The organism is Vibrio mexicanus (assembly GCF_001012815.1).
GTDB classification, from domain to species: Bacteria; Pseudomonadota; Gammaproteobacteria; order Enterobacterales; family Vibrionaceae; genus Vibrio; species Vibrio mexicanus.
On record NZ_JYJP01000015.1, the window covers coordinates 115,344 to 170,267 of the forward strand.

Genomic DNA, 54,924 nt, shown 5'->3' on the forward strand with positions numbered 1-54,924 from the left:
ACAAACATAATTTAACGCCCGCTCTGCATCGTTAATGCCTAGGTTGTGGGTGTGAGACAGGATGGCTTCCAGCACTTGGTTGGTGAGCAAGTCTTGGTCGCATTTTTCGGACGATGCGTATTTTTTCAGAGCTTCGCTAATACCGGAAACAAGGAAATCACGCGACTTATGCATAATGTGATGGCATAGAAGCTTAGGTGGCTGTTCAAAGTCGATAGGGGCATCGCTGAGTTGGCCTACCGCAATATGAGCGTCTGATGGTAGAACGGATGGCCTTAAACTGGCGATCAACTCATCAAGGCACGACTCAGAGCTAGGCTTGATCTCATAGGCCACCATATCATCGATGACCAACTGCCATTCCACTTCGCGAGCCAAATGGCGATGCTCAGCGAGGCACAATATTGGGTAAAGGGCTTTGGCACTGAGCTCTTGCCCAGATTCTCCTTGCATTAGCAATTTTAGTGCATGAGCAATGCTATCGTTTTCTACCTTGGGCTGGATGCGACCAGCCACATAACAGTGAACAGGCTCGAAGGCCATCTTTTGAATTGGGTTACTGCTATCTTGTTGCGTTGAAATTGATCTTTGTAATATTGACATAATATAGGTCCAACGTTTCGTTGCTAAACTTGTGGTTCACCGAAAATGAGTTCAGAACAGCTAAATGGGTACAGCTCGGTCACATCAATGTTGATGTGTTGTTTGTCTACCCGCTTACTTTCTGGGTTGAGGTACGAGAAAATTAAGCAGATCACTTCTCTGTTGTGGCTTCCATCAGCAACCTGAGCCTCTATCTGCTCAAACTCGATGCCGTCTTTATTCTGAGCCAGCATAGGTGCCGTAAACGTCTTGTATAAACTGGTGCACTTTAAGCTGACGTAATTGAGCGCACGTTGCGCGGGTGTGCTTCCACTGTTTCGGCAAAACTTCAACATGCTGTTAAACAGAGGTTTAATCTTGCTTAGCTCAATTTCGGTTTGCTGGCTCAATACCTGACAGTAATCCTCTGCCGTGAAGCTCTGGACTTGATGGACGTGGGCAATTTGCAGTGAACGTCCGTTACACTGATTGTCGGTAGCGTACGATCCTAAGTGGGCGATGACATAGTCAAACTGCTGATTCGATTTTGATTCCAGTGCCGCAATGAAGGCATCCAAAAGGGCTGGCGTTTTTGCATTAAGAACGTAACAGTCGTGCCCATCGATGGTGAGAGTCCAACACATTTTACGAGCCAAAAAGCGATGCTCAGGAAGGCTGAGTACGTCAAACTGGCTTTTGCTCGCAGCGGCGGGGCCGAATTTTTGGAAAACCACTTCCTTATAGAGGTTCTCGATACTTTTGGACGGAAACTGTGCTTGCACTCGACCCAGCGCGTAAATATAAGAAGGCGCATCCATGGCGGTTCTGAGATCATCGTCTGGATTTTCGTCCAGATTATTATCAGCCTGATCCACACTCTCTTGTGGTGCAATGTTAACTGAAGTTGTCTGGGAAGTGCTTGAGTCATCAATGGCACTCTCAAAAGTACTGCTGGCTGGTGAGTCATCTGGCGCTTTCTGCACCGTATGATTAGCAGTGGCTTGGTTTTCTAAAGGCTGCGCTTCGTGTGTGGTATCGGTACTCAAGGTTTCGGAAGCTGCCTGTATTTGAGCATGATTGGATGGCCCAACAATGGCATCATTGGGGCTGATTTGATCCTGAGTCATACTGATTCCTCTAATAAATGGATTGATTGGCTAATGCGTGATTTAAGTAGCCATGTCTGTATGTTTATTTATGACCGAGCTTATGTGCATGACTATGGAGACGGGCAGTAGTGCTCAAGCGGCCTTATGATGTAAGGGTACTCGTGGCTAACGTCTACCTGACAAGCGCGCAATATGACTTGGTCTGAACCGCGCATTCTGTATTTGTAAATGACATCCACTAATTGCTTTTGTCCCTGTATTTTTGCGGGTACAACCTCGGTGCCAATGAAGTTGTAGCTCTTACTGTTATCAGACCCATGCTCGGCCAACTGCCCAGAAAATTGGTACACGTCCATGCAGTTGAGCATGCTGTAATTCAGTGCAATATCATTGACGTTTCGACCCGGGTTATTGCTGATCAGAAGTAGCTTTTCGAACATGTCCGTTGCGAGCGCTTCGTCAATATTGGTCTCTTGGCATATACGATTGATGAACTCTTTGAAGGTGAATGCCATCAAGTAATCGCAACGCAGTGTAGGTAGGCTCTGACCACTTTGTAATGTGACGTTATTTCCGATGACGCCAGTGACCACGTGATAGGCAATTTCGCCGGGCGTCATCACCAAGCTTTGAATCATCTGTTTAAGCTCCATATCACTGCGTGCTTGCAACAAGTAATGATCTTTTCCATCTACCGTAAGAATCCAGTCCAGATCATGAGCGAGGTCGAAGTTAACGTCTTCTGATAGCAGCTGTTTCGCACTGGTGGCGTCCAATTCTTTTTCTCCGGGCAGTCGAGCAATGCGATTAAACTCGCGCTGCACTGACTCGGTCGGGAACTGCACCCGTAACTTGCCAAATACATAAGCATTTTCGGGTTGCAGCTCAGTGACGCCACTGTTTATCGCCATTAGCTGTTTGGGCTCTGCTTGGTCGTAAAGTTCGGGTTTTGTTAGTGTTTGTATGGCAAGCTTTGGCTCGTTGGCACTAATATCGCCGTAGCGGTGTAATGGCCTTGAAAAGGTGTCCAGATTACTCATCATAGGGTCTCTTTGTTAGGTGAATTAGTCTCGGTGGTCGTTGCTATGTGGATACGTTAGTTAGCGACGATAACGCTTCCTTACTCGTATCCGCATTTTGCTCTTACTTTCAGGGGCATCATCTTCGTACGTACTTTCTGGAGTAGCTTCAGACATATGTTCATCCATATGTTCAGTGCTGTTGAGTGGCTCTGTTCGCTTCAACATTGGCTGAGCGACTGCGCTGTTCTTACGAGCAGGATCTTGCGGTGCGGCGAGATGATACACAGGCTGATAGGTGCTCAATGCATTGATGTCATCGCTACCCACGAGCGGAAGTGGGCAATGATCTATAACCTCATCGTCCGGATTGAAAACCCATTGAGGCGCGTTATCAGACATACCGAACTCAAGTCGAGCGTCAGTTGGCATAGAAGAAGGCGAGGGTTGATAACGCCAATCAGCGATTAACGCATTTTTCTGTGGCTCGTCAGACTCACCAAGATCATCGATAGACTGTGCGGTGTTTGCTTGTTGTGCGTGGTAAATGTCAGCTCGCCAAAAACGCAAAAACTTAACTTGGTAAGCGGCTGAGTTTACATATGTGGGCTCATTATTAATTTCATAATCATTGAGTTGTGAAGGCCAACCGATCAGCCCTTGATTGATGGTGGCAAGCCCTTCAATCGAATCACTGCTGGCGCTAGCTTGGATCGCGCCATTTACAAATAAATGGAAGCCAGACTCCGAAATGCACACAGCAATATTGATCCACTTGTCGGTTTCACAAAGGCTGTCAACCAACAGCGTAAGAGCCTCTTCCTCATTAACAAAAAGAGCTTGAATCTGATTGTTCTTGATATGCAGATCAATGAAAGCGCCGCTGCCTTCATCACTGCTATCACTGCTGAGCTGAAGTAATGGGATCACGTCATCGTGCCAAGCTGCATTGCTTTGCCTGGGTTCGAGCTTTACGCCAATGGAAAAACTTATGCCTTTTTCAAATACTGGCGCTAATGGCAATTTCAGATAGCTGCTTCTTTGCTGAGAAAACAATAACGCAAAGCCGTTAGAACGTATTAACGGTGCAGTTACCATTTTCATTGTATTCATACTCATAGTTGCTTCTCGTTGTTATTATCCCAGTTTGCACTGACGCGACTCGTACTAAAACAATCAATCTTCTCGATTTAGGCGTGGAACCAATCATTGAATAGCAAAGTTAAAACTGGCGGCACCTCAAGTGCAGAAAGTTTGTTATTGAAAGCAGAATATTATTGATGGGAAATATTGGCCCGTTGGAATTGATTAAAAATCCGGTGAATTCAATGAATGTATGATTATTAAAAAGTCAACCTTTATTACCTGAATTAAAACAGATAGTGAATTAAACCTGAACAAGGGTAGATAAATCTGAGTAGTCAATGGAATGATTACTTAAGGTGTTAAAAAGCCAATAAATATGGATGAAACATGAAAGCCATACCCCAAAAAGGTTGCAATAGTAGCCGTATCTTAAGCAAGCTGAATCACAATACCGCTATTGGTAGTAGGAGAGAAGAAACTCAGCAGCAAGGAGTTCCACTTCCACATCGCTTACGCATTGGAATGGAGCGATTGAGCGGCCTACCGCTGAGTACGGTGCGGGTGTTTTACAACGCCGCAGAACCAGCAAGAGTGCAGGCCCACGCTTACGCTCAAGGTGAAAACATCTATTTAGCACCTAATCAAGAACACCATTTACCCCATGAACTCGGGCATGTCGTGCAACAAATGAAAGGCATGGTGAAGCCAACAATAACCGTCAATGGTGTCGAAATTAATGACGACCCATTTTTGGAAGAACACGCAACCGAGTTGGGAAAGCGAGCGCTACAAATAGGAGGGAGTTGAAACTCTTTGTTCTTGCTCATTTTTAACGACTGCTTTTATATTAGCCTAAAATTGAAGTCTACTGATTGGTTTATATTCATGCTAAGAGTGTCGATGGAAACGGAACTATAGTTTAATTTAAGATGGTAAATATTTAATCGAATTAAAAGTGGTTAAGATTGCTAATATGACCTTGAGGCAAAGTGGAGTTGGTTTTTTAGTGTGATGGTTTATTAAAATTAAGTCCGCAAGTGCTTATAAGATAGTTAATACAAATACCTTGGTGACATTGTTAGGTTATTATTTGGCAACAGAAGAGATTCTGTAATAAGATATAATATTTAATTAAAAGAGGAATTAATATGTATTCGAAGGTTGATAATCCGAAAGAAATAAAAAATAAAACTATTGCTAATTCTTTTTTTCAGAAGAACAACAGTATGAGGCAAGGCTTCGGTTTAGTAGATAACCGCCCAGTAAGTATACTGCAAAGGAAATTAAAATTTCAAAACCACACCTTACCATCAAGAAGCTCGAAAACCATTAATAAAGTAGAAAGAGCTAGGAAAAGTAACTCGGTTTTTCAACGGGTACCAGTTGTAAACACTGGAAGTGGCGAGCTGTCTGTTGATACTGAATTACAAGTCCAAACTGGCCCGTCTTGTTGGCTTTATGTCTTGGATTCTATATTCGGAGAAAGTGGTAATGATAAATACCGAGTAGGAACTGCTAAGCATTTCTATCCCGATAGTGATGAACTCGACTCTTTGATGAAGACAGAACAGTACAAAGGTCAAGACAAGCGGGTAGTGGCATTGACACAGGTTTCGATACGAATAAACGGACTTATTAAACGATTAGGTAATATTAAAGGGGATGGTAATGTTTCTAAGGCGGATTTTAATAAACTAGCCGGACGGGAAGCTAACTCCGTCAAATCAGAAGATATAACGAATGAAGTATATGGTGTACATGCTACTAAAACTCTATCTGAAATTACCACACATCTTCAGAACGCTAACGCGGCAGTAAACAGGGTCAGAATTGCTATCAAGAATAAAATAGACAATCGTGAAACAGCCAATGAAAAAGATGAGGAAATACTACTTGGAAACAAGCTGTTCGACTTGTCTGGGAACCAAGGAGGGGCGACGGTTGTTAAACTAAAGGAATGGATGGCTGTTGCTCAAGGTGCCCTACCCATGTACATGTTCATCAATAAGCGTTTTAGGCCTACAAGAACTGACGACCTTTCTGCCGGACAGCTCGATTGGACAGCCAGGTCAAGTGATGAGATGAAAAGCGCAGGTAATCATGCGGTCATGTTAACGGCCTTATCCTACGGAAATAAAGGCAACGATCTGAAAGAATACGAAAAATGGATTCCAGAAAAATGTGCTGCGTATGATGATGGATATGTTGTTTACAAAGATCCTAACTATGGCAATGCCGAACTGAAAATAAAGTGGAGTCATCTTATGAACATGATGCACAATATCGGTGGTGGATACTTCGGGATTACTTCTCCCTCAGTTAAGTAAAAATATGAGGAGCATGGATTGCAATCTAAAAGTTTGTAACTTCAAAAAATTAAGAATTTGCTCCTGACCTTTTACACTAAATTTCGACTTATATCGAAATTTCTACAGAGCTCCATATTCAACGAAACTTTTTTCAACTCTCGCTCATGCGGTTATTTGATTTGTCATGCCTTCAAGTGCTTGTTTGGCACCTTAAATTGGCGATTTGGCGTGGTTTTAAGTTGTTGTTTTTCATGGTTTTGTTTTTGTTGAGAACTTTTAAGTAAATGGTAGTCTTCAAATCAAACAACATTGAGGACGAAAACGTGATAGCAACCGAACAGCAATACAACCATGTAGATTTCTCGCATCAGGATCTTAGCGAGTCCATTCTCACTAATTGCACTTTCTCTCGCTGCAATTTTAAAAGAGCTAACCTAAGGGATGCTCAGTTCGTCAATTGCGCTTTCATTGAACAAGGGGAGATCGAAGGGTGCGGTTTTTCTTACGCGGATCTTCGTGATGCCTCTTTTAAAGATTGTAAGCTGGCGATGGCACTGTTTAATGGTGCAAACGGCTTTGGCATAGAGTTCAGAGACTGCGATTTAAAAGGGGCGAACTTCATTCAAACCAACTTCGTTAATCATGTTTCACACAAAGTCTACTTCTGTTCGGCCTACATAACGGGCTGCAACTTGTCTTATGCCAATTTTGAAAAGCAAGTGATAGAGAAATGCGATCTTTATGAGAACCGTTGGATTGGCGCAAATCTTGTTGGCGCTTCTTTTAAGGAATCTGATCTCAGCCGCGGAGTGTTCTCGGAAGATTGCTGGGAGCAATTTAGAATTCAAGGTAGCGATTTGTCTCATTCAGAACTTCATGGTTTGGATATCCGCAGAGTGGACATGACCGGCGTGAAAATCTGCGGCTGGCAGCAAGAGCAATTGTTAGAACCACTCGGGCTGATTGTGGTTCCAGACTAAGTTGTGATAAGTAGGGTATAGATTAAGACGTGTGTCGCACAGAGCTTTGCGAGTTCTGATATTCAAGGAGCTAATTGAATACACTTGGTATTCATGTCTTCATCCGATATTTAGCACTGGTAATAGGAAAGGGGCTCTTGTGAAAGAACGTATATTTGAATCTTGGCGCGCAGAAAGAAAACATGGCGCAATTGCGTGGATAATTAAATCAACGATTATTGCTACCAGTCTATATATCTTGTTTCATGTGGTCATCGGATACCCTTCGTCTGAGGCTGTGAGTATTTTAGATTTCATCAATCAAGAGATAGTGATGTATCTTATTTTCCCATGCATTATGTTCTTTCTGAACTGGGGAACTTGGCTATACCGAGAAAGTCAGTTTAAGAAAGAACGTATTCGACGAAATCTAGGATAGCTCCTTACTTTAAGTTGGAAAGGCCGCCATGCTTTATGGGCCACTGATGGCGGCTAACCCTCAAGACTCACTTCTCTTCCAAATAACAAATCTCTCCTTCTGAGAGAGCTAAACCTGTCCTAGTTTCTCACTTTCCTAAACATGCACAAAACAAGGGGTTGATTCGCTGTAATTTGTTGATAATAATTATCATTAACAACAAAAGAGGCTAAATATGGATAACCAAGACCTTCTCTACAACGCTTATTACAAAGCTCAGGACCGATTTTTGGATCTTCACACACAGGGTGGGTTCGAGCCTGACGTTATTCATGACTACATCCACTGGGGAATGTTGCTAGCGTCGCAGTATGAGTCGGGAGCGAGCAGCGAAAATCCTCTGCTCTGCGAACTGTTCCTGCGCCAACTTTATTTCCATCTTATCGACGCCATAGAAGATCCGCTGCGAAGTCGTATCTTCCGGCGTGTCTGCCTAGACTCCATTCATACACCGCTTATTTGCCTTAAGCGCTATTACTATCAGTATGAAAACGGAGACGTTAAATTTCTACTTATAAAACAACAATTACAGCGTATTCAAGCGCCATTAGATTAGTCCATAACGAATCTTCAAAAGGAATGAACAATGACTCAACGCCCAACTGAACAACAATTTCGCGTAGAAAAAGACAGTATGGGAGAGATGAAAGTCCCCCTTAATGCGCTTTACCAAGCGCAAACACAGCGAGCTGTCGACAACTTTCACTTCAGCAAACATGTCATGCCGCAGGGCTTTATTCAAGCATTGGCCTACATTAAGCAAACTGCGGCGATGACCAATGCGCAGTTAGGATTACTTGAAGGCGATATTGCTCAAGCGATCAGCGATGCCGCGCAAAGCATCATTGACGGTGAGCACTTAGAACACTTTCCTGTCGACGTATTCCAAACCGGCTCGGGTACCAGCTCGAATATGAATGCCAATGAGGTGATAGCAACGTTAGCCTCGGAGCTGTTGGGTGATGATGTTAGCCCGAACGACCACGTGAATATGGGGCAAAGCAGTAACGATGTGGTGCCGACCGCTATTCAAGTGAGTACCGTTTTAGCGATTGAGTTGCAGCTTAGTCCTGCGTTAAATCATTTAAAGTCAACGCTTGAGGCAAAACGCCAAGAGGTGGGTCAGGTTGTGAAAACGGGCAGAACGCACCTCATGGATGCCATGCCTATTACCTTCGATCAAGAGTTAGGTGGATGGCAATACCAAATTGAGCAAGCTCAAAAGGGGATTGAGAGTGCACTAGAAAACGTTAAAGCGTTAGCACAAGGCGGTACAGCCGTGGGTACTGGTATCAACGCCGATCCAAGATTTGCGGCTAAGTTTGCGGATAACGTCGCGCAAACAACGAGAACCGATTTTAGTGCGAGTGACAATTTCTTCTATAACCTAAGCAGCCAAGATGCGATTGTCGCACTTTCTGGCCAGTTAAAAACGGCGGCCGTGGCCACCATGAAAATTGCCAACGATCTGCGTTGGATGAACTCAGGCCCGCTGGCAGGGTTAGGTGAGATTGAACTTCAAGGGCTGCAACCAGGTTCGTCAATCATGCCGGGCAAAGTAAACCCAGTGATTCCAGAAGCGGCTGCGATGGCTTCGGCGCAAGTGATAGGTAATGATGCCACTATCACCATTGCTGGACAGTCGGGTAACTTCCAGTTGAATGTGATGTTGCCTGTGATTGCGCACAACATTTTGGAGAGCATTGAACTGCTGGCTAACAGTGCAACGGCTTTGGCCGACAAAGCTATTGCCACGTTTAATGTGCGCGAAGATAACCTAGAAGTGGCACTAGTCAAGAACCCGATTCTTGTGACGGCGTTGAACCCAGTAATTGGTTACCTAAAAGCGGCCGATATTGCAAAGAAAGCGTATAAAGAAGGCGAAGCTATTATTGATGTGGCAGAGCGTGAAACAGATCTAGACCGCGCAACGTTAGAGCGTTTGTTGAACCCAAGTAAGTTAACTCAAGGCGGTGTTGCGGAGTAGAAGACGCTTACGAATACGAGTTGATACAGAAAGCACACATCCTTGTGTTGTGTGCTCTGGTTTAAATCCAAGCCAGAGACAATAGCAAGAATGGTAAGGCAATCGCCGAAGCCATTTTTGCCAACGCCTTAAACTCTCTCAGCAACACTTCACGCTTTGGAGAAACGCTAGGTTGTGAGTGGGTGAATGACGTCGCAACTTGTGCACTGTTCATAAGTCCTCAAACAAGTGAGATGTGAAAGGAGCGGCAATTCTATAGATAGGTTATGAACACTGCAACCGATATCCAGTATCCTTCCTAAGTTAGTAATTCAGATGATTTATTGGCATAAGCCCTAAATGAATACCTGACCCGTAAGAGTTTGCAGAATATGGAAGAGAATCAAACGCATTTGGCGTGATTATTATGAGAAGGCGCTGTCCCGCCCACACCTGAAACGCACAGAATTCGCGGTTAATCTGAATGAATCTAACTGCAAGGTTGCGGTTGATTGCGGATGTGGCACAGGCAGCGACATCGCTTATTTAGCGAGTCAAGGTTATCAAGTTCATGGCTATGATATTAACCCAGATTCGACATCCATCTGTCGAGACCGTTTTGGCGGCGAATCCCTGATTGAAATCTACGATGCCAGTTTTGAGTGTTTTGATTACCCGAAGGCAGGCGTCATAATCGCGAACTCAAGTTTGTTCTTTGCTGATCTAGACATGTTTGAGCATACGTGGGCGGCGCTCAAAAACTCAATAGAGGTGGGGGCGTGTTTGCCGGCGACTTTATGGGATATGAAGATAGCTGGGCCAATCAGTACCGCAGCCCGACAACCCCTTTATCAAGTGCAGAAGTCAATGACCTATTTGAAGGGTTTGAGATTATTAGATTCCATGAACGCGATGAGAAAGCCAAAACGGCATTAGGAAAAATGAAGCATTGGCATACCTATTCGATAGTGGCGATCAAGAGAGCGAGTTGAACTTGACCGTGTGTCTCGCTCTGTCACTGAACCGCGTGTTCATAGAATTGCTTATTTACTGAGTTGCTTGGTTTATAAAAAAGCTTGGTAAATCACGACTAGACCTAATACGAATCCAAAAATGTAAGTTCCTAATGCGCCGACAAAACGAAGCTTGTTCGGCCTAGCCATGGTTCTTGGCAAAATTAGCCCTGCAACGAGTATAAAAACGACAGGCCGTGGCCAGCACAATCGTCACGCTTACCCAAGAGGCTTGAGGCTGCTGAGCCAACACGTAAAACAAGATCATCAAAACTGGGGCGTATTCCGCTGTATTAGCGTGGGCGCGGCCAACTTTATGTAAGATGTTTTTAGGGTCGTCTGGAATGCCGGTTGAAGAGCGCACTTTTACTCTGGCAAGTGAAGTACCAAATCCAAGGCCGATAAGAAGTAGTGCAAGTAAACCAATACAGAAAAACGCAATATTCATTGCTAATCCTTTAGCTTTTTATTTAACTTTATGTTCGACGCAATGTGTTTCGTCACATGAATGAGAGAGTATAGTGTGTTTGAGCGGAAATGTTTGATTGTTGGTCCATTTTTCGGCAAGTATGGGACATTAAACATTCAGACTCGGCTTCTAGATTAGGGCTCAATGATGAAAATTCTATTGATGACAATTGGCTCTCGTGGCGATGTTGAGCCATTCATTGCTCTTGGAAAGGCTATGAAAAAGAAAGGTCACGAGGTTGAACTGTGTACCGCTCAGCGATTTAAGCCAATGGTGATTGAACATGATCTGTCTCACCAGCCAATCACAGATGAACTGTTTGAGCTCATTGAGGGCGATACGTTTGAATCGATGGGCAGTCTGTTTAGTGGTGTGAAAACCTCGATTCGATTGATGAAGGCTTCAAAACCGATTCAAAAGCAGATGATCATCGATTGTATTAAAGCCGGCTTAACAGTGAAGCCCAATCTTATTATTTTCCACCCGAAGTGCTTGGCGGCTGTCTCTATAGCAGAGAGTCTTCGAATCCCCGCGGTAATGGCGGCTCTTCAACCGATGACGGTGAATACTCGGGACTTCCCACCAGCCGGAATGCCTGATCTTGGCGGATGGTTCAATCGCTGGAGCTACACACTCGTCAGCTTGGGGTTTAAACAGTTCTCTAAAGAGCTCAATCGCCAAAGGCAAGCGAAGCTTGATTTGCCTCGGTTTGGTAAAAGTGATGCTGTAACAACGTACCGAGATGGCAAAGCGGTGGAGGTGATACATGCGTTTAGTGAAGCCGTGATTCCTCGCCCGAATGATTGGCCGGAATCAGCGTTCATTAGCGGGTATTGGCAGCTTGAATTTGATCCACAGGCTACCAACCCTCACAAGAACTTGCTGAGTTTTTAGCTGGTGGATCGCCGCCAGTCTATATTGGTTTTGGCAGCATGACGGGTAAAGACCCTAAGCAAACTACCCAAATTGTTATTGATGCTGTAAACAAAACGAAAGTGCGCGCGATTATTGCCACTGGTTGGGGCGGGTTGGAAGCGACTGACTTACCGGATCACATTTTGGCGATTGAGGGGGCTCCTCATGACTGGTTGTTTGCTCGAGTTGCTGCGGTTGTCCACCATGGCGGCGCTGGTACTACGGCAGCTGGCCTTAAAGCAGGTAAGCCGACGTTGATCTGCCCGTTTTTTGGCGACCAACCTTTTTGGGGAGCGCTAATCGCAAAGCGCGGCTTGGGTCCAGTACCTATTAAGCAAAAGCAGCTGAACTCGGAGAACTTATCAAGTGCTCTACTTGAACTTGTTAGTAATGAGCAATACTTGGCTCAAGCTCAGAAGGTTGCGAGCCAACTTGCTCTGGAAGATGGCCCAGAGCGGGCGATTAAGTGGCTAGAGCACCGTGCTGATAAAGCCGATGAGTTAAGGGTTTATCAAAATGCTGTTCGGTTGATCTCGATTTGATGCATAATATGCGGGTTATTATCACGCACAATGGAGTGCAATATGTATCTGTCTGAAATGACGTTCTTTGAACGATTTGAATCGGATATTTTGTCGGGCAAGAAGACCATCACGATCAGAGATGAATCGGAAAACAACTACCAGCCGGGCTCGATAGTTCAAGTATCTACCTACGAAGACAATCGCTGGTTCTGCCAGCTAAAGATTGAGTCGGTAGAGCCTATTCAGTTTGATGAGCTGGATGAGTTTCATGCTCAGCAAGAGAATATGACGCTCGATGAGCTCAAAGCTGTCATAAGAGACATTTACCCGAACACTGATAGCTTGTTTGTCATCACCTATCAGTTGGTTTAGTAACACTTTTCCTTCAAAGGCGCTTTAAAGCGCCTTTTGTGATCTTGGTTGTTACGCCACTTATACACTACGGTGTTTTAGCCGAGTTTTTCATTTTAGCCCCGATAGTTGTTTTGTTTGGATCGATACATTAGTCGAGACAACAACACAGGGGAAAGCTCATGAGTAAGTTTGAAATGGATTCGTCGGTTGGCAATGGAGCCGTGAACGAATCAAAAGATGTATTAGGGGTGCAACAGGCGCTCAATGCCATCGCTGACAAGATAGGTTTGGAATCGCCATTGGCTGAAGACGGCGCCATCACCGGTGATGGTGAAAGTTCGCCGACTTGCCACGCTATCGGATTGTTCCAAACCAAGATCCTTGATTTCGAAATCCTGATTATCGCATCGATGCGGGCGGTAAGAGTTTTCGTGCGCTCAATAAAGCCTGTTCAAGTAAGAGCGGATCGAAAGCGAATCTGTTTTTACCGCTGATTGAGCCCATTCAAGGTTTGAAAGAAGAAGACTTCGAACAAGCAGCAGAGGCTTTAGAATGTGAGGTTGCAGCGGTAAAGGCGGTGTCTGAAGTCGAATCGGCAGGCAGTGGCTTCTTTAGCTCAGGTGAACCAGCCATTTTGTTTGAAGCCCATATTTTTTCAAAATATAGCGATCGTCGCTTTGATGAATCCCATCCTGATATTTCCTCAAAAAAATGGGATCGTTCGCTATATGCGGGTGGTGAGAAAGAGTATGGCCGATTGCAAAAAGCCATGGGGTTAGACCGAGAAGCCGCGTTGAAATCCGCATCTTATGGTCGATACCAAATCATGGGCTTTAACCACGAAACCGCTGGCTATGACGATGTAGAAACTTTCGTCCGCGATATGTTCTTAGCGGAATCAAATCACTTGAAAGCTTTTGTTGGTTTTATCAAATCAAACTCTCGTATGCATGAAGCCATCAAAGCGCTGGATTGGGCAACTTTTGCTAAGCACTACAATGGCCCCGCTTATGCAGAAAATCATTACGATGAGAAGCTGCAGTCTGCCTATGACAAGTTCACTGGATAGAGTCTAAGTAAGGATTCAAAATGATCGTGAACAACGCAATGAGCTGGATTCAGTCGAAGGCGAGAACACTTATTGTTGCTATAGCGCTACTTGGTAGCGCTATATGGGTGCTTGCTGGCAATCAAGACAGTTCTTCAACGATAGAGAAAACGCGCAGTCTCGAACCGCAGTTACATGTCGAAATAGAGGCGCTGACCCGTGTGCAGGTCAGGGATTACCGCATTGAGCTCGACAGCCCCGAACTTGAGTTTCTTGCTCAGTTTATTGAGTCGGGAACCGTTTTACCGTCGCAAACCGCAGATCTCAAACCGGGCTACTCTATTGAAACTCTGACAGAGGCTTTAGCCCGCGCCGAAGCTAAAAAGCGAACAATGAGTGAGAGCATCGCGACGCTCAAAGGTCATATTCAAACCATCCAGCGTTATTTAGACCACACTAACCCCGACGCTATGCTGGCGAACTTTCGCATCAGTGAGATGAAGCAATGGGATTTGCGTCGCTACATCGATGAAGAAGAAGCCGCTAACTATGAGAAGCATGTGCTACTTATCACCCGAAACTACTCAGAGATGGCAGTACGCTGGCCATCGTTAAACTTACGCGCTTTAGAGTTCTTATTAACGGATGTGAAGTCGGATCTTCAATCAGTGGTCGATAATATTCAGTCGCAAGTACGATTGATCGAAAGCCAGTTGCCTGCCGCGATAGACGCGCTTGCAATACAACGACGTCTGTATGACGAAAAACACAGTTACTTTGAGATTTTGGCGTTGGCCGAAAATCGCTCTTTACTTAATGCGAACTTAAGCGTGATTGGTCTGGTGAAAGTGAACACAGATGATGGCCGACATGTGGATCTCGAAGTTGAGGTAGTCGACATGAAAGAGACGGTTGTTATCCCTGCAGGTGGTTCAAAGCAAGTTCGTTATAAATCGGCGTTACTGGCCGACCTAGAAGAGGAAAAGCGGCAGGTAATCAATGCGCTTTGGAACGAACAACATCAAGCTCGGTTAATTAATCTGGATAACCATTTAAGAGTGTATACGTCAGTCCCCACAAGTTTTTCAGACCAATCCCATCGTGAGAAAGAATTAGAGCATCTTAAGCAAGTCCGCGTAGAGACGAATGATTATTTGTAGAGGGCGTACCAAACCCAATTGACACCATCGACAAGGAGAGAACAATGAGTGATTTGAGTATGAATGACTGGAAAGAAGAGTTAACTAAGCAACTAGGCATCATTTCTGAGCAGCTTAGAGAAAAACGGCACTTTTCTAATCAAGATTTGGACAAGGCCTGGAAAGTCTTAAACGCTCTTCAAGCGAAAACTCAAGTCGGGATTGGCTGTGTGTTTTATCGTGGTGAGCCTGATCCGCTGGATGAATACGTTGAGATCTGTAACCGGGGCTTACTGACGGTAGACATCAGTGGGTGGCGGATTCAAGCGGGTTCACCTGATCAAGAGTATATTTTCCCTGAGCATAGCAAAATATCGCCATTTGAAACTATTCGCTTAGATACACGAGGGACAACGGAGCACTCTTTCAATTCTAATACACCGATTTGGAATAATCGTGGTGACGTAGCGACGTTAATGGATGAAAGCGGTGAACAAATTGCGAGTTGGGTATACGGTGGTAAAGGCCATGAGTGTGTTTTGATCAGTGACCTTTTTTACGATGGTTTAGAAAAACGTTCAGAAGGTGACGAGTATATTGAGCTAAGCAATACTTCCAACAGCCATGTCGATCTGGCGGGTTGGCGTATCGAATGTATTCGTAATGGTTCCAACTTTGTCTTTCCACCGCAATCAACTCTTGAACCCAACACCAGTTGCCGCGTGTACACCAATAAGCCGTTGCTAGTACGCAATGAATATAGCTTCAATAGTCCAACGGCTATTTGGAACAACCAGTCTGGTGGTGCCAAGCTCGTCGACTATCATGATCGTGAAGTCTCGAGTTTCCACTATTAAGGGAGACGAGAGTGGGCAACGATAGCACTAACATTGAGCCGGAAAAGGCATCAAGAACGAGCCTGAAAGTGTTAATCAAAGAAGGCTATGAGATGTTGGAATATGTTGCCCGTCATGGTGAAATGTCGATCGATCCAAGAGTCGCTGCTGGCATACATCAAGCTCGCCAACGGGTAGACAGCAAGCAGTGGAATGTTGATGACGAAACGCTTTTATTGCAGTGTTACGATCAACTCGCCAAACAGATATACCCAGTCACACTCGAGAGTTTAAAAGCAGTAAAACCGCAGCTCAAAGAATCGAAATGGACTGAACCAAACGCGGCGAAAGTGATTACGTGGTATCGCCGCTACACGGTTTTTACCCTGATCGTTGTGCTCACTATTCAGATGTACTACCTGTTTGGCCATACATTAACTCAAGCCCTCACAGTCGATATTCAATCCCTTAATGATGACCCAACGCAATGGGATCCCGCCTTGCAAGCCAACTATCAACTGCTTAGCTATTGGAATCAGATCTGGTTAATGGGACAGAAATTGGCGTTGGAGCCAGACCCCAGTGGTAAGAGTGTGGATCCATCCGTTTTGTTTTCAGCTCAACTGACTGCCGCAGCGTCGGTATTGCAAATGCTACAGAACTACGTGCTTCCACTAATGTATGGTCTATTGGGCGCGTTTATCTTCGTACTAAGAAGCTTACTTTATCAAGTGCGTACACTCACTTATACCGCAAGTCGGGAAGTTGGTTATCGGCTTAGGCTTACGTTAGGTTGCTTGGCAGGGATGATCACTGGGTGGTTAATGAAGCCAGACTTCGGAGAGATGGCACTATCACCTATGGCGATTGCTTTTCTCTCTGGCTATAGCATTGAAGTGCTGTTTACGCTTTTGGATCGGATGATTGATCAGGTTCGTCAGACTCAGACGACTTCTTCGGCAAGCTCGCGATCGCCTGACTGACTTTTTCTGGTGCTTGCTGAATGAACGTGATAGCCAGCTTGCCAACCATTTTTAAGGCTTCTTTCATTAAGGTATCCGTACCATCGATGCCTTGTATCACCTTGTTTACGCTCGCTTCAAGTTTGGCCTTCTGCTTAAACTGGGCGGGTGTGAGTTTGGGCTTTTGAGGTTTCGGCTTTAAGGCCTTTTTAACCGTCTCTAAGGTCTTTAATAGGTCCGCCATATCTTGCTCCCAATCAATGCGATTACGCCATTTTATTCAAACTCTTAGTCATCCACTCGGTGAAATAGCCAAACAATTCAGTGGATAAGACAGAGAAAGGCGGGGAAGTGTTGGGCATTCTGATATGGCTGTCACTAGCTAGAAAAGGGAGAAAAGCGGTGAGTGAGATAAAAAACAGTTATGTAGCCATTGTTCTGGCTGCGTTGGTCTTAACAGGATGTACGATGTCATTAGTTGCGAGCTATGACCCTAACACCGTTCAGCAGTTGGAGGCGTTGGAAAAGCGTGTTGATCGCTTCTTCTTGGAAGCGTCAGTGATACCTGAAGATCAACGCCAATATGTTCGCTTTGCTAAACAGTACATGGACATAGAGGTGGACATACGAGCATTGGTACGGACTCAAAAAAGGCGCGCAAGCAACGAAGAGACAACAAAGCAAGCTGAGATACTTATCAATCTGTGGAACAAAGATATGCAGACTCACAAAGCCAAAGATTCGTTGTCAAATTTTATGGTTAAGCTGCGAGCCACTCAGTACGAACGATTGTTTAGCGCCATGTTAGACGGCGAAGTCGCGAAGAAGCTGGATTAGGAGAACGAAGATGACCAACCAATTTGAAAATGTGGTGCAACAAGTCACGGAGCAAATCGAAGATAGCGAGATCAAAAACCTGATTGCTGGCGCTTTTAAATCGAGTATCGACAAGCAAAGAGAAAGCATTGAAATGCTGATGGTTGCGCACCAAGAAGGTCAAATCGATGATGACACCTTAGAGATTGAATTTGATCGGGAAAAACTGATCACCGAAGCTGAGATGCTCACCTGGCAGATCACAACCAAAGCAGAAGTGCAAAAAGTGGTGAACAAAGCATTTCATTTGTTGAAAGAGGCCGTGACTTAGTCACCCAATTGGCAAGGACTTCATTGAAGGAAACGTGCGATGGCGAAAGTAAGACGTTTAATTTGGGTGCCTTACGGGTATAGGCTGAAAGAGTCCTATAAGAAGCAGCTAGCTCAAGCCATCGCGCATCAGCAACAATCAGTTGAAGCAATGAAAGCGTCGAATGAGGCAAAGTGTGAACCTAAGTCTCAGGCTTCAGCGTTGAATCGCTCGCAAAACATGGCTGCCAAACATCACCGCGATGAAAGTCGTCAGTCAACATCAGCCCCTTCGAGTTCGATCGATAAAAGAGAGACAGAGCAGCAGCAAAACCTTGTAAAAGCGGAAGGTGAGCCTCATCGCTATTCGAATGAAATGCCCAGTTCAGTCAGTGAGGTGCTGACTTTCGGGGCGGAATTCAATCCTTATCAGTCTATCTTAATGACATGAGACAATGCATGGGAGGGATGCCAGAAGAAGCCTTTACCTCAGAGTCCCACCCATATGTCGACTCGACTCTAGAGTTACAAGACCCCCTGATTCATCGGATTTCACTCAACATTCAAAAGCCGAGATCGAACAAGCCAAGGCAAGCAGGACCAAATCTAGCAGTACCAAAGAAAGCGAGTTGGCCTCTCGAAGCCTCGCTATTCGCAGGCAGAGCCTGTCTTGCGTTAACCTACTAAATCGTAAGGCAGCAAACCCCAAGGGCACATATCTTGATTCACCTAAACTAAGCTGGCTGAAAGGAATTCGCTCCTGCTTATTATCAACCCCAAACGCTTTATGAGCTTACTTTGCTATTGAGGAGGTAATTCAGCCAAAGTATGGACGCAGTCAGTAAGCCCAATTAGGTAGAAGGTTAAGCCAAGTTTCTTTCATCCCGACCTTTTACTCTATCAAGGTAAACATTGACTAGGAGTATCAACATGCGGCAGCTTTCTTTTCGCCTATGCAGAGCTTTGGACGGCTATGTGTATGCTTTTCTCACCGACCAAATGGGTAAAGAAGATCTTTTCGATAATGGTTACAAAGTTGCCTACAAAAGCCGCGACGATAACAGACGAAAAGAGCTTCTTGCTCGGTGGCAAAGTGTTTATACGGTGAAATCAATAGATTGCTTGCAAGTCTCTGAACCTGACGGGTTACCTCAAGTCGTACAAGTCGCTTTTGAACAAATGGTCGAGAAGCTGATTGCTGGTGTAGACGTACTGTTTTGTGATTATAACTTAGCCATTGAGGCGGATTTGCCAATTTGTGATGGCATCATGAATAAGTATCGTTCCACAGATTTTGTTCTGTTTTCACGTGACGAGCTGATAGGCCCGGATGCTGTGACACAACCTTATATGGTTTCCTACTGTGTCCCCCGTTACCCAGAGAGCGGTAACCAAAGTAGCCAGCATCGAATCTATTGTAAAACCGACGGTTTTGCATTTTCGCGAGCGATTGATGCGATAGTGAATCAACGGGAACGCGATGCTCTGAATGGGGGCATATCCGAACCGAAGCGGATGGCTACATCAGCCAAGCACCAGTGCGAGAGAACGTTGCGAAACAAGCCCTTGACCTTTTTGCTGAATCAACAATGCAGTTCAATCGTTCAACAACCGCGTTAACAGCTCCTGCAGGCGAATAGGGACGCCAATGAAACCAGAATACATGTACTACGCGACGTTTAGTGCTGCTTTGACGGCCGGTGCGGAGCCTAGCCTGTCGCAAAAGTTGGCGTATCAGATGGCGCAGCTGTGCAAAGATGGGCCTGACGAATCCTGTTTAGATATGGATGAGCCTTTGAACCGTTGGGAACTAGGTAATAATAGTGACGATAGGGCGGCAGTCGACAATACCTTTGAGTTACAATGTAACTTTATGTCTGGGAAAGATAAGCGTTTTAACCCTCTACACTCTGTAGACTTGCCAGAGGGGGCGAACTCATACGACGTGGGTTGAAGACTGCCGTTTTTGCATTGCCGCCCGACAAAACGACGATACTAGCGAATCAAGAAAACAGCCAGCAAGAAACAGACAGCAATAGGGAAGAAAGTAAGCTCAACAGCGCGATCATGTTGGCCACCACTCAGCTTGATCCTTTAGCAATGAGTAAGTTTTGCCATGCGCTTAATCTCTATCGGGACAAGCATCAAGATTCGTCATCGTCTCCATATTGGTTACTGATGCATGCAATTCGCTGCTATCTATTCGGCACCACATTTCAGTGGGGAGTCGATGACGAGGCGAGCATGGTTGCGCGTCACTCAAAGAAACCGATGTTCACGGTTATCGAAAAACTCAACCTTCTTATTACCCGTCATCAGTCCGAGCCAGAGTTGTGGCAATGTTTGATTGAACAGTTGAGTTATTTTCCTAACTCCCAACAAAACCAATGTTTAGTGCTTGGAATAGCGTTTAGGCCAGAGCTGCTAGATAGGTTCGAGCTGACTCATCAGGCGCATAGAGAAGTGCTTAATTTAGATAATGTCTATCTGGCAAAGAGCTGGCTTGATAGTGAATAGAAAGAACATTAAGGAGGTATGCCATGCAATCACAACAGTTGCTCATTGAATTGGCGCGAGTGTATGACTTTGAGCGAGCGAACCTGAATCTTGCTATGCCCGATGTACGGCATTTTGCTCGGGGGTGGCTGAGTATAGACCTATCTTCATACTTAGCGACACTCCTAAAGCACAAAATCACTGGGTTTGGTGAACCTTACCAACAGAGTGAAACCTACTACCATCATGAGCCCAAAAACAACACGATTAAAAAGTGCGAGAAACGAAAGGCCTCCAAAGCGGATTTGTTACTGAGCGGTAATGAAGTTGAGGAGCAGCGTCATTACTTCGAGTATCACTATCTGCATTACGAACATTTAGTCGGTAGCAAACATCGCCAGAAATTGTATAGCGATGTCGAGCGAGTAAGGGCAATGAGAAAACACCTAAAGCAAACGCAAGTGACTCTGATTGTGGCTTACTGGGGCACAGTGTCGGGGCTTGAGCTGGACTTTTTAAAGCCTCTAGACAACAACCGCAATGCAGCATTTGCACTCGATAGCGGTATTGCAGGCAGCTCTCAGGTTTCTCGAATCATGCACGTTCAGAAAAACGGACAGCCTAGATTGATATTGATGGCGATATAGGTCGCCGTATGTGGCTGATAGAAGTACGTGTAAGGCCTTGAAAATCGCGGTCCTTGTTCATGGTTTATAGTTAATACTATCAATTGCGACTGAGCGTGGGTTAAGAGGTTGTTGAAATGACGAAACGATTTTCAATTTCGAAGAAAATTTATCTAGGGTTCGGCTTTATGGTCTGTATCTTAGCGGCAATCTCTACGGTCGCCATTTTCTCCCTCGACGCTTCGGAAGAGGGGTTCAATGAATATCGAAGCTACGCGCGCAACACCAACAATGTAGGTCGAATTCAAGCAAACTTACTTAGCGTCAGAATTGCCGCGCTGCGTTACATCATCCACGGTGAACAGTCGGATCTTAGAGCGTCGGAAAGACGATTTGAGTTATTTCGAGATTTAATGGTGCAAGCCAAACTTGAAGCCATTAACAGTCATCAACTTCAAACTTATGAAGAGATTGAGCGCTTGTTTAACCAATATATTCAAGTCTTCGAAGAGATAGAGAGGAAAATAAACGCACGAAACGAAGTGGTTAACGACAGGCTCAATATCCTGGGGCCAGAACTTGAAAGTGCGCTGTCACAAATCTTAGTCACCGCGAAAGATGATAATGATACTGAAGCCGCTTACTTAGCCTCGACTTCAATGAGAAATTTACTGCTTGCACGTTTATATGTGATGAAGTTTTTGGATACCAATGCCGCTCCCGAACAAGAACGGGTCATCAAAGAGTATCGTGAGTTGAGGGCTAACCTTGGGCAATTAGATGATGAGCTCCAAAATTCTGACCGTAGGCAGCTTTATGCGGACGTTACCCGCAAATTGCCTCAATACATCAATGCGTTTACCGACTTAACGGAACTGATTGAGAGCCGTAATGAACTTAAACGAGATCAGCTAGACCGCATTGGTAGTCAAGTGGCCGATATCGCTGAGAACTTAAAATTAGACATCAAAAGAGCTCAAGACACATTAGGTCCGGATCTTAAAGAGAAAAAAGAGGGCTACTTAGCGTTTTTTGTTCTCTTCAGTAGCGCTGGGTTTTTTATCGCAATCGGTATGGCGTTTTTCATGGCAAGAACCATTACGACGCCGATCCAAAAGGCCGTTAGAGTCGCGAACCAACTGGCTGATGGTAATCTGACTATCCCGATCAAGGTAACCACAAAAGATGAGACTGCCGAACTGCTGATAGCAATGAAAAAGATGGTCGATAAGTTTAAAACAGTGCTCATACAAGTGAATCGTTCAGCCGACCAGTTAGCGCAAGCTTCAAGTGACATCAATATGAACGCCAGTACTATCAATACATCCGCACAGACCCAAGCAGAGAGTGTCAAAAGCACCATCAAAGAGATGGAGGTGATGACGTCATTCATCGATAAAAACAAAGAGATTGCGATTGCAACGGATGCATCAACCACTCAAGCGTCTAGTGATACTGAAAAGGGCGGTCAGGCGGTGGCTGAAACCGTTGATGCAATGCAAACTATCGCTCAGCGTATCAATATCATTGATGAAATTGCCTACCAAACAAATTTACTCGCGTTAAACGCAACGATTGAGGCGTCGCGAGCGGGTAAATTTGGTAGTGGCTTCTCGGTGGTTGCTGCAGAAATTCGAAAACTAGCGGAGCGATGTCAGGTCGCGGCGGAAGAGATTGGTTTGATTGCAGATAGCAGCGTCACCCTAGCCAATAAAGCCGGAAAGCTACTCGATGCGCTTGTGCCTTCAATCGACCAAGCATCGACGTCGGTGCAATCCATCTCACGAGCCTCGATTGATCAGTTCCAGCGTGCTCAGTCGGTGAATGCGAGTATGAAGTCATTGAACCAAGTTGCCATTTCCAACTTAACGTCGAGCCAAGATCTGCTTAATACAGCGACTCGAATGGATCACGAATCTAACTCATTAAGAGAAGCGATTTCGTTTTTTGATATATCGAACTCAACGGTGACATCATGAATTGATGGATTTGATAGTAAGGAAAATTACATACAATTTAATTCTGTACCAAGGGACGTGTTACATCAAAAAGCACTCAATTTTTGTCGTGTTTCTCAAAACGGATGAAACATGAAAATTTGCGATACACCTTCTGATATATTTGAACCAATATCTCATTTATTCAGTGGCTAGGGGGCGTTATGAGCAAAATATCATCGACATTACGAACATTGTTTGGCTTGAGCGACACCAAAAAGGCCAAAACAGGAACGGTGAGAACCGAGTTTTATCGTGGTCATTTGCTGAAAAGAAATCCATCACATCCTGACTATTGGACCGTCACAATTACCGACAAATCCATGGTCGGAAAATTAGAATACGTGAAAAAAGCGGTCGATCAATGGTGTGATTTCAAGGTCGTAGTAGGGCCAGAGTTTTTTGAAAAGAATGAAGAAACATTTTCAGAGCAGCAAACCTTCGATTACAAAGAATTTAAGCTGAAGAATGATTGTGGCGGAGATAACGATTGGTATGTGACTTATCGAGGCCGTTTGATGAAGGGCTCGAAAGAGAAAATCATGAGAGCCATCGATGCTCTTGAGCAAAGACGTGCCGAAGCTGCAAAAGCAGCACCTGCAGAAGAATAAGAGTAGATAACGAGGCATTTTTTCATTAATGAAAGACTGTCACGAAGTGGCAATTCTACGGGCGACGATTTCCGTACACTCAGCCTCAAAGAATGCAGGGAGCTAACCGAAAGGTAGCTCCTTTTTATTTGAGGTTGAGTGATGAAAATGAATCAAGTATGCGCGCTCGCATTGAGCGTTTTCGTAGCAAGTCATGGGATGGCTGCTGGTGGTAACGAAGACAAAGCCTTGGCAGAAAAGGCCGCCAAGGAGCTAGCGAATCCCAATACCGCTTACGCGAGCCTTAACTTAAAGCTTCAATACAATGGCGGGTACGAAAACGGCGGAAACAACTTTACTGCGGTATTTCAACCCACGTTACCCTTTTTACTTGATGGAGGAGACAAGATCATCTTCCGTCCAGCCGTGTCATATGTAGATAACGACTTCTCCTCTAATGATGATTCAGGTGTGTCAGACATTTCGTTCGATCTCGCGTATGCACCAAAAACACAACCTGGGACCATTGCCGCGTTTGGTATGATTGCGTCGTTGCCTACTGGTAGTAAAAACTTTAGTGCCGATCAATTCGCCATTGGACCAGAACTTCTTGTTGGTAAGGTCAGTGCGGAACGTGTACTTGGGGCATTTCCAAATCATTTGGTTGGTGTGTCGGGCTCAGGAGTTGATGAGTCACGAATTAATAAAACATCGGCACAACTCTTTTGGGTAGAGATGCTCGCTGGGGGATGGACAGTCGGTTCAGCGCCAACCCTTTCTTACGACTGGACTAACGATCAAGCTGAGATTCCAATTAACCTAAGCGTGACGAAGACTACCGTGATCGGCGGCCGGCCATGGAAGTTCGGACTAGAAGCCAACTATTACATTGAAAAAGATGAGAAAACGCGCCCGGACTTTATGATCGGATTCAACATTACGCCAGTGGTCGAAAACAAACTCGCTAACTTCCTAAACTAACGAGCCAAATCCTATGCATCCTCCCAGATCATTTTGTAGCGCTTTGAGCATTTGAATCTTAGATTGATTCAAAAACAAGGGAATGACTGCGAACCAGCATTCGAAAACCATACGCCTTAGTAGGGCGTTAAAGGTTCTGGTCTCTTTGTTTCGGTCACATTAAACTAGTAACGTTGAAGTAGTTACCAGCGATAAAAGCAGCACCTATTTGAGTTATTTGAATGCTGCTATCAAAAATAGATAAGTGTTAGTGCCAGTATGTAGGTTGTGACTGATGTAAAGGTCACGGAAATGGCAACGACCGCGAACATTTACATGGAAGTTGGTCTTAATCTATTTCAAAGATTGTGGAAGAAGTGTTCTAAGTTTCTCAATAGGACATTTGGCTGTCTAAGTGTAAAGCGATCATTTTTGATCTCGGCGTTCTTAATCCTATCAATGCGAAACATTCGGACATCTTCCCTAAGCTTATCCCAGCAAAGCACATACCAAACAGGCCAATTAAGCAGCAGTATTTGAGGTTCAACCACTCTTTTGGTGACTTTCTGCGTTTCGGAAATATATTCAATCTCGAGCATTTTGTTTTCAAGAAAAGCCTGAGAAATGACAGGCATTGCCGCATGATTAGGTATGTCGTAACTGTTAATCACTGGTGCAGAAGCGTTTCCCCCGATCTGTATGCGAGAGCGCAACTCTTCTATGTTTCGTCGTTGATGCTCTGGAAAAGAAGCAGATATCCTGTTTCGAATTGAAGATAAGTTAGATTGAAGAATAGGAGAGTTGATACTCTCAGCAATGGTTAACGCAAGCAATAGAGACACGACCTCAGATGAAGAGAGTTGTAATCGACCTATGCCCCAACGACCACGAAGAGAGATACCACCGCCTTTTCCCCGCTCAGATTCTATTGGAATTCCGGACTCTCGTAACTCGGCCAAATCCCTCATCAGTGTGCGCTGACTTGTACCAACCCTTTTGCTGAGTTCTAAAGCTGTCCAATAAGATTGATCACGTAAGCAGCTCAGAATTTCATCGTGTCTGCGTTTTTTATCCTGAAAACTACTTTTTGCCATAGTTAGTAATTAATGTGCCATTTATTGACACATTAATCGCTAGGCTAAGTCTCTGCAAGGAAATTGCGATGGGATTCAATTGGTACTTAGAATAGGAAGTTAAATAATGACGACAGCCAGCAGCGAACCAGTGAACGAGAGTCATGAAATTGTATCGTTTAAGTATAAAGAAGGGGTGACTTTCGAAGAACAGAAACGTTTGGCGCAAAGCCTTAGCCAAATAGTCTCCAGTTTTAAAGGTTTTAAATCCCGAGAGTTTTACTACAGTGAAGACAATCAACGTTGGTTCGATCATGTTGTATGGGAAACTGTACAAGATGCCAAAGCGGCATCAGAACAGGTGATGAGTAATCAAGGGGCATTGAAGGTGTTTGACTTGATGGAAGAGGATTCTATGATCTTCTCTTATTATCAAAAGGTGGGTGAGGTTGAGAGTGATTAAGTACAGCTTAGAAGCCGAACTATGGAAGGATAGCGGTCAAGGCGGTTGGCACTTTATTACGTTTCCTAAAGCTTTGTCTGAACATATTCGTATGGCCCACGGCAGGTTAGAATCTGGCTGGGGAAGGTTACGGGTAGAAGTGAGTTGCCTCGACAGTAGTTGGTCAACATCCTTGTGGTATGACACTAAGTCAGCGGCTTATCTATTGCCGATTAGCGCTAAGATTAGGAAAAAGCATAAGCTAGCCACTAGAGATAAGTTGTCAGTTAGTCTTGTCATTGAACATGAAATTTTGTTGTGAGGTAACAAGGTTGCGTCTTTAGTGGGAGGTATCATGCTATATTTGTAAGTCACTATTGAGCAATAACCACTTTTACCGCTAGAAGAATCAACACAACCCCAGAAAGTTGGTCAATCAGTTTGGCTTTAGAGCGAATCTTTTCAATCAATTTCGGGCTGGAAAGCATCAATGTGATCAAGCTGTACCATAGACCATCGACAAGCATCGGAGTCATCACAATCACTGATTTGGCCGCCACACTGTTACCGACGGCGACAAACTGACTGAACAAAGCGATAAAGAATAGGGCGATCTTAGGGCTAAGCAATGAAATCAGTAAGCCTTCACGAGCAGATTGCCAAAGGCTCATCTTTTCGCCCGATTGTAGCTTATCGGCAACCCCACCTTTGGAGCGAAGCGCATTGAAGCCTAAATAGATCAGATAGGCGGCACCAGCATAGCTGATCGTTTTGAACAGCAGAGGTGATTGCTGCAGAACAACAGCTAAACCAATAATCGTGATGAAAGCGTAGAAGCCGATCCCAATTGCATGGCCCCAAGCGGTTGCAAGACCATTCACGCGGCCTCCTGCGAGGCTATGTTTGGCTACCATTGCAAGGCTAGGGCCCGGAGACATAGCTCCTAATATGGAAATGGTGAACAGTGATAGCCAGACGGTGAAAGTCATAATGAGTGCTCCTTGGTTTCTCTCCTTTGGTCTATGCACTCACCTTATTGGTAATATGTAATGATTTGAAATCAAAGTTAATCATTATGACTATGATGTTAAGTCATACCGACTGAGTAACTGGATTGCTGCATTGCTCGAAGTACTTTATTACGTATCCACTGGTGGGCTTTATCGTGATCGAATTTGGGATGCCACATTAGCCAATATTGATGAACAGAGTCATCAAAAGGGATCGGCCGATATTCTAGTTCGTCATTTTTGGATAAATTAACCGCAATGTGCTCGGGAACAATCATCACGTAATCGGTGCCTTTTAGTACATTAACGGCGGCAGAGAAGAAAGGCACTTTAACACCAATTCGGCGCTGAAAACCGAGTTGTTTCAAGCTCAAATCCACCATGGAATCTTTGTCACCACCGCCAGTGACCTTAAGGTGCGAAGCTGCCGCTATTTGCTCACTCGACAGCGCCTCAAAATGATTAAGCGGATGGCCTTTACTCATTAAACAAACGGATCGATCTTCTCCAATTTTTACACTTGAAACGTTCTCTGGCTTAGTGGGTAGCATGGTTGAAGCGAGGTGTATGCCTGAGTCATTAAAGCGTGCTAGGAAATCGGGTTGCCATAGGCGATAGGTGATATCGATATTAGGCGCTTGAGTCACAACTTGGCTAACCACCTCGGGTATGATGTATTGAGCCACGTAATCACTCGATGAAATGACAAACTCTTGCTTACAGGTTTTTGGATCAAATGGCTGATTGCTGATCAGGTCATCAAACTCGCCAAGCAAGTCTCTTAGTTTGTCTTGCATGGCGAGAGCGTGGGGCGTCGGCACAAGTCTATTACCATCTCGTACCAGAAGTGGGTCGTTACAAAGCTCTCGCAGTTGAGCAAGCTGTCGACTGACCGCTGATTGAGTGATGTTCAGCCTGTCCGCCGTTCGGCTCACGTGACACTCTTCGAGCAGAACATGCAGTGAGCGAAGCAAATTGAGGTTGATGTGATTCAGCATAAAGTCTTTGGTTATCGGTTTCGTTACAAGCTAATTTTGAGTGTTAACTATGAGCACTATTTCTGAGCATCAATAAAACACGTTAACAGCACTCGATACAACTCTTCTATTGTTGGTCTATCAGAGATGTGGTCAAAAAGGTTTGTATGCACTTTAGCCTGTGCGCGATCGTTTTGCTGGTGGTGCTCGTAGCAGAGGTTGACTGGCTCTACTAAAACATCGGCTTGGGTACCGATTAGGATGCAGGCCTGTGCCAAAACCACTTTTCCACCGCCTTTCTTCAGCACGACGCGCTGTGCGGTGCCAACCACCTTCCGACCATTAATATTAAGGTTATACTTTCCATCGCAGTAGCTGCCTGGTGTGTCATGAACATCCACCTTAACGTCAAAATACTTGAAGAAGGCGCTTAGAATATCGCAAAAGCTTTCATAGGCATTGGATATAGAGTAATCATGGTCGTCTTCGATGGCGTACATATACGACACATTGATGACTCCCTGAGTCTGGGGAACGGGAGCTCCACCTGTTTTCCTTGCGTATAGCTGCCACCCCATTTCTTTTAGCTTAAAAGCCAGCTCATCAGATTGTTGCCATTTACTCCCAGCGGGTAGGACCAAAGTGTCCTCGTTGGTTTGCCAAAGAATTAGAGCTTGATCAAGCTGGCTTGATTGAATGGCTTTGAGTATGTCGCCTTCGGTATTGAATACATTCTCGACGTTGACTGACTCATAGCGAAGTATTTTAGCTTTAGTCTTGGATGTCTCTGTGGCCGCCTTTTCTGTGGCATGGTTTTTAGCGTGGGGCATAACGGTTCACTCTAGATCTGACATTTTGAGTGTATCACGCGCTCAGATGATTGCTTGTGTTAAACGTTGTAAATCTGATGGTTAGCCATGTTTAGCTGTTAATGATACTAGGCGCGATGGATACTCGCAGTCAGTGTAAGGATTACCAAAGGTTGACTTCTATAATGGTCCGATTAAACTTTGCACAGGTTTGTTGGACGCCTAGCTCGCAAAAACGAAAGTACCTTCGCTACAAAACATTACTAGCAAGCATCTCACTTGCATATCATCCCACAACCAAGAGCGAGAAGGTTGAATTTATGGAGGACGATATGCGTCATCAAAATGACCACGATCTAAAACTCTGGCTGCGTGAAGCCAAAATTCTACAAAAAGCGAGTCAATCCTCGTCTTTGTCTGATTCATTACCGGTGCTTAGGCGCTTAATCAATACCAATGTATTGCGCGGTTTATCTTTGCCAGAACTGACCAAAAAGCGCGACATCATTCAGCGCAAGCACCTATTGAACATGCTGGCCGTTGAAAATGGTTCAAGCTGCTGGGCTGAGTTTAAGCAGAAAGTTGAAGGCTCTACCAATGGTGAATTGCTTCCATACAGTGTTGAGCTGCGTAACGCAGGTTATCCAGTACTCTGGTTCTCAACGGAGTCAGAGGCAACAGTATATGCTAACGAAAATGGTGGCAAAGTGGTGAAGGTAGAAGGGCAAGCGGCGGTGGTGCCGGAATTTACTAACTAGAAGTAAACGGTGTAAGACTGGTAAAGGCTAAGGGATAAACCCTTAGCCTTTTTCGTTGATGTTAAAATGAATCAGAAAAGAACGCGATCATTGAGAGGCCTTGCTCTTTAGAGATGACATGACCGCCACCATGATCGTGAATAGTGTGTTTAATGCCGTTTTTAGTCAGGGTGTCCGACATATACTTGGTGCCGTCGACAATCCAATAGAACTGGTCTTGATTACCGTATTCGAGATGGATGTTGGCTAGTTTGTGCGGCCCTTTTTTGTAGTGTTGGACTTTCTCTTCGATGTCGCCATAGCCTTTAGACCACATATCTCGCACGCTTTGATCGTCCGCCGACCACGGATGCCAGTACTGGCCATTGGTGGCGTCGGTGAAAGGCGCGAATGTTGCGGCATAACCATCTAGGAACCAACGCCAGCCGTTCGAAACCCATTGCTCTGTCGCTACATCTAAGCCTTTTTCATCAAACAGCCCTGGGCTTAGGGTGTATAGATGACCAAACTTGTCCGGATGGCTTAACGCGACGTTAACCGCGCCTGAGCCACCCATCGAAAACCCTGTGATCCCACGATTTTCTGGCCCTTCTAATGTGCGATATTTTGAGTCGATGTAGTTCACGACATCCTTAGTTAAGAAATCTTCCCAATTGCCCGTTACTGGGGAGTTTGCGTAGAAACTACCACCAAACTGGTTCTTACCATTCACACCTACAACAATCATTTCGTCGGCTTCTCCTGCTGCTATCTTTCCATCAAGATTGGTTGCGGAAAGATGACGAGCTTCAGTAACTTGGCCATTGTAACCGTGGAGATAGTAAACAACCGGTTAGCGCTTCGTGCTAGTGTGGTAAGAAGGGGGAAGGTAAACATACAAAGGTTGAGTGGCTTCGTTCCCCAAGATGCTTTTAAGCAGAGAAGGGGCATCGATTTTAATGTTGAGCTCTCTATCGGGCTCGGCGTGGATTGAAAAACTGACAACCAACAGCGCTGGCAGCAGCAAATGAGCGTGTTTTATTGGCATTGTTCTGTTCCTTGTAAACTTAGTTGTTATGAATAGATGAGTTAATAAGTAACAGGTTGCATTAATGGAAATGTTTTGAAGTGCAAATAAAACGCGCTAACTGATGTAACGTCTTTCATTGCGAGGCATATTCTTCTTCTGTGTAACATAATGATTTTATGTTTAAAAATTAGACATGAACTTTTAGCCCTGAAAGCTAAAAAGACTGACCCATGAGCACTACACCTTCGTAGTCATGCGTCATTTAAATAAAGTTACTCTTGCAGTTCGTTGTATATCGCTGGTTTGATGTCGAGTAGCGCGGTGTTGTTCAGGCAATCAAGGCCACGAACGTACAATGAGCCGTTACTTATTTTTTCAATCGGCACGATGGCAGCGCCGATTGGGTTAGGGCGATTCGGTGCGCGTAATGCAAATGTCCCTTTCTCACCACCTTGAAATGATTCTGAGTAGTCGACGTTACCCAGCCAATACAGAACCAAAATTCGTTCGCCGATGTTCAATCCATTTAGGCCATCTTTGTATTGGTCATCCAGTTTGATCTCGCAGAGTGTGCCATCAAACTCAATATTGTTTGGGCACTGTTCAACTTTCGAGTATGGGGTGTGTATTCGTCCGATAAAAGTGAGCGTAGCTACTATGGTTAATTCTCCATCACTGAGCATTTTTCATGCTGGTGTAGGTGTATATCAATAAGGTGATGAAAATGATTGCGCCGCCTACTAAGCTCGTAGATGCGGGTATTTCAGCAAAGATCACACCCCCCCAAACTGGCGCAAGCACGGTGTTAAGCATCAAGGTCATGGAGACCTCGGCGGCGGTGATGTAACGCGTGGCAACGAGCGTCATTAATCGCCCAATTGGTGCGCTCGCTAGCCCCATACAAGCCATATAGATCCAAGTATTGGTGGTATAGCTGGTTGGTTCTGCAAAGAAGAACATCACAGTTGCAAGCATTAGGCTTCCCAAGCCAACACTCGCCATTCGGCTCACCTCTTTGTACTTGCGAAGCAGGGTGAACATGAGTGAGACACAAATGACAGAGAATATCGCCATCGCATCGCCAATCCAGTTACCTGAACCGTAAGATCCTGACACCACGATTCCAATACCAATCATGACTACGGCAATGGCTGCGATGGTCGAGCGATTGGTCTTCTCTTTTAAGATTAACCAACTAAAGATTGCTGCGACTGCGGCTTTGCGAATGCCTCGTTTGTCGTTCATTTTGAGCAAAATGGGCATGGATATCGCGCTGAACAAGCCAAAAAGAAAAGCGGTATCAAACCCACTGACGTTGGCATAGCGAATAAATATAGGGTCCAAACTCATCAGCAAAGCGCCGAGAAGAGCGGCCGAAAAGCCAATGGCTTTGGTGTTGTTTTGGGGGCGTTTTAGGGCGGCAAGTAATGACATAATGATTCTCCTTATTAAAAATCATACTCGCGAGTATGATTTTTAATTGTTAGAGTGTCAACATAAATCATACCTATGAGTATGATCTTTTTGTTTGAGGATCCAATGAGCAAGATTGAGCAAAATAGAGAAAAAAAGAAGCTGGCAATATTAGTCGCTGCGAAGTCTGAGTTTTTATCGCAAGGCTATACTTGCGCGAATATGGATGTGATTGCCCAGCAAGCAAAAATGACTAAGCAGACTCTGTATCGCTACTTCCCATCAAAGTTGGAACTGTTTCAAGCCACGTTGGTGTCGATCGGTAAGAGCTACAATGAACGTTACTCGCAGCATCTCGAATTAGAAGACACGCGCCAAGCTCTGATCGCGTTTGCTCTGGATTTCATGCAGTTTCATTTTTCTATCGAACATATCGCCACGCAGCGTCTATTGATCTCGGAAGTGACTCAAGCACCTGAAATTGTTGAGAGCTTTATGAAAAATGGCCCACATCATACACAAGCGGCGTTGAGCGCCTTTTTTGCCAAGCGTTTGGGGGTAGAGTCACCAGAAAGCAAAGTGAATCTTTGGATTGGGATGTTATTGTCATCAAGAAATATGGTGCTGCTAGGAGTCGCTGAAGTGACGCAAGAACAGATTCAACAAACAGCAGTTGAAGCTACAGACATCATTCTGGCTGCAATTAACCCATAGTTTCGATAAGCCGAAGTTTAGATAGAGGCGATCAGAGCAAGAAAAGCCAGCTATGAGCATATGCAGCTGGCTTGAAGAAAGAGTGTATTTAGTTCGCGCTCATTTCTTGTTTGACGAGTTCAACAAAGTAGCTAGCACCAATGGGATGATTCGATCGTTGAAGTCGTATAAAGGGTTATGTACGCAAACGCCGCCCGTTTTTCCTTCTGAACCATTACCAATGAACAGATAGCACCCCGGTACTTGCTGCAGAAAGAATGCGAAATCTTCACTGCCTGTAAAGGGTGGGAAGTTCGTTGATACTTTGTCTTTCCCCACGACGTTAATCGCTGCTTGATGCGCCACTTGGGTGGCGCCTGCATTATTGATAGTAGCTGGGTAACTTCCATCCTTGATGGTGACATTAATCTCTGCGTTGTGGGCCAAAGCGATGCCTTGCGCGATTTGTTTCATTCGCTCAATAGCGAGCGAGCTCACTTCGGCGTTAAATGCTCGAATACTGCCTTTGAGCGTTGCGGTTTCTGGGATGACATTGTGAGTGCCAGATCCCGCATGAGCATCGGTGATTGAAACCACTAAAGGTTCGGTCGGCTGCACATTTCGGCTTTTGATGGTTTGCAGGGCATTAATGAGTTCAGCATGATGACAACTGGTCGATGGCTTGATGTGGCATAGCGCCATGCCCACCTTTGCCAGTAATTTCAATGATAAAGCGATCGGTACTTGCCATAAATGGGCCTTCTTTCACCCAGACATCACCCTCAGGAATACCAGGCATGTTGTGAACGCCATAAATGCGCTCGCAGGGGAAGCGATCAAATAGACCTTCATCAATCATGGCTTTGGCTCCTGCCAACCCTTCTTCAGCAGGCTGGAAGATAAAGTAGACAGTGCCCGAGAAGTCGCGATGCTCGGAGAGATACCAAGCCGCCGCGAGTAACATTACGGTATGACCATCGTGACCACAGGCGTGCATTCGACCTTGATGCTTTGAACGGTGCTCAAACTCGTTAAGTTCTTGCATGGGTAGGGCATCCATATCTGCCCTTAACCCAATGGCTTTCTCTAAAGGATTGTCTGAAGGAGTATGGCCTCTAAGTACACCGACGACACCAGTTTTGGCGATGTTTCGGTGTACTTCATCAAATCCCCAGCTCTCGAGTTTGCAGGCGACAAGCTCCGCGGTGCGCTGCTCTTCGAATCCCAACTCTGGGTTGGCGTGAATGTCTTTTCTCCAACGCGCGAACTCATCGCTGTTTTTCATTATTTGTTCAATCATTACATTCCCTAGCAAACTATTCGTGTTGCTGATAAGCCTTCTTATTACTAGGGATACTGTAATACGCACAGTGACATTAGCCAATAACAGTGAGTTAATTCGCTTTCAATGTCACTTTGACCTGTACGATACGATTGTTTTGAACGCGCTGGATTTCAAAGCTCCAATCTTGATACTCAATCACTTCGCCAAGATTAGGGACGCGTCCTATAAGCCAGGTTAGGAATCCATTTAATGTTTGAAAACCTTCGCTTTCCTCACCGTCTATCGTGGAGATGTCTAAACGGCGCTTTAACTCGTTGAGCGGTATCAGCGCGTCCATCGACCAACTGCCATCCTTGTGCTGTCTTGCCCAAGTATGTTGCGGTGCTAAACCTAGTTCACCGGCTACCGATTCCAAAATATCGTAGTGAGTGACTATCCCTTGGATATCTCCGTACTCGTCAACAATAAACGCCATCTCACAGTTGCTTTGTTGCATTTGGTTGAGAAGCGGAAGCCCCTTCATTGATTCTGGGAAGTAACGTGGCTTTCTAACTAAACGTGCAATTTTCTCAATCGACAGCGACTCATATTGGTCCAGTAGCACCTTAGATGAAATCGTACCGATGATATTGTCTAATCCACCATGCAAACCGGCCAAACGGAATGTTGAGTTTGACGAATCTCTTTCAAGCAGGTTTCAATCGGCTGATCGATATCGAGATAGTCCATGTCGCAACGAGGTGTCATTAACGATGTCACGAGCCTGTCATTCAAGTGCAGAATGTTGCGGATCATATCTTGCTCTTGTGGCTCTATCGCGCCAGATTCTGAGCCCTCGGTGACAACCGCAAAGATGTCTTCTTCGGTCACTTGGTCGCCATCATCGCCATGTTGTCGAAATAGCTTTAGCAAAGCATCGGTAGAGCCACTCAGTAACACTACGAAAGGTGTCGTCACAATGGCTAAATAATGAATCGGGTGCGCGACGATGATCGCTATTTTTTCTGCATTACGTTGAGCAAATCGTTTCGGTACCAGTTCGCCAACCACAATCGCAAAGTAGGTGATCAACACAACCACGCTCGCGGTGGCAATAATCGACGCAAGTTCTGGTTCTAAGCCTTGTTGATTGAGCCACTGAGCAAACGGTGCAGATAGGGTCGCTTCACCAAAAATACCACTTAAAATACCAATAGCGGTGATACCAATTTGAATGGTCGATAGAAAACGAGTTGGGTTGTTTTTTAAATCTAGCGCGCGCTGCGCAGAAGATTGAGTTTGAGCCAGAGTTTTTAAGCGGCTCGATTTGGCAGCGACAAGCGCCAATTCTGACATGGCAAAGAGGCCGTTAAGGGTGATAAGCCCCACCAGTATGAATATGTCCATTGATTGTTCCAGTATTAAACACTTGCTGAGAATAGCGCAAAGACGGAAACATGTTAGTGAATAGTTTTTATCGTGAGGATTAAAGGGACAAGTCGAAGAGAATAGGCCACTTAGTTAAGGTGGCCTGTTGTTTATAGGGCTAGAGTTCAAACGCCTCTGCGAGTTGTTTTTGCTCTTCCAAGACGGCGGTACCATGGTCAAGCGTCGTTAATGGATTCGCGATGACCACTCGCAGCGCAACTACATTTTGACCACTGGCAGTTTTGAATTGGGTACGAGAAACGAACCCGTTACCTTGTCGCTTTTGAGTCTCTTGTATCGCGATGTTTATCTGATCGAGAATTTGGTTGTTCTGTTTGGTAAATCCATCGCACTGTTGTAGGCCGTCGACAAGGTAACGATATAAGAAAATATTGGATTGAGGCTCGGTAAGTAGTTCAAACTCCTGGCTTTCGTTGATGTGATTTGCCAAAGCCTTCGCCGTTGCCACGTTTCGGTCCAGTATTTCTGCATATCCATGTCGACCAAGTAGTTTAAGCCCCGCTTGAAGATGTAAAACACTGGCCGGGCGTGAGCCTCAACAGAGTACCGACCTAAATCGAGAGACTTACTTCGAATGATGTAGTTGGCTCTGTTTTCAATGTACGCGCTCTGAGTTGGGTCTTTTAGAATTAAGATGCCCGTTCCTATTGGTAAGTAGAGCTGTTTGTGTCCATCTATGGTGACAGAATCAGCAAGTTCAATCCCTTTAAGCAGCGCCTTGTGTTGTTGCGAAAAGATAAGTGCGCCACCCCAAGCGCCATCTACATGAAAGTAATGGCCATACTTCTTTGCTAGAGCTGCCATTTCATCTAGCGGATCAAACGAACCGCACTCTGTAGTTCCTGCAATGCCAACGATAGCGCAAACATGGATATGGTTGTCTTTTAACTCTTGTAGCTTCTCTTCTAGCAGGTCTATGCGAATTTGCTGCTGCTCATCGACAGGGATAGTCACCAAGTTGTCTTTTCCAATCCCAAGTATTGCGAGGCTTTTTTTAATGGAATAGTGCCCGAGTTCAGACACGATAACTTTGCTTACTCCTTTACTGTTGCCGGCTGTTTTGTCTTGTAGCGCGTGACTCACGCCTTGGATTTCTACATTTGACCCCAGCGAGTACGCTCGGGCAATTTGAAGTGCCATTAGGTTTGCAACCGTACCACCAGAGGTCACCATGCCCATAGGTTTGTCGTCCGCGGTAATCCACTGACTGTATTGACTAGGTTTAAGGTCATAGATCGCATGATGCAGCATCGCTAGCGCTTGTTTTTCATAGAAAGTGGTCGCGTTGGCGGTTTCCAGTTTCACCATGTTTTGATTTAGCGTGCTTTGTAGCTTTGAGAGTGGTCGATTGAAGTTTGGCAACAAAGCGGTCATATGGCCGATAAAATACGGAGAACCTGTGTTGATGGAATAGGGAAGGACACTTCTTTCTAATTCATCGATAACAGCTTGCGGCGAATAGCCTTGACCGGGTATGGGCTTGAACTCGAATCGAGATTCTAGATCTGGCGTGGTAATGGGCTGACAGATAGTACGCTGAGACAGAAATTTTTCAGATAATCGTTCAATGTTATCTCGCCAAAGCTCATGCTCAGACTCGTTGAAATAGTGGCGAACTCGCAAGATAAATGCCTGTGAGTAGTAGAACTTGAAGTGTTGGGCCACTCAGTGCCGAGCGTCTCACCATAATGGGATGAATCGTTGTGTTTGGTGTTGTTGCTTGTTTTAGTAATGTCATTAGTGTTGTCCATATTCTATCTTCCTAGCTAACTGATATTGTTTTGTTTTTGAATGGCAGGGGAATGGTTGGAGCCAGAACTCATACAAGGGGATGTGATCTTGAAGTGACGAATCATTAGCATGGTGATAGTGCTACCTAATAACGTGAAAATAACTCCAAGAAAAACTTCATTTGGGTTGAGCCTACTGCCTTGCCAAATCATGATGAATGAGAAGAACAACCCCCAAAGTAGTGAACACTCTGGTTCAATGTTTCCTCGCATACTGTCGATATTTTTCTTACGAAGGACGCTCGCGATGATGCCCCCACCGCAGCTGGTGATACAGCCTAAAATCGGGCCCCAAATCCAGAGAGGATCGAGCTTTGCCTCAACGGCGACACCAACGCCTACAACGGTATATGTTCCGAGCCCAAGTGCTTCGACTATCGCTCTTGTTGTGTCTGCTGTGTGGCTGATGGATCCAAAGCACTTTTTGTAGGTTGTAAAGCGTTGTCTAAAATAGTCATGCACGAAACTGAACAGAAAGCCCCTAGCGTCATTGTGAGTATGATGTAGATGTAATCCGGAATGCGCATGATGACAGGGGCTCTCCCAACCAACAGGTCTCGTGCAATGCCGCCACCTCCCACTAATAGAGCGATGACGACCATAGTGCCAAAGAGATCGTATCGATTCTCTTTGGCGATGAGAAAACCACTGAACGCAAAAAATATCGCCCCAATGATATCCACTGCGTAAAACCAGCTGCGCTGTACAGTGATGTTAATTAAGACAGGAAACAGATATTCGGCGATGGTCGTTTCGATTCGTCCTTGTGCAGTGAGGAGGTCAACACCTTGATTAAACTTGGTCAGCAACCTCTGATAATGAACATCAGTGACTGGGTCGGATGAGCGGTGGATGAGTAAATGAATGGGTTTGGAAGGCAGCTTGAGCGAATGCTCTTCTAGTTTTCCGCCCAGTTTTCTTTGCCAAACAATTTGCGCACCCACGAGCCTATCGGAAATTAGAATGTCGACATTTTTATTCAGAAGATTGTTAAAGTTATCATTCTCGTTTTCGGCTCCAATAATCAGGCCCGAGCCAGATTCTTTATGTCTTTCAATAAAGTCATTGATCTCTTCACTTGCGTAGGTATAGCCTTCGACCACTCCAAGCTTCAAGTCATCAATTTCCAGCTGATTCAACAGTTCTTCAACCAAGTAGAAGTCGAGTTTTGCTCTCGTTTCATGTCGGATATAGAAGCTGTTGGCTTCATAGCGATACGGTTTTGATAAGTGGTAATGTTGCTTTCGATACTCACTTTCGAATGCCCCAGAAGTAATATCTTTTTTCCCGTTTAGCACGTCGGCTTGATTTTTGGACCAGGTGTCCAGTTCATCTATGTCGTAGCTAACGTAAATGTCAGATTCGGCAAAAATAGCCGTAACAAGAGCATGATCTAACCCTGTCATTTGGTCTTCTTCGACATACTGATAGGGGCTCCAAGGGTACCAAGCCGCTGTTATGGTTTCTTGAGTATTGTCGGCTATGGCGCCGGGGCTAAACGCCGCCCCGGACATGAATAAACACCACAACACTTTCATAATGGGCTGTGTCATTAGCTAAACCTCATAATCGTAAAGATGACAAGAGACAGCATGAGAGCTGGCCAGTAAATGAAAGGTGCCCACTGAGTTTTTCCTTTGTAACAAGGTCTCGCCAACGTAAAGGTCAGTGCATTAGCAACAACAAATGCTAGGGCGATGTACAAGCTGAAGTAGAAGTATTCAAGGTAAATTACCCCTTTTGCTTGTAATGATTGGCGTAAGGAGAAGTGCGATAACGTCAGGGCAAAAAACAGACTCGCAGCGTAGCCTAGAACCATAGAGGCGTTGTAACCCATGAGGGCATTCTTCTTCTCATTTCGGGTTTGAATAAGCAAAACAGAGAAAACTAAATAGGCGATGACAGCCAGTGGCAACATATGTGCGATTAGCACGCCAACAAATTCTCGTTTGATTGAAATGCCAAAGAACAAGTCGGGTTGTGCATTAAACGAGGTGTTTTGAGCATCGTCACCAAAGTTACTGCTGAAGCCAATATTTCTGAAGTAGTAGGCTGTTTTATCGATGTTCCAGCCTTCTATGAATAGATACTCTTCTAGACCGTGCTTTGTATTTTTCGAAAACTCGGGATAGGCATCTAAGTCTGGGACCAATATGGTGTTTGGTCGGTGAAAGTTAAGGCTGCGGGCTCGAAGCCAAATTTGCTCTTCATCAAATGGATATTGTAGATAGTTAAACGCTTGTCGTAGAGATGCCTCGAAGTACCAGCGTGTCATTGCTTTATCGCTATAGACTTCGGTTACCGAAAAAGTTTCGGCTTCTGGTAAGGTAAACCCGAGCAGCAATGAGGAGTTTTGTTCCTCTGCAAGTTGGTCTTTCCATGACTTAGGAAGCTTTTGCCACGCATAACCCGTCACATAGACGTCTGTCGCTGAGATGAACTTGACGGATTGAACAAAGAATCCTGTCTCAATAGGGGTAGGTGACGGAGTGGGCTCGTCTTTACGTGAACGCTCGATAGCATTGAGCGCTGCAGCAAGTTGAGTTTTTTCCGTTGCCATAATATCGCTACCTGCCTGACCTCGGTCAGCCAATGCATGAGTGCGCCAAATCATCAAAATGGCCACGACACAAATCATCGAAAAAAGTCCTGATGTCAGCCAAATGGTTCTGCGCAGTTTGATAGAACTCAGTGCAAGTAGCAGGCAAATGCCTAAAAACCCGGAAATCACACTTAGAATGGTCAACGTGATGTGCAGCTTGACTTGATAGTGGGTGAACGAACTTGCGCCAATGTTGTTGTGATGAACATAATGATCGAGGGCATCTTGCTTATCTATCACGGCGACCAGCGTCCATTTCCTTTCACTAAACTTTTCCACGAGTACGAGCTTTTCAGATGCTTCACCTTCTACTTGACTAGGCATACGTCTGGATGAAAATTTTCCTTCTTCTAAACGAGATATGGTTTGCATCGAGAGGTTGAGTGATTCGACGTCAGAGATGTTTTTAGAAAGGTAGTCAGTGACGGGGTGGGAGATAATGGTGCCATCATCGGTCAGTAAGATCCCATACCCACTAGATAGTAACTGTAAGCCAGCCAAGATCTCTCTGAGGTTTTCCAGAGAGTAGTCTGCAACGATATTACCTTGGTTTTTTTGGGTACTTTCATTCCAGCGAAAAGGAGCGCGATAGCTAATAAGGTAAGACTGATTAGCCTGTCCAAAATAAGGCCCAAACCAGCTTCCCTTGTCTATATCTTCACTGTACCAACCTGTATTTGGCGCACCTTCACCAGTGAGGGTGTAGTCGTATGGATAATGGGTTTCATCTCGGCCAGATTTTGTAAAAAAGGGCGCATATAAGGTTTTGTGCTCGTCGCGAAAAGTATATTTTGAAAAGTGTGGCGCGAGCTCGTCTGGATTGAAGGATTGGGCAAAATGAGCAGCAATTGCAGATGTATGTGGCAGAGCAAGTGTGTCGAGTAATTCAGGGATTAGATGTTCATAGTTAGGAGCGGGTTTATCAAGCTCGCTCGCAATCGCATTCACCGCGTCTTCTGAATGGTGGAAAAATGTATTCATATGCCATTCATGACGTTTGAGTTCACTGCCAACTTGCTGTTCTAAGTCGGTAAGTGTTTCCTTTAAAATTTGCTCTTCAATGTGTGCGACTTTGTACCACCACATCAAAGTGACAACGACCGATATAAAAAAAAGAATCGGTAAGTTGCGATTAATGATTATTCTTAGTTTCTTCATAACGCCTCACAGCTAGATGGATGTGAGGCTAATTTAGCCTGTGCCAAGCACAGGAAACTTGGGTTTGTTAGTGAAGGATCATGGTTATCGTATGGACGGCGCTAGGGGCCGGTCATTGTGACAACAGGCGCGTCTTTCTCACTCAGCGTCATTGAAACATGAACAGGTTTATTCGCTTTAAGCCAACTCTCTTTTTTGCTCAGGGTAAGTTCCGGAGTCGGGGAGTTCTTGTTGCTCCTTAGATAGGCGTTAAACGACAGGTTAAGTGTCTCTAGCTTAAAAAATTGGCTAGGAAACAGAGACAATAACGGCATACGTTGTGTTTGGTAGAATACGCCTTCATCAGTCACAATTGGGATTTGTACGCCAATCTCGCGAGCTGCTAAGTCTCCCTCATTACTGACATCGAAATAGCGTTGCAGGTCGGTGTACTTTTCGTCCTCCAGCTTGGCCTTCGTGGCCAACAGGTCTCTCAGGAGTTGCTCGATGAGTTTCGGTTGTGCCATCTTATCCACCTAAATCGGCTGGTTTCCGCGCTTTTTGAGCCCCTGTGTTTGCGCCTGATAGCCTTGATATTCCGATAAGCCTTAGCGTAAGTTTGATGGCTAGCGGGCATCAATGAAACGGAGGTTTGGCATACCGGGCAATTAAACTGAGCACCGGAAAGCAGCAGCTGAGGATCGAAGGCTATTTCGCTATTTACACCGTTTTCTTGGCATGTGGGGCAAGGGATTTTGGTTTTCATTGTTACTCCTATCATTGTGACTCCTAGTAAACGAAGATGACTTATGCGCACTTTGTATGGCTCAAAGGTCAATGCCATTCCATTGACCTAGTTTGCCCCCAAGTTTTAGCCTGGGGCAGTTGAGGTTCTTTTTTACTGCTGACCGCCGCCGTCCTTTTCTTCGGTGAGCATGATTGGCGTGATGTTATCGGTGTAGGCTTGGATGATGACACCGACTCCCTCTGGCAGTGGTAACTGGCCCGCATGCACTTTAACGTCGTACGTTGCTTTGTTGCTCTTTTCGTACTTGTCTGTTTTGGCGTTACTTTTCTCTGATGATTTAGACACACTACCGCTAATGCTCGCAGAAAATGGCCCATAACCAACTTTGGCCTCGAAGCTGCCTTCGGCAGACATATTCTCTTTCTCTGTTTCTGTTTGCTCGCTGGAAAAGCTGGACTTCACTTCCATATTGAAGTTGATATTCACGTCATCCACAGCCAACGCATTGAGTGGCAACAAGGTGAGTAGTGGAATCGTCAGACTTGATTCGGCGGTATCCACTTTGACTTCGGTATCACTGGGTTTTTCGCCTTTCTGTGTTGATATGACAGGGCGTTTAAGCTTGAGTTCTACCATTACGGGTAAGTACTCAAATTGTTCTTTTCCGCCTTCACCGCCACCTTCAACTTTCTGTTTGCTGAAACAGGTGTCGAGCATGAACTTTACTTGTGTCATGGCCATTTTATGGTTGGCATCGGCGGCAGCCATTAGCGGTGCTCCAATAAGATCCCCCATGGGCAGTCCACTAAACTGTTGCGCCATTGAGGCGAGCGCAGGGCCTTTAGATACTGGCATAGCTTTTCCTTACGTTGTTATTGAAACTGGGTATTAACCTGGAACTTGGGCGCGCAGCGCTCTTTCGTATCCGTCAACGATGTATTTGAGTCCGTCTGGTGTCTCCATGGCCGCGATCTTGACTTCCAAGTGTGCTTTTCCACCGTTGCCTACTTTTCCACCTTCCTCGTTAATCTCTTGCGACTTTAAAGTGCGTTTAGGAAACGAAACTTGCAGTGATTCACCGCTGACACTTAAATCAAGCTCAGTGGAAAAGTGCATCTCTTTGAGCTCAACTTGAGATAGGGGAATGAGTGTAATAAGGGGTACGTTAACGGTTTGAACCGCAGGGCCTTGCTTGGTGACGGTGGGGTACTGCATCGCAACCATGCGGGGTTTGAGAATAGGAATATCGTCGTCATGAATACTGAAAGAGCTAGTATTACTCTCATTTGAAGTTATGCGATTAGGGGCGCTACTCTCGACCTGCCGATCAGATTGGCTGATGTTGGCCATATGTGCGATACCGTCATCGTCTTCATCGGCAGGTTCAAAGAAACGCTCGAGTAGACTGAGGTTTTTTTCAATGAGTGCCTCGCCGGCGGAGGCGGTCGCCACATGAATAGAATGGACAAATTCTTCAAGGTTAATCATTACGCAACTCCCTCTGGTTGTGTCCTTATTATTTGGCGTCGTTGGTTTTCAATATTGGTTTTATAGAGGATCTATTCGGAGAAAGAGAGGGATATTGCGTTAGTCCTTGATGAGTTGTTTTTATTATCAGCTTGATGAGTCAGTAGTGCCGACCGTACGTTTTCAGGTCGAGCTGAAGAGTCACTTACAAAGCTGCATCGACGAGTAGCTTGAATGGCGTGTTAAGTAGATAAAGCGTGATCACACCCAGCCAAGCCAGTATTAGTAAGTCTAAAAATCTCATGTTCCTTTCCTCATTCAATGAACTCGATATCGACCTAATCTAGCGGGTGAGCAGATTTTTTAATTGGGAGAAGCGATGCAATACTTTGGGTAACGGATTGATGTGGTGAGGTTATTCGAATTTCTTGGCCACTTCGGCCGCTTTGGCGCCGAGCTCAGCAAAGTTTGCCGTGCCTTTTTCCATAATTTTTTGTGCTTGTTCGATCACTTGGGCGTATTTGGGATCGCCCGTGGCAAGCAGCTCAGAGAGCGCGACACCAATGGCTGTTGTGCTGATGGTGTTGAGGTTACGTAGGTTGTCGGCTGCATCTTGAACGGCGATTGCCGTCGACTGTGCGACGGATTGCTTGGCTTTTGAGGTAGTCGTTTCGTTAGCCATAGCCGAAAATCATTTAGCCGCCTTGTTTTAGGATCAAAGCGCAGGCTGTTGAGGTGGCAGCGTTACTGACGGTTTGCATGCTTTGTTGATTGGTCACGGAGTTTTGCATATGTAACCCCATAGTATCGGACATGGAAGACTCAGTGAGTTGATTGATCATCTCGGTAACGGGTACCAGATCTTTCTCAGTAATTTTGTCACTCATTGTAAGTTACCTCGGGTTTTTTGGTTGAGTTGAGAGCTGACTGAATGACAGACAAAAAATGGCCAAGTGGGGGCTTGGCCATAAAAAAGGGCATAAACGTGTTCAAGCCTTAACCTTTTTCTACGACTTCTTCCGTTGCTCGACCCAACACTGCAGTACCCATTGCCGTTAATGAGTTAACGCCTTGTACGGTGGCGGTCTGCATTCCAATCTGAGCTTGCTGCTGAGCGCTGGTTGCGTTGTTGTTCATGTTCGACATCGCTAGGCCCATAGCGGTGTATAAGTTACCCATCGCATTAGATGGAGCGGAGCCGATAACTTGAGTATTGGTTTGAGTGATCGAGTCAGTGATCTGTTCGTTAACTTTCTTTGCCATGATAGCCTCACTTATTGTGATTGGTTAGGCAGCAGTGTTTGTAGCTGCTGGTTAATTTTGTTCATCTCTTGGTCAAGCTGAGATTCAATCCCTGAGATCATGTCAGAGACTTGATTGTATATTGCATTGCTGTCGACAGACGCATCTTTAGAAAAGTGACTATGACTTTCTTGAATCAGCTGTTTGACTTCTAATTGTTGATTCTGCGTAAAGCGTTCGATGTCTTTGAGCTGCTGCTCAACGTCAAACTGTAGGCTAGGAGCATCACTCATCATCGCCTCCTTTCTTACGTTTTAAGAAGTTCATCAAGTTGAAGCGTTTTTTAGCCTGAGGCTGTTCTTCCTCAGATGGTTGAGGCTGCTCTGCTGCTACCGCGGGTTCTTCTGCTTTTTCAGGCTTATCTTCATCAACCACCGGAGCTATGCCGCTCGGTTTCGCTTGGGTTTGCAGAAGCCTGGCGCAAGCGTTGGTTATGGAAGCCGCCGTAGTCATTTGTGATTGCTGCTGAGTCGTGACCGCATTGTGCATCGAGAGCCCAAGGGTGTCAGAAAGCGTGGTTTCCAATAAGCTGGTCGATTGATTGGAAAAGCTCTGAAGGGTATTAAAACTTTCAATAGCGTCGTTTGAAACCGGCTGTTCGAACTCGTTCTCAAACTGAATTTTGTTGTCTGCCATGTTCACTCCTGTGGTCGCGTCTAAACCTGTTCACAAGAGTGCCAAAATTTGGCCTTTCAAGGTTTAGCGGTCGCGCTTGGTGTCATTCGTTACGCGTGATCGTTAAGAACGGTCGCTACTTTTTCGCCAACCACGCCAAAGTTCTCGGCGCCATTGGTTACCACTTTTTGTGCTTGGTCGATGATGTTTAGGTACTTCGGATCACCAGTTTCAAGCAGTTGGCTAAACGCCGTACCAATTGCGGTTGTGCTTAACGTGTTTAAGTTTCTTAGGTTGTCAGTGGCATCAGCCAGAGCCATCGCTGTAGATTGAGCAACGGATTGGTTCGCGGCTTGGAACGCCGATTCCGCCGGATGAGGTGGAGCCTTTACGGTAGTCATATCGAGCCTTATTTCATTAAATCGTTAAACAATAGGGTGGGATTCTCCTTTGCCAGCGTCCTAGCAAAGGAGACAACGGATTAACCGTCTTTTTCGATAATGCCTTCAGCGCTTCGGCCAACCACCGATGAGCCGATAGACATTAGCGCATTTACGCCTTGAACCGTTGCAGCTTGCATCGTGATTTGAGCTTGCTGCTGAGCACTTGTCGCGTTGTGTGCTGCTGTACCTAGCGCTTGGCCTGTAGACATCAGAAGGTTGCCCATTGCCATTGCTGGTGTTTCGCCTACAACTTTCGTGTTTACTTGTGTTACTGAGTCAGTCACTTGTTCATTTACTGGCATGTTAATTTCCCTTTAGTAAGTTAAGGTAGAGATTAAAGACGGCTAGGAATTAGCCTTTTTCGATGATGGATTCTGCGCCACGTCCGATAACAGACGAGCCGATAGCCATCAATGAGTTCACACCCTGCACCGTGGCAGCTTGCATGGTGATTTGAGCTTGTTGTTGAGCGGCAGTTGCGTTGTGAGCAGCATTGCTTAGTGCGTGGCTGGTCGACATCAGTAGGTTACCCATCGCCATGGCAGGTGTTTCGCCAACAACCTTAGTATTTACTTGTGTTACCGAGTCAGTAACTTGTTCATTTACAGGCATAATATGCTCCTATTTTGGATTGTGATTACTTCTTACTTGGTTCAAGAACGAGTTCGATACTGCGGCCTAGTACTGCTGCTCCAGTGGAGAACAATGCATTGATCCCCTGTACCGTCGACGTTTGTAGGACGACTGTCCCTTGTTGGTTCGCACCCGTGCTGTTAAGTGATGACACACCTAACGCTTGGCTAGTTGATAGCAGGAGATTACCTCCTGCTAGCGCTGGCGTTTCACCGACAACATTGGTGTTTACTTGGGTTACCGAGTCTGTAACCGCATCATTTACTGGCATCTTCATGCTCCTTTGTGGTTATGGGGTGTCACTGTGAGACCCCAGATACCGTTCAAGCGCCTTTCGCCGCGATGGAATAAATTAGGCCAGAGCCCAATGCGGTATTAGTAACCATGATGGTTTGAATTTGCTGCTGAACCTGAGTCGCGTTCTGAGCCGATTTACCAAGCGATTCCGCAACAATATTCATCACCATGTTTCGTGACGCGGTAGGGCAGAACTGGTCCATCATGGTTTTAATATCCACTTCCATATTGCATTGCTCTTGTTTGTCTTGATGAGTCAATAATATTTAGTAATGTGGCTATGGACTCGGCGTTACTAATGAACAAAAAGGGCTAAATCCGTGAGTTAGTCGAGCAGCGCTTCTTTGTAAGCTTCACGCTGCTTTTGTCTATATTGTCTTGGTGTGCACTTCTCGTGGCGTTTAAACATCTTCTCGAAGTGGCTTAGGTCTCCAAAACCTGATTGCAAGCAAACGTCGGTGATCTTTGCCATTGGGTTATCATCGAGAATCGTTTTGGCGTAGCGAACACGAAGCTGAACCAATATCGACTTAAATGAGTTGTTGAGATACTGCCTAAACAAAAATGAAAGATGAGAAGGGCTGGTAAAGGAAGCATCGGCAACGGACTGGAGTGAAAGCTCATCCCGGTAGTGCGTGCTGATGTATAACAGAGATTTGTAAAGCGCTGGGTGCGTATTTTGGAATGCCTCCAAGTCTTCGTTGAGCAAACAACCGATGAGATCTTGCTTTACTGAAGGCTTGTTTGTGATACCGAGAGAGGACACATCTTTATCAGTGATTCGGTAAGGGTGCGATGAGACTAGCGTCATCATCACTTTCTGCAATTGAGCTACATTACCGGGCCAGTCAAATTGACAAAGCAGATCGCGAGCCTGTGGGCTGATTTTGGGTGGTTTTGATAATCCGAATAGCGTTAGGAAATGATCGATGTAAACAGAGATATCTTCTTGTCGTTCACAGAGGGGCGGAATATGAAGTTCTAAATGAGGAGCACTGCTGCCAAGTATCTTAGATAGGAACTGATGATTGTTGGTTAACGTTTGGGTACAAGAGACAACCAGTTGAACATTGTTTTGAGTGAGCTGGCGATAGATTTCTTCATTTGAGAAAAGGTAGGTCAGATAATCTTTGTGCTGGTCATTGAGCTTGTCGATTTCGGCAAGAAACAACATTCCATTAACCGCATTGCTAATGCTCACATCGAGATACTGTTTGTAATCATCAAGGTGGCTAGTTTCTGAAGAGACATAGATGAACTGGCCATCGGCGTTAGGTCTGTTTTGATGAATGTAGTGAGCCAGTGTTCGTTTTTCAGTTCCTGTTTCCCCGCTAATAAAAATGGGGATATTGATTTGAGAGGCGTAAATCAACTGTCTTTTGATTTTATTGATGGCATCACTGTTACCCAAAAGCGGAAAGGGTGACTCATTGTTAGGTATGTGAATATCCGACAAGCGTTCATGATTACTGAATTGTTTAGATAAAGCCGTATTGTATAACCCGTCCATAGTATTTTCCTTTTTATAGCCATTTGACGTTGAGGTTTATGCTATTCGGGATTACTTGGTATGAATCGGAGTGGATACCGTATTTTGCGGGGTTAACTGCCGAAATTTCATGCCTTTATCATAGTGTTCGGACTTTTTGCGAACCGAATCACGCTTGTATCGCGTTGCAATTACATCCTATTAAATTAGTACCTATCGACTTTTATTCGAACCAGTACCACATAAAGTTGTAATCACTTTGTTTGTCATTGTTTTGTAATATGAATCGATATTCCAAAATTTCCCCTTCGTCGCATACTGGTTTGGGGGGTGGGGAAATAAAAAATCCGATGTAATTTGCATCGGATTTTGGTCTGGTTGGTGTGAGTTGAACGTGGGAAGTTATAGCAACCTATGCGGTTAACTGGATAACTCTTCCGCTTGTCTGCGCATCTCGACACTATCAATAAAATAGACGGAATCAGTTGTGGCTTCGAGCAATGTGTGAGTCATGGCCTTGGCAACCATGCTCGCTCTGATGGGGATGTATTTAGCGAGTGGGCCACGCATGATTGGGCGAATTACGCGCATAACGGTTTGCAAAATTGCCTCATCGGTACGTGGGTTGTCACGCAGACCTTTTAAAGGTCCTGGCCTTGCAAATAAGACAGACGTAAAACCCATTCGGCTCAGTGTTGCTTCCATTTTTCCTTTCGTTCGTAGGTAATGGGAGAGTGAGCGAGGCGAAGCCCTAAACTAGAGACCACCGCGAGGTGTTCCACGCCCTTTGCTTTCATGTCTTTGGCAACTTGGCAAACGAGGTCGTAGTCAATTTTCGCTAGGTTTTCTTTTGAGCCTGCTTGCTTGAGGGTCGTCCCCAAACAGATGAAACCGAAAGTTGGTAATGGTTGATCCGAATTCAACGCAGGGATCTTAAGTTGTTTGTCTTTGAATTGCTCTAGTTTTGAGTGGAAGAATGGCAATTCCTTGCGCGTTAATGCGTAAACCTTACCGACGGAGTTTTCTTCGAGAAGCTCTTTGAGTACTTCCGTTCCTACTAACCCAGATGCGCCGGCGATAATAACTGCTTGGTCGGTATTTTTCATCTGAGGAATTCCTAGTACTAATGGGTAAAGTTTAGCCGCTTGCCCACGCCAATCAAGCATAGACAAGCGTGCGTCAGTGTAATCATAACTGAGGGTATTTTGGTGTGATTAACAACGAATTTCATTGACTGAATGCAACAAATTGAAGGTATTTGCGAAACGATTCTGAATTTCAGGCAATTATGCCCCTGTGATGAGTGAACATTGCAGCAGGGGCGTTGCCTTTATATGAGAATGTTAAGTCATTGAGAGTGGGACTTTCTTCGAGCGTTTGGATGAGTTATTGGGCTTATTTGACTTCGATTTTTGAGCTCTTTGATTAGCAAACATAAAACCTCCTCGATGTGACGATTTAGGGCTCAGTAAGCGTGTTGTTATTTTGGCTTAGCTTGCCCAGTAACACATTAATGCAGGATATGTACCGAATAGTAAGTATAGCTAACTTAGCTAAATTGATAGAAATATTGATAGCGCGGTATTGTGTTCTCAAAATGCGAGTCTAATTGGTAACACCAATACGCTAGAGAAATGAAGCGTTTAGCGATAGACTGGACAGTCTTCTAAACGTCCAAGGAAGTGATATGAACATTACGTTGAGTGAACTTGAAGCGAATCAGGTTTATCACCTTTTTACTCAAACAGTAACACCTCGCCCAGTGGCTTGGGTACTGACCGATTCAGGTTCAAAAAACTATAATCTTGCCCCTTTTTCTTACTTCACACCAATATCGAGTAACCCGCCTATCATGATGTTTTCTGTGGGTAAAAAGCCTAACGGAGATGTGAAAGATACGGTGAGAAATGTCAAAGAAAAACAGAAGCTCGTGATCCATATCGCTTCAGCCGATCATGCGAAGCTGGTGACTGAATCTGCCGCAACGCTTGATCATGGAGACTCTGAAGTAACGGCGAATGATATTGAACTTGTTCCATTCGACGATTTTGAACTGCCAAGAATAAAGGATTGTGCCGTGGCTTTTGCTTGCACCTTGTTCGAAGTGCAAGAGATAGGGGAAACACCTCAGTCGCTTGTGTTTGCGAAAGTGGAGAAGGTCTATGTTGCTGAGTCAATCAGCACTCAAAACGGTGATCGTATTACTATCGATGCGAAAGCACTGAATCCGCTTGCTCGTTTAGGTGGTGCTCAATACGCGATATTAGATGAACCTTTCTCTGTTCAACGTCCTAAGTAATACCACTAGAGCTGGAATTCCTATGTTAGATAAGCAATTTGAGACGGCGATTGCCCAACGAATAGACAACAAAACGAAACCGTTAGGTGCCCTTGGTCAACTAGAGCACGTGGCGGCGCAATTGGCTTGATTCAAAGCAAGGTAAGAGCGAAGCGGTGACGAGCATTTCAATTAGTCAGCCAACAGTGTTGGTGTTTGCCGGCGACCATGGCATTGCTGATAACGGCGTGAGCATTGCCCCAAGCGCAGTCACGCAGCAAATGGTGTTGAATTTCTTGGCGGGTGGTGCAGCGATTAACTGTTTTTGCCGTAGCAACGATGTCGCATTAAAAGTTATCGATACCGGCATTTTGCTGCCTGTTGAACAAGCGCATCCTCAGTTGGTTGTGCAACGCCTTGGCACACGAACAGAAGACTTGTCAAAGCGCGCAGCTATGTCTTTAGAGAAAGTCAATGAAGGCATTGAATTGGGTAAACGCATTGTTCAGCAAACTATTGAATCTGGCTCAAATCTGGTGATGTTTGGCGAGATGGGAATTGGCAATACCAGCAGTGCTGCGGCGATTTTGGCAGCGCTATCGGATCTCGCGGTTGAAGACTGTGTTGGTCTAGGTACAGGCATCAGCGAAGAGCAATACCAAACCAAAGTATCACTCGTTTCTCAAGGCGTGAAGCGATGCCAAGGCTCATCACCATTAGAAGTACTAAGCCAAGTAGGTGGCTTTGAAATTGTACAAATGGTTGGCGGCTTCATGGGTGCTTATGAGAAGAAAACCCCAATTGTTGTTGATGGGTTTATTGTGACGGCGGCGGCTTACGTGGCTGCGTTGATTGAGCCAAAGTGTCGTGATTACATGATCTTTGCTCATCAGTCTCAAGAATCTGCTCATAAGCATATGTTGAAAGCGCTCGATGCTAAGCCCTTGCTCGACCTCGGATTAAGATTAGGAGAAGGGACGGGCGCGGTATTGTCGGTTCCATTGATTCGCGCTGCAGCGGAGTTCTATAACTCGATGGCCAGCTTTGAAGACGCCGGAGTGACGGTGTAATGCTAAGCGGCATCAAGTACCAAATTGAACTGTTTTGGTTAGCGCTTGGGTTTTTCTCTCGTATCCCTATGCCATCAAGCACGCCATACTCGGAAGATAGAATGAACCGTGCAGGGCGTTACTTTTCTCTAGTGGGTTTGTTACTCGGTGCACTCTGTGCGCTTGTCTATTGGGGACTAAGTTTCGTTCTACCGACATCGATTGCACTGTTTCTCATGATGGTGTTTAGCCTATTACTTACAGGCGCTTTTCATGAAGATGGATTAACAGATATGGCGGATGGTATCGGTGGCGGTATGACGACCGAGCGCCGCTTAACCATCATGAAAGACAGTCGAATCGGTACTTATGGTGCGAGTGCCTTAATCATGGCGCTGCTCGGTAAGTATGCACTGTTAATCGAATTAGCAAATGGCGTTTCGGTTGTGATTGTCCTGCTGCTTAGCTACCCGTTAAGTCGCGCGGTAGCTGCGTCGCTCATCTATGATATGCCTTATGTGACCGACCCTGACTCCAGTAAAAGTAAGCCACTAGCGAACAAACAGACCCGCTTTGAGTTGCTGTTTTTGCTGCTGATAGGGGTATTGCCTGTTGCTATCTTTAACTGGCAATTTGCCATCGCGATTTGCGGGTTGTTAGCGTTAGTTGCTTCGCGTTAAAGGCTTGGCTTATGCGTCGAATTGGCGGATTCACGGGTGACTGTTTGGGTGCGGTTCAGCAAATTTCTGAGCTCGTGATTTATATTGGCTTCTCGTCATACTTGTATCTCGGCTTTGTTTTTTAGGCGTATCGATGTAAGCGATACTTCTATATCAAGCGGGGTGTGTTTGGAGTAAAAATGATTCATCTTATTTTGGGCGGAGCGCTCAGGAAAGTCCAGTTATGCCGAGGCTTGCGTTCAAGACTATGTTTCTGCTCTCCTAGAGACTAGTCATACGGAAACTGATCATATTGGTACTGTTCGCAGTGGAACGGGTTCATCTAAGAATTTTCCCCATTATGTCGCCACGGCAACAGCGTTTGATGATGAGATGGAAGCTCGGATTGCTCATCATCAGGACTCTCGCGGCTCAAAGTGGGTGACACACGAATGTCCAACTGAGTTAGCAAAGTTACTGCGCACGTTTGTTAGCGATGAGGTTGTTTTGGTCGATTGCTTAACCTTGTGGATGAACAACATTATCTACAATGATGGTTATCAGTTGAAGCAAAGTGATATACAGCAGCGCGTCGATGATTTGGTTGAAGCTATTGAGAGCTGCGAGGCTACGTTGGTCCTTGTTTCAAACGAAGTAGGGCTAGGAGTGGTGCCGATGGGCGAAGTGTCTCGCTTGTTTGTCGATAACGCAGGCTGGATGAATCAAGCCATCGCGCGGGTTGCAACGCGAGTTGATTTCGTTGCTGCGGGCTTACCTATGACGTTGAAAGGCGGAGATAAAAACTGATGACGGGTAACAGAGAGAAGTCATATGGAAACGTATAATCTTTACCTGCTACGCCATGGCAAAACTTTGGGGCCAGCGGCACTAAATGGTCAAACTGATGTTGGTGTTGAAGCTGAGTATCAAAAGCAGATTGCCGAGGAAACGGTTAAGCAGGGGTTCGCGGCTGAGGCTATCATCACTTCCCCTTTGGTTCGCTGCCACGATTTAGCGCTTAAAATCGCACAGATGCGAGAAAATCCAAACGTTACCATTTCTTCTAAACTTCAAGAGCTCAGCTTTGGAGATTATGACGGCAGAACTTTCGATGACCTTTCTGAACAGTGGGGAAACTTAGAAGCGTTTTGGCAATCACCCGCTGTGAGTACTTTGCCTAATGCGGAGCCGCTTCAAGATTTTCATGATAGGGTAACGAGAGAATGGCAATCACTTGTTGTTAATCTCAAAAGTGACAGTTTGATTGTGTGCCATGCGGGCACCATACGAATGATATTGGCCAATGTACTCAATGTTGATTGGGAGAATCCGAGCTGGTACTCGGCGCTGTCTATTGGCTATCACTCGATTACTCATATACAAATTACAAAAACTGAAGAGATTTTTACTAACGTCAAAATGATCTCCAAGCCCCTGTTTTGATAAGGATCGAGTTTGATACGGATCGACTTTGAAACGGATCGAATTTGATACAGATCGAATGGCGGCGCACATTCAATAACGACGACACATTCCGTATCAGCAATCGCTCTGATACGTAAGGATAAAGAATGACAACACCAAGTTGGAACCTTTCGGTCGCTTATCAAAGTTTGAACGACCCAAAAATTGAACAAGATATCGCGCTTGTCGAGCAATGCATCAACGTTTTGAACCTGCATGCTGATAAACGTGAAACGGTACTGGCGATGCAAAATGCTATTCAAACCTCAGAAGCTGCGGGTACCTTACTGTCTACTATTGGCACTTATGCCAACTGTGAATCTTCAGTTGACGCGACACACAGCCAAGCCAAGGCAATGATCGGGCGCGTGGCAAAATTGCGCTCAACCTTGACTCAGGCTTTCACCCCATACCAAGATACATTGGTGCATTCACCACAAGAGTTCATTGATCAAGTATTGGCTCATGATAGTGGCGATGTCTCAGGGCAGGGCTTTCTAATTGAATGTTCCCGTGAAGAAGCGCAAACTCAACTGAGCATTGCACAAGAGCAGCTTTTGTCAGCGATGCAGGTGGATGGCAGAGATGCTTGGGGACGTTTGTACGATAATCTCACTGGTGCACTTCAGGTCACTCTAAAACACGAAGATGGCAATGAAGAAACACTAGGTTTATCTCAAGCGGCGAGCCTGTTGTATGGCGCCGAATTTGATAAGCAAGAGCCTGCATGGAATGCGATTCAAGCGGCAATGAACACACACCAAGAGAGTTTTGCGTCAATTTTGAACGCGTTGTCGGGTTGGCGGTTGACCGAATATCAAATGCGTTCCAATGAGAAAGACGTACATTTCCTTGACCCAAGTTTAAGGCAGAGCCGCATCACAGCAGAAACATTGGACAGCATGCTGAGTGTGGCAAAAGCCAATCGCTCAGTTGGTCAAAAAGCCGGGCGGCTTATGGCTAAGGTTCATGGTTTAGATACTATGAAGCCATGGAATCATATGGCCGCGATGCCTTCACTCTCTGGTGAAGAGAAGACGTACGCCTTTGACGAAGCGATTGCCATCATCAGAGAAGCGTTTGCAGAGGTCCATCAAGAAATGGCCGATTTCGTTGATATGATGGTCGAAAATGGTTGGATTGATGCCAAACCGAGTGAGAATCGCCGATTAGGGGCATACTGTACAAAATTTGCGGCAACTCGTTCACCTTTGGTGTTCATGACTTGGGGCGGAAGTCGTTCAGATTTACTCACTCTTGCCCATGAGCTAGGCCATGCCTTCCACAACTGGGTAATGCGCGATATGCCTTTGTGTCAGACTCGTTACCCTATGACACTAGCGGAAACCGCGTCGATTTTTGCTGAAAACATTGTACGTGACAGCTTGCTGGCTAAAGCTAACTCTCGTGAAGAGAAGTTGGAAATGCTCTGGGAAGAGCTAACAAGCTGCTATGCGTTGATGGTTAATATTCCGGTACGCTTTGAATTTGA

Annotated in this window: 64 protein-coding genes and 7 pseudogenes (2 of these 71 running past the window's edge); 34 read left to right on the forward strand and 37 right to left on the reverse strand. The window is 45.2% G+C overall.

What is annotated here, in order from left to right; all coding sequences use genetic code 11:
* The 4 genes from UA76_RS02445 to UA76_RS02460 all read right to left on the reverse strand — a co-directional run.
* Positions 1-603 carry the 5' portion of a cyanobactin maturation protease PatG family protein gene (locus tag UA76_RS02445; protein ID WP_047042609.1) on the reverse strand. It extends 261 nt beyond the left edge of the window, so 603 of the gene's 864 nt are visible here — the first part of the coding sequence; its start codon is at positions 601-603; the stop codon falls past the left edge of the window.
* Positions 604-626: 23 nt separating this feature from the next.
* Complete coding sequence (locus UA76_RS02450; protein WP_047042611.1) at positions 627-1,709, reverse strand: cyanobactin maturation protease PatG family protein; 1,083 nt, start codon at positions 1,707-1,709, stop codon at positions 627-629.
* 92 nt (positions 1,710-1,801) lie between these two features.
* Positions 1,802-2,734 (reverse strand): cyanobactin maturation protease PatG family protein, encoded by a 933-nt coding sequence (locus UA76_RS02455; RefSeq protein WP_047042613.1) that lies wholly within the window; start codon positions 2,732-2,734, stop codon positions 1,802-1,804.
* 57 nt (positions 2,735-2,791) lie between these two features.
* A complete protein-coding gene (locus UA76_RS02460; protein ID WP_047042615.1) occupies positions 2,792-3,829 on the reverse strand; it encodes a hypothetical protein in 1,038 nt (345 codons plus the stop codon).
* Positions 3,830-4,183: 354 nt separating this feature from the next.
* Between UA76_RS02460 and UA76_RS02465 the strand changes: the two genes are divergently transcribed.
* The 5 genes from UA76_RS02465 to UA76_RS02490 all read left to right on the forward strand — a co-directional run bounded on the left by UA76_RS02465 (position 4,184) and on the right by UA76_RS02490 (position 9,529).
* A complete protein-coding gene (locus UA76_RS02465) occupies positions 4,184-4,603 on the forward strand; it encodes an eCIS core domain-containing protein (RefSeq protein ID WP_047042617.1) in 420 nt (139 codons plus the stop codon).
* A gap of 341 nt (positions 4,604-4,944) precedes the next feature.
* Entirely contained in the window at positions 4,945-6,123 is a 1,179-nt protein-coding gene (locus tag UA76_RS02470; protein ID WP_047042620.1) for a hypothetical protein, read from the forward strand.
* A 266-nt stretch (positions 6,124-6,389) separates the two neighbouring features.
* Positions 6,390-7,085, forward strand: coding sequence for a Qnr family pentapeptide repeat protein (locus tag UA76_RS02475; protein ID WP_047042622.1), 696 nt, complete (start codon positions 6,390-6,392; stop codon positions 7,083-7,085).
* A gap of 632 nt (positions 7,086-7,717) precedes the next feature.
* A complete protein-coding gene (locus tag UA76_RS02485; protein WP_047042625.1) occupies positions 7,718-8,098 on the forward strand; it encodes a hypothetical protein in 381 nt (126 codons plus the stop codon).
* A gap of 30 nt (positions 8,099-8,128) precedes the next feature.
* Positions 8,129-9,529 carry a class II fumarate hydratase gene (locus UA76_RS02490; protein WP_047042627.1) on the forward strand — a complete coding sequence of 467 codons (1,401 nt, stop codon included), beginning with the start codon at positions 8,129-8,131 and terminating at the stop codon, positions 9,527-9,529.
* Positions 9,530-9,590: 61 nt separating this feature from the next.
* Here the strand turns inward: UA76_RS02490 and UA76_RS23960 are convergent, their stop codons facing one another.
* Entirely contained in the window at positions 9,591-9,743 is a 153-nt protein-coding gene (locus UA76_RS23960) for a hypothetical protein (protein ID WP_047042629.1), read from the reverse strand.
* Positions 9,744-9,910: 167 nt separating this feature from the next.
* Between UA76_RS23960 and UA76_RS02500 the strand changes: the two are divergent.
* A pseudogene (locus UA76_RS02500) lies at positions 9,911-10,500 on the forward strand (methyltransferase domain-containing protein).
* A 163-nt stretch (positions 10,501-10,663) separates the two neighbouring features.
* Here the strand turns inward: UA76_RS02500 and UA76_RS02505 are convergent.
* Positions 10,664-10,969: an MAPEG family protein gene (locus UA76_RS02505; RefSeq protein WP_202906898.1), complete on the reverse strand. Its 306-nt coding sequence runs from the start codon at positions 10,967-10,969 to the stop codon at positions 10,664-10,666.
* A gap of 165 nt (positions 10,970-11,134) precedes the next feature.
* Here UA76_RS02505 and UA76_RS23305 point away from each other — a divergent pair, with 165 nt between their 5' ends.
* From UA76_RS23305 to UA76_RS02540, 8 genes are all read left to right on the forward strand, one after another.
* Positions 11,135-11,884, forward strand: a complete 750-nt coding sequence (locus tag UA76_RS23305) for a glycosyltransferase (RefSeq protein WP_084705450.1) — start codon at positions 11,135-11,137, stop codon at positions 11,882-11,884.
* A 23-nt stretch (positions 11,885-11,907) separates the two neighbouring features.
* Entirely contained in the window at positions 11,908-12,447 is a 540-nt protein-coding gene (locus tag UA76_RS23310; RefSeq protein ID WP_272945998.1) for a glycosyltransferase, read from the forward strand.
* Between the two features lie 57 nt (positions 12,448-12,504).
* Complete coding sequence (gene yqfB, locus UA76_RS02515) at positions 12,505-12,801, forward strand: N(4)-acetylcytidine aminohydrolase (protein ID WP_047042872.1); 297 nt, start codon at positions 12,505-12,507, stop codon at positions 12,799-12,801.
* Positions 12,802-12,962: 161 nt separating this feature from the next.
* Entirely contained in the window at positions 12,963-13,277 is a 315-nt protein-coding gene (locus UA76_RS24320; protein ID WP_047042631.1) for a hypothetical protein, read from the forward strand.
* Between the two features lie 17 nt (positions 13,278-13,294).
* On the forward strand, positions 13,295-13,852 hold the full coding sequence (locus UA76_RS24325) for an N-acetylmuramidase family protein (protein ID WP_238322143.1): 558 nt from the start codon (positions 13,295-13,297) through the stop codon (positions 13,850-13,852).
* Between the two features lie 20 nt (positions 13,853-13,872).
* On the forward strand, positions 13,873-14,991 hold the full coding sequence (locus tag UA76_RS02530; RefSeq protein WP_047042636.1) for a hypothetical protein: 1,119 nt from the start codon (positions 13,873-13,875) through the stop codon (positions 14,989-14,991).
* Positions 14,992-15,035: 44 nt separating this feature from the next.
* A complete protein-coding gene (locus tag UA76_RS02535; RefSeq protein ID WP_157617541.1) occupies positions 15,036-15,827 on the forward strand; it encodes a lamin tail domain-containing protein in 792 nt (263 codons plus the stop codon).
* Between the two features lie 11 nt (positions 15,828-15,838).
* Positions 15,839-16,789, forward strand: a complete 951-nt coding sequence (locus UA76_RS02540; RefSeq protein ID WP_047042638.1) for a hypothetical protein — start codon at positions 15,839-15,841, stop codon at positions 16,787-16,789.
* Here the strand turns inward: UA76_RS02540 and UA76_RS23560 are convergent.
* The gene (locus tag UA76_RS23560; protein WP_157617542.1) at positions 16,710-17,012 is read right to left on the reverse strand and encodes a hypothetical protein; all 303 of its coding nucleotides are present in this window, start codon (positions 17,010-17,012) and stop codon (positions 16,710-16,712) included. The two genes, UA76_RS02540 and UA76_RS23560, sit on opposite strands and share 80 nt — an antisense overlap.
* Positions 17,013-17,170: 158 nt before the next feature.
* On the opposite strand from UA76_RS23560, the gene UA76_RS02545 reads away from it, so the two are divergent.
* The 10 genes from UA76_RS02545 (at position 17,171) to UA76_RS02595 (ending at position 24,583) form a co-directional block, all read left to right on the forward strand.
* On the forward strand, positions 17,171-17,605 hold the full coding sequence (locus UA76_RS02545) for a hypothetical protein (RefSeq protein WP_157617543.1): 435 nt from the start codon (positions 17,171-17,173) through the stop codon (positions 17,603-17,605).
* 10 nt (positions 17,606-17,615) lie between these two features.
* Positions 17,616-17,915 (forward strand): hypothetical protein, encoded by a 300-nt coding sequence (locus tag UA76_RS02550; RefSeq protein ID WP_047042641.1) that lies wholly within the window; start codon positions 17,616-17,618, stop codon positions 17,913-17,915.
* A 39-nt stretch (positions 17,916-17,954) separates the two neighbouring features.
* Entirely contained in the window at positions 17,955-18,344 is a 390-nt protein-coding gene (locus tag UA76_RS02555) for a hypothetical protein (RefSeq protein ID WP_047042643.1), read from the forward strand.
* Between the two features lie 479 nt (positions 18,345-18,823).
* Positions 18,824-19,513 (forward strand): hypothetical protein, encoded by a 690-nt coding sequence (locus tag UA76_RS02565; protein WP_238322144.1) that lies wholly within the window; start codon positions 18,824-18,826, stop codon positions 19,511-19,513.
* A 28-nt stretch (positions 19,514-19,541) separates the two neighbouring features.
* Positions 19,542-19,847, forward strand: a complete 306-nt coding sequence (locus UA76_RS02570) for a hypothetical protein (protein ID WP_047042649.1) — start codon at positions 19,542-19,544, stop codon at positions 19,845-19,847.
* Entirely contained in the window at positions 19,844-20,410 is a 567-nt protein-coding gene (locus tag UA76_RS02575) for a hypothetical protein (RefSeq protein ID WP_047042652.1), read from the forward strand. The genes UA76_RS02570 and UA76_RS02575 overlap by 4 nt, the downstream gene beginning before the upstream one ends.
* Before the next feature lie 23 nt (positions 20,411-20,433).
* The gene (locus tag UA76_RS02580) at positions 20,434-21,036 is read left to right on the forward strand and encodes a hypothetical protein (protein WP_047042655.1); all 603 of its coding nucleotides are present in this window, start codon (positions 20,434-20,436) and stop codon (positions 21,034-21,036) included.
* 116 nt (positions 21,037-21,152) lie between these two features.
* Complete coding sequence (locus UA76_RS02585) at positions 21,153-22,994, forward strand: methyl-accepting chemotaxis protein (protein WP_047042658.1); 1,842 nt, start codon at positions 21,153-21,155, stop codon at positions 22,992-22,994.
* A 182-nt stretch (positions 22,995-23,176) separates the two neighbouring features.
* On the forward strand, positions 23,177-23,623 hold the full coding sequence (locus tag UA76_RS02590) for a DUF3319 domain-containing protein (RefSeq protein WP_047042661.1): 447 nt from the start codon (positions 23,177-23,179) through the stop codon (positions 23,621-23,623).
* 198 nt (positions 23,624-23,821) lie between these two features.
* Positions 23,822-24,583 carry a hypothetical protein gene (locus UA76_RS02595; protein ID WP_337588492.1) on the forward strand — a complete coding sequence of 254 codons (762 nt, stop codon included), beginning with the start codon at positions 23,822-23,824 and terminating at the stop codon, positions 24,581-24,583.
* A 338-nt stretch (positions 24,584-24,921) separates the two neighbouring features.
* Here UA76_RS02595 and UA76_RS02600 read toward each other — a convergent pair whose 3' ends face one another.
* Positions 24,922-25,656 (reverse strand): helix-turn-helix transcriptional regulator, encoded by a 735-nt coding sequence (locus UA76_RS02600; protein WP_047042664.1) that lies wholly within the window; start codon positions 25,654-25,656, stop codon positions 24,922-24,924.
* A gap of 106 nt (positions 25,657-25,762) precedes the next feature.
* Here UA76_RS02600 and UA76_RS02605 point away from each other — a divergent pair, with 106 nt between their 5' ends.
* Together UA76_RS02605 and UA76_RS25530 are read left to right on the forward strand one after the other, a co-directional pair.
* Positions 25,763-26,098 (forward strand): hypothetical protein, encoded by a 336-nt coding sequence (locus tag UA76_RS02605; RefSeq protein ID WP_047042667.1) that lies wholly within the window; start codon positions 25,763-25,765, stop codon positions 26,096-26,098.
* Positions 26,091-26,399 (forward strand): DUF1905 domain-containing protein, encoded by a 309-nt coding sequence (locus UA76_RS25530; protein WP_420340887.1) that lies wholly within the window; start codon positions 26,091-26,093, stop codon positions 26,397-26,399. Before UA76_RS02605 ends, UA76_RS25530 begins: the two co-directional genes overlap by 8 nt.
* Positions 26,400-26,451: 52 nt before the next feature.
* Here the strand turns inward: UA76_RS25530 and UA76_RS02615 are convergent, their stop codons facing one another.
* The 3 genes from UA76_RS02615 to UA76_RS02625 form a co-directional block, all read right to left on the reverse strand.
* On the reverse strand, positions 26,452-27,066 hold the full coding sequence (locus tag UA76_RS02615) for a LysE family translocator (RefSeq protein WP_047042668.1): 615 nt from the start codon (positions 27,064-27,066) through the stop codon (positions 26,452-26,454).
* 98 nt (positions 27,067-27,164) lie between these two features.
* On the reverse strand, positions 27,165-28,085 hold the full coding sequence (locus UA76_RS02620) for a LysR family transcriptional regulator (protein ID WP_047042670.1): 921 nt from the start codon (positions 28,083-28,085) through the stop codon (positions 27,165-27,167).
* A 56-nt stretch (positions 28,086-28,141) separates the two neighbouring features.
* On the reverse strand, positions 28,142-28,894 hold the full coding sequence (locus UA76_RS02625) for a lipoate--protein ligase family protein (RefSeq protein WP_047042674.1): 753 nt from the start codon (positions 28,892-28,894) through the stop codon (positions 28,142-28,144).
* A gap of 311 nt (positions 28,895-29,205) precedes the next feature.
* Between UA76_RS02625 and UA76_RS02630 the strand changes: the two genes are divergently transcribed.
* Positions 29,206-29,631, forward strand: a complete 426-nt coding sequence (locus UA76_RS02630) for a hypothetical protein (protein WP_047042677.1) — start codon at positions 29,206-29,208, stop codon at positions 29,629-29,631.
* Between the two features lie 61 nt (positions 29,632-29,692).
* Here the strand turns inward: UA76_RS02630 and UA76_RS22225 are convergent.
* The 4 genes and pseudogenes from UA76_RS22225 to UA76_RS02645 form a co-directional block, all read right to left on the reverse strand.
* Positions 29,693-30,451 (reverse strand): annotated as a pseudogene (locus tag UA76_RS22225) (alpha/beta hydrolase); the annotation flags it as partial.
* A gap of 12 nt (positions 30,452-30,463) precedes the next feature.
* On the reverse strand, positions 30,464-30,658 hold the full coding sequence (locus UA76_RS22230; protein ID WP_052771918.1) for a hypothetical protein: 195 nt from the start codon (positions 30,656-30,658) through the stop codon (positions 30,464-30,466).
* 254 nt (positions 30,659-30,912) lie between these two features.
* Positions 30,913-31,299 (reverse strand): SAM-dependent methyltransferase, encoded by a 387-nt coding sequence (locus UA76_RS02640; RefSeq protein ID WP_047042884.1) that lies wholly within the window; start codon positions 31,297-31,299, stop codon positions 30,913-30,915.
* 13 nt (positions 31,300-31,312) lie between these two features.
* Positions 31,313-32,074 carry a DMT family transporter gene (locus tag UA76_RS02645; RefSeq protein ID WP_047042681.1) on the reverse strand — a complete coding sequence of 254 codons (762 nt, stop codon included), beginning with the start codon at positions 32,072-32,074 and terminating at the stop codon, positions 31,313-31,315.
* A 105-nt stretch (positions 32,075-32,179) separates the two neighbouring features.
* Between UA76_RS02645 and UA76_RS02650 the strand changes: the two genes are divergently transcribed.
* Complete coding sequence (locus UA76_RS02650; RefSeq protein WP_047042886.1) at positions 32,180-32,767, forward strand: TetR/AcrR family transcriptional regulator; 588 nt, start codon at positions 32,180-32,182, stop codon at positions 32,765-32,767.
* Positions 32,768-32,866: 99 nt separating this feature from the next.
* Here the strand turns inward: UA76_RS02650 and UA76_RS23965 are convergent, their stop codons facing one another.
* The 22 genes and pseudogenes from UA76_RS23965 to UA76_RS25540 all read right to left on the reverse strand — a co-directional run bounded on the left by UA76_RS23965 (position 32,867) and on the right by UA76_RS25540 (position 49,088).
* Positions 32,867-33,448, reverse strand: a complete 582-nt coding sequence (locus UA76_RS23965) for a M20/M25/M40 family metallo-hydrolase (RefSeq protein WP_202906899.1) — start codon at positions 33,446-33,448, stop codon at positions 32,867-32,869.
* Positions 33,402-34,046, reverse strand: coding sequence for an amidohydrolase (locus UA76_RS23970; RefSeq protein WP_202906900.1), 645 nt, complete (start codon positions 34,044-34,046; stop codon positions 33,402-33,404). Before UA76_RS23970 ends, UA76_RS23965 begins: the two co-directional genes overlap by 47 nt.
* Positions 34,047-34,140: 94 nt before the next feature.
* Positions 34,141-35,417, reverse strand: a pseudogene (locus tag UA76_RS02660) (hemolysin family protein).
* 327 nt (positions 35,418-35,744) lie between these two features.
* Positions 35,745-37,124, reverse strand: coding sequence for an aminotransferase class V-fold PLP-dependent enzyme (locus UA76_RS02665; RefSeq protein WP_052771919.1), 1,380 nt, complete (start codon positions 37,122-37,124; stop codon positions 35,745-35,747).
* 101 nt (positions 37,125-37,225) lie between these two features.
* Positions 37,226-37,711, reverse strand: a complete 486-nt coding sequence (locus UA76_RS25535) for a TRIC cation channel family protein (RefSeq protein WP_075202528.1) — start codon at positions 37,709-37,711, stop codon at positions 37,226-37,228.
* Positions 37,624-38,802, reverse strand: coding sequence for a transporter substrate-binding domain-containing protein (locus UA76_RS02675; protein WP_047042686.1), 1,179 nt, complete (start codon positions 38,800-38,802; stop codon positions 37,624-37,626). The genes UA76_RS25535 and UA76_RS02675 overlap by 88 nt, the downstream gene beginning before the upstream one ends.
* The gene (locus tag UA76_RS02680; RefSeq protein WP_047042689.1) at positions 38,802-41,009 is read right to left on the reverse strand and encodes a PDC sensor domain-containing protein; all 2,208 of its coding nucleotides are present in this window, start codon (positions 41,007-41,009) and stop codon (positions 38,802-38,804) included. The genes UA76_RS02675 and UA76_RS02680 overlap by 1 nt, the downstream gene beginning before the upstream one ends.
* A gap of 101 nt (positions 41,010-41,110) precedes the next feature.
* Positions 41,111-41,515: a DUF2589 domain-containing protein gene (locus UA76_RS02685; RefSeq protein WP_047042692.1), complete on the reverse strand. Its 405-nt coding sequence runs from the start codon at positions 41,513-41,515 to the stop codon at positions 41,111-41,113.
* A gap of 371 nt (positions 41,516-41,886) precedes the next feature.
* Positions 41,887-42,591 carry a DUF2589 domain-containing protein gene (locus UA76_RS02690; RefSeq protein WP_047042695.1) on the reverse strand — a complete coding sequence of 235 codons (705 nt, stop codon included), beginning with the start codon at positions 42,589-42,591 and terminating at the stop codon, positions 41,887-41,889.
* Positions 42,592-42,624: 33 nt separating this feature from the next.
* Positions 42,625-43,224, reverse strand: coding sequence for a DUF2589 domain-containing protein (locus UA76_RS02695; protein ID WP_047042698.1), 600 nt, complete (start codon positions 43,222-43,224; stop codon positions 42,625-42,627).
* A 394-nt stretch (positions 43,225-43,618) separates the two neighbouring features.
* The gene (locus UA76_RS02700) at positions 43,619-43,885 is read right to left on the reverse strand and encodes a hypothetical protein (RefSeq protein ID WP_047042701.1); all 267 of its coding nucleotides are present in this window, start codon (positions 43,883-43,885) and stop codon (positions 43,619-43,621) included.
* A 13-nt stretch (positions 43,886-43,898) separates the two neighbouring features.
* On the reverse strand, positions 43,899-44,090 hold the full coding sequence (locus tag UA76_RS02705) for a RebB family R body protein (RefSeq protein ID WP_047042704.1): 192 nt from the start codon (positions 44,088-44,090) through the stop codon (positions 43,899-43,901).
* 109 nt (positions 44,091-44,199) lie between these two features.
* A complete protein-coding gene (locus tag UA76_RS02710; RefSeq protein ID WP_047042707.1) occupies positions 44,200-44,466 on the reverse strand; it encodes a RebB family R body protein in 267 nt (88 codons plus the stop codon).
* 11 nt (positions 44,467-44,477) lie between these two features.
* Entirely contained in the window at positions 44,478-44,741 is a 264-nt protein-coding gene (locus tag UA76_RS02715; protein WP_157617544.1) for a hypothetical protein, read from the reverse strand.
* Positions 44,731-45,141 carry a RebB family R body protein gene (locus UA76_RS02720; protein WP_047042712.1) on the reverse strand — a complete coding sequence of 137 codons (411 nt, stop codon included), beginning with the start codon at positions 45,139-45,141 and terminating at the stop codon, positions 44,731-44,733. Before UA76_RS02720 ends, UA76_RS02715 begins: the two co-directional genes overlap by 11 nt.
* An 89-nt stretch (positions 45,142-45,230) precedes the next feature.
* On the reverse strand, positions 45,231-45,521 hold the full coding sequence (locus tag UA76_RS02725; protein ID WP_047042715.1) for a RebB family R body protein: 291 nt from the start codon (positions 45,519-45,521) through the stop codon (positions 45,231-45,233).
* A gap of 80 nt (positions 45,522-45,601) precedes the next feature.
* Positions 45,602-45,865: a RebB family R body protein gene (locus UA76_RS02730; RefSeq protein ID WP_047042719.1), complete on the reverse strand. Its 264-nt coding sequence runs from the start codon at positions 45,863-45,865 to the stop codon at positions 45,602-45,604.
* Between the two features lie 49 nt (positions 45,866-45,914).
* Complete coding sequence (locus UA76_RS02735; RefSeq protein ID WP_047042723.1) at positions 45,915-46,175, reverse strand: RebB family R body protein; 261 nt, start codon at positions 46,173-46,175, stop codon at positions 45,915-45,917.
* A 25-nt stretch (positions 46,176-46,200) separates the two neighbouring features.
* Positions 46,201-46,467: a RebB family R body protein gene (locus tag UA76_RS02740; RefSeq protein ID WP_047042726.1), complete on the reverse strand. Its 267-nt coding sequence runs from the start codon at positions 46,465-46,467 to the stop codon at positions 46,201-46,203.
* A gap of 52 nt (positions 46,468-46,519) precedes the next feature.
* Positions 46,520-46,720, reverse strand: a complete 201-nt coding sequence (locus tag UA76_RS02745) for a RebB family R body protein (RefSeq protein WP_047042728.1) — start codon at positions 46,718-46,720, stop codon at positions 46,520-46,522.
* A gap of 98 nt (positions 46,721-46,818) precedes the next feature.
* The gene (locus tag UA76_RS02750; protein ID WP_052771920.1) at positions 46,819-48,003 is read right to left on the reverse strand and encodes an AraC family transcriptional regulator; all 1,185 of its coding nucleotides are present in this window, start codon (positions 48,001-48,003) and stop codon (positions 46,819-46,821) included.
* Positions 48,004-48,402: 399 nt separating this feature from the next.
* Positions 48,403-49,088: pseudogene (locus UA76_RS25540) on the reverse strand (Rossmann-fold NAD(P)-binding domain-containing protein).
* A 581-nt stretch (positions 49,089-49,669) separates the two neighbouring features.
* Between UA76_RS25540 and UA76_RS02760 the strand changes: the two are divergent.
* The 6 genes and pseudogenes from UA76_RS02760 to UA76_RS02785 all read left to right on the forward strand — a co-directional run.
* Positions 49,670-50,281 (forward strand): flavin reductase family protein, encoded by a 612-nt coding sequence (locus UA76_RS02760; protein WP_047042731.1) that lies wholly within the window; start codon positions 49,670-49,672, stop codon positions 50,279-50,281.
* A gap of 22 nt (positions 50,282-50,303) precedes the next feature.
* Positions 50,304-51,330 (forward strand): annotated as a pseudogene (gene cobT, locus UA76_RS02765) (nicotinate-nucleotide--dimethylbenzimidazole phosphoribosyltransferase).
* Positions 51,330-52,114 (forward strand): annotated as a pseudogene (locus UA76_RS02770) (adenosylcobinamide-GDP ribazoletransferase). The pseudogenes cobT and UA76_RS02770 overlap by 1 nt, the downstream one beginning before the upstream one ends.
* Positions 52,115-52,168: 54 nt before the next feature.
* Positions 52,169-52,775: pseudogene (cobU, locus tag UA76_RS02775) on the forward strand (bifunctional adenosylcobinamide kinase/adenosylcobinamide-phosphate guanylyltransferase).
* 24 nt (positions 52,776-52,799) lie between these two features.
* Positions 52,800-53,411 carry a histidine phosphatase family protein gene (locus tag UA76_RS02780; protein WP_047042736.1) on the forward strand — a complete coding sequence of 204 codons (612 nt, stop codon included), beginning with the start codon at positions 52,800-52,802 and terminating at the stop codon, positions 53,409-53,411.
* 128 nt (positions 53,412-53,539) lie between these two features.
* Positions 53,540-54,924, forward strand: partial view of a M3 family oligoendopeptidase gene (locus UA76_RS02785; protein ID WP_047042740.1) — the 5' portion only. The gene runs 412 nt beyond the window's last position; only the first 1,385 of its 1,797 coding nucleotides appear in the window; it begins with the start codon at positions 53,540-53,542; its stop codon lies beyond the right edge, outside the window.

What these genes read in the sequence shown, in the direction of transcription:
- UA76_RS02450 (WP_047042611.1), bottom strand. Translation starts at nt 1,709, where the DNA reads ATGACTCAGGATCAAATCAGCCCCAATGATGCCATTGTTGGGCCATCC.
- UA76_RS02455 (WP_047042613.1), bottom strand. Translation starts at nt 2,734, where the DNA reads ATGATGAGTAATCTGGACACCTTTTCAAGGCCATTACACCGCTACGGC.
- UA76_RS02460 (WP_047042615.1), bottom strand. Translation starts at nt 3,829, where the DNA reads ATGAGTATGAATACAATGAAAATGGTAACTGCACCGTTAATACGTTCT.
- UA76_RS02465 (WP_047042617.1), top strand. Translation starts at nt 4,184, where the DNA reads ATGAAAGCCATACCCCAAAAAGGTTGCAATAGTAGCCGTATCTTAAGC.
- UA76_RS02470 (WP_047042620.1), top strand. Translation starts at nt 4,945, where the DNA reads ATGTATTCGAAGGTTGATAATCCGAAAGAAATAAAAAATAAAACTATT.
- UA76_RS02475 (WP_047042622.1), top strand. Translation starts at nt 6,390, where the DNA reads ATGGTAGTCTTCAAATCAAACAACATTGAGGACGAAAACGTGATAGCA.
- UA76_RS02485 (WP_047042625.1), top strand. Translation starts at nt 7,718, where the DNA reads ATGGATAACCAAGACCTTCTCTACAACGCTTATTACAAAGCTCAGGAC.
- UA76_RS02490 (WP_047042627.1), top strand. Translation starts at nt 8,129, where the DNA reads ATGACTCAACGCCCAACTGAACAACAATTTCGCGTAGAAAAAGACAGT.
- UA76_RS23960 (WP_047042629.1), bottom strand. Translation starts at nt 9,743, where the DNA reads ATGAACAGTGCACAAGTTGCGACGTCATTCACCCACTCACAACCTAGC.
- UA76_RS02505 (WP_202906898.1), bottom strand. Translation starts at nt 10,969, where the DNA reads ATGAATATTGCGTTTTTCTGTATTGGTTTACTTGCACTACTTCTTATC.
- UA76_RS23305 (WP_084705450.1), top strand. Translation starts at nt 11,135, where the DNA reads ATGATGAAAATTCTATTGATGACAATTGGCTCTCGTGGCGATGTTGAG.
- yqfB (WP_047042872.1), top strand. Translation starts at nt 12,505, where the DNA reads ATGACGTTCTTTGAACGATTTGAATCGGATATTTTGTCGGGCAAGAAG.
- UA76_RS24320 (WP_047042631.1), top strand. Translation starts at nt 12,963, where the DNA reads ATGAGTAAGTTTGAAATGGATTCGTCGGTTGGCAATGGAGCCGTGAAC.
- UA76_RS02530 (WP_047042636.1), top strand. Translation starts at nt 13,873, where the DNA reads ATGATCGTGAACAACGCAATGAGCTGGATTCAGTCGAAGGCGAGAACA.
- UA76_RS02535 (WP_157617541.1), top strand. Translation starts at nt 15,036, where the DNA reads ATGAGTGATTTGAGTATGAATGACTGGAAAGAAGAGTTAACTAAGCAA.
- UA76_RS23560 (WP_157617542.1), bottom strand. Translation starts at nt 17,012, where the DNA reads ATGGCGGACCTATTAAAGACCTTAGAGACGGTTAAAAAGGCCTTAAAG.
- UA76_RS02550 (WP_047042641.1), top strand. Translation starts at nt 17,616, where the DNA reads ATGACCAACCAATTTGAAAATGTGGTGCAACAAGTCACGGAGCAAATC.
- UA76_RS02555 (WP_047042643.1), top strand. Translation starts at nt 17,955, where the DNA reads ATGGCGAAAGTAAGACGTTTAATTTGGGTGCCTTACGGGTATAGGCTG.
- UA76_RS02565 (WP_238322144.1), top strand. Translation starts at nt 18,824, where the DNA reads ATGCGGCAGCTTTCTTTTCGCCTATGCAGAGCTTTGGACGGCTATGTG.
- UA76_RS02570 (WP_047042649.1), top strand. Translation starts at nt 19,542, where the DNA reads ATGAAACCAGAATACATGTACTACGCGACGTTTAGTGCTGCTTTGACG.
- UA76_RS02580 (WP_047042655.1), top strand. Translation starts at nt 20,434, where the DNA reads ATGCAATCACAACAGTTGCTCATTGAATTGGCGCGAGTGTATGACTTT.
- UA76_RS02585 (WP_047042658.1), top strand. Translation starts at nt 21,153, where the DNA reads ATGACGAAACGATTTTCAATTTCGAAGAAAATTTATCTAGGGTTCGGC.
- UA76_RS02590 (WP_047042661.1), top strand. Translation starts at nt 23,177, where the DNA reads ATGAGCAAAATATCATCGACATTACGAACATTGTTTGGCTTGAGCGAC.
- UA76_RS02595 (WP_337588492.1), top strand. Translation starts at nt 23,822, where the DNA reads ATGGCTGCTGGTGGTAACGAAGACAAAGCCTTGGCAGAAAAGGCCGCC.
- UA76_RS02600 (WP_047042664.1), bottom strand. Translation starts at nt 25,656, where the DNA reads ATGGCAAAAAGTAGTTTTCAGGATAAAAAACGCAGACACGATGAAATT.
- UA76_RS02605 (WP_047042667.1), top strand. Translation starts at nt 25,763, where the DNA reads ATGACGACAGCCAGCAGCGAACCAGTGAACGAGAGTCATGAAATTGTA.
- UA76_RS02615 (WP_047042668.1), bottom strand. Translation starts at nt 27,066, where the DNA reads ATGACTTTCACCGTCTGGCTATCACTGTTCACCATTTCCATATTAGGA.
- UA76_RS02620 (WP_047042670.1), bottom strand. Translation starts at nt 28,085, where the DNA reads ATGCTGAATCACATCAACCTCAATTTGCTTCGCTCACTGCATGTTCTG.
- UA76_RS02625 (WP_047042674.1), bottom strand. Translation starts at nt 28,894, where the DNA reads ATGCCCCACGCTAAAAACCATGCCACAGAAAAGGCGGCCACAGAGACA.
- UA76_RS02630 (WP_047042677.1), top strand. Translation starts at nt 29,206, where the DNA reads ATGCGTCATCAAAATGACCACGATCTAAAACTCTGGCTGCGTGAAGCC.
- UA76_RS22230 (WP_052771918.1), bottom strand. Translation starts at nt 30,658, where the DNA reads ATGCCAATAAAACACGCTCATTTGCTGCTGCCAGCGCTGTTGGTTGTC.
- UA76_RS02645 (WP_047042681.1), bottom strand. Translation starts at nt 32,074, where the DNA reads ATGTCATTACTTGCCGCCCTAAAACGCCCCCAAAACAACACCAAAGCC.
- UA76_RS02650 (WP_047042886.1), top strand. Translation starts at nt 32,180, where the DNA reads ATGAGCAAGATTGAGCAAAATAGAGAAAAAAAGAAGCTGGCAATATTA.
- UA76_RS23965 (WP_202906899.1), bottom strand. Translation starts at nt 33,448, where the DNA reads ATGGCGCTATGCCACATCAAGCCATCGACCAGTTGTCATCATGCTGAA.
- UA76_RS23970 (WP_202906900.1), bottom strand. Translation starts at nt 34,046, where the DNA reads ATGATTGAACAAATAATGAAAAACAGCGATGAGTTCGCGCGTTGGAGA.
- UA76_RS02675 (WP_047042686.1), bottom strand. Translation starts at nt 38,802, where the DNA reads ATGACACAGCCCATTATGAAAGTGTTGTGGTGTTTATTCATGTCCGGG.
- UA76_RS02680 (WP_047042689.1), bottom strand. Translation starts at nt 41,009, where the DNA reads ATGAAGAAACTAAGAATAATCATTAATCGCAACTTACCGATTCTTTTT.
- UA76_RS02685 (WP_047042692.1), bottom strand. Translation starts at nt 41,515, where the DNA reads ATGGCACAACCGAAACTCATCGAGCAACTCCTGAGAGACCTGTTGGCC.
- UA76_RS02690 (WP_047042695.1), bottom strand. Translation starts at nt 42,591, where the DNA reads ATGCCAGTATCTAAAGGCCCTGCGCTCGCCTCAATGGCGCAACAGTTT.
- UA76_RS02695 (WP_047042698.1), bottom strand. Translation starts at nt 43,224, where the DNA reads ATGATTAACCTTGAAGAATTTGTCCATTCTATTCATGTGGCGACCGCC.
- UA76_RS02700 (WP_047042701.1), bottom strand. Translation starts at nt 43,885, where the DNA reads ATGGCTAACGAAACGACTACCTCAAAAGCCAAGCAATCCGTCGCACAG.
- UA76_RS02705 (WP_047042704.1), bottom strand. Translation starts at nt 44,090, where the DNA reads ATGAGTGACAAAATTACTGAGAAAGATCTGGTACCCGTTACCGAGATG.
- UA76_RS02710 (WP_047042707.1), bottom strand. Translation starts at nt 44,466, where the DNA reads ATGGCAAAGAAAGTTAACGAACAGATCACTGACTCGATCACTCAAACC.
- UA76_RS02715 (WP_157617544.1), bottom strand. Translation starts at nt 44,741, where the DNA reads ATGATGAGTGATGCTCCTAGCCTACAGTTTGACGTTGAGCAGCAGCTC.
- UA76_RS02720 (WP_047042712.1), bottom strand. Translation starts at nt 45,141, where the DNA reads ATGGCAGACAACAAAATTCAGTTTGAGAACGAGTTCGAACAGCCGGTT.
- UA76_RS02725 (WP_047042715.1), bottom strand. Translation starts at nt 45,521, where the DNA reads ATGACTACCGTAAAGGCTCCACCTCATCCGGCGGAATCGGCGTTCCAA.
- UA76_RS02730 (WP_047042719.1), bottom strand. Translation starts at nt 45,865, where the DNA reads ATGCCAGTAAATGAACAAGTGACTGACTCAGTAACACAAGTAAACACG.
- UA76_RS02735 (WP_047042723.1), bottom strand. Translation starts at nt 46,175, where the DNA reads ATGCCTGTAAATGAACAAGTTACTGACTCGGTAACACAAGTAAATACT.
- UA76_RS02740 (WP_047042726.1), bottom strand. Translation starts at nt 46,467, where the DNA reads ATGCCAGTAAATGATGCGGTTACAGACTCGGTAACCCAAGTAAACACC.
- UA76_RS02745 (WP_047042728.1), bottom strand. Translation starts at nt 46,720, where the DNA reads ATGGAAGTGGATATTAAAACCATGATGGACCAGTTCTGCCCTACCGCG.
- UA76_RS02750 (WP_052771920.1), bottom strand. Translation starts at nt 48,003, where the DNA reads ATGGACGGGTTATACAATACGGCTTTATCTAAACAATTCAGTAATCAT.
- UA76_RS02760 (WP_047042731.1), top strand. Translation starts at nt 49,670, where the DNA reads ATGAACATTACGTTGAGTGAACTTGAAGCGAATCAGGTTTATCACCTT.
- UA76_RS02780 (WP_047042736.1), top strand. Translation starts at nt 52,800, where the DNA reads ATGGAAACGTATAATCTTTACCTGCTACGCCATGGCAAAACTTTGGGG.